We start from the raw sequence: 56,089 nt of genomic DNA, 5'->3' as shown, positions 1-56,089 counted from the left end.
AAGCGGCGTTTCAACGCGCCGCGACGCGTTATCCTGAGCGCCCTTTGTCGCTGTACGTGCATATCCCTTTCTGCCACAAGCTCTGCTATTTCTGTGGTTGCAACAAGCTGGTGACGCGTCAAACGCACAAGGCTGATGAATATCTGGCGGTGCTGGCAAAGGAGATCGCTCAGCGCGCGCCTTTGTTTGCCGGGCGTAAGGTCGGCCAGATGCACTGGGGCGGCGGTACGCCAACCTATCTGAGCAAGACACAAATCAGCCAGCTGGTAGCGATGCTGCGCCAACACTTTGATTTCCTCCCTGATGCCGAAATGTCGATCGAAATCGATCCGCGTGAGATTGAGCTGGATGTGCTCGATCATTTACGCAGCGAAGGTTTTAATCGCCTGAGCATGGGGGTGCAGGACTTCAATAAAGAGGTGCAGCGGCTGGTGAATCGCGAGCAGGATGAAGCCTTTATCTTTGCCCTGATTGCCCGCGCTAAAGCGCTTGGCTTTAATTCCACCAATATCGACCTGATCTACGGCTTGCCAAAGCAAACACCAGAGAGCTTTGCTTACACCCTGCAGCGGGTGGCTGCGTTAAGCCCCGATCGCCTGAGCGTATTTAACTACGCCCATATGCCGAACCTGTTTGCTGCCCAGCGAAAAATCAAAGACGCAGATCTGCCGAGCGCACAGCAGAAACTGGATATCTTGCAGCACACCATAGCTTCCCTGACCGAATCGGGTTATCAGTTTATCGGTATGGATCATTTCGCACGACCGGACGATGAGTTGGCGGTGGCGCAGCGCGAAGGAAAGCTTCACCGTAACTTCCAGGGATACACCACCCAGGGCGACAGTGATTTGCTGGGGCTGGGCGTCTCCGCCATCAGCATGCTGGGGGACAGCTATGCGCAGAACCAGAAAGAGCTGAAGGTTTACTACAGCAGCGTCGAAGCACAAGGTCATGCACTGTGGCGCGGCCTGGCGATGACTGAAGACGACTGCTTGCGGCGTGAGGTGATCAAAACGCTGATCTGCAACTTCAAACTGGACTATCAGACCATAGAACATCAGTTCGGTATCGACTTTGCCGATTATTTTGCCGAGGATTTGCAATTGCTGGCGCCGTTTGAACGTGATGGGCTGGTGGAGCGTGACGAGCAGGGCATTCAGGTTACGCCGCGCGGCCGGTTACTGATCCGCAATATTTGCATGTGTTTTGATATCTACCTGCGTCAACAGGCCCGTACCCAGCAATTCTCTCGGGTTATTTGATGAGTAAAACAACGGCCGCTTTCGCGGCCGTTGTTTTAACTGAAGAAATTAATCAGGGCGGCGCACAGTACCGCAGCAACGGCTGCCTGCGGCGTGTGGCTGGCGGCAGAACCCAGTTCTGCGCCTTGAGAAATGAATGCGATTAACGAATCCAGCATGGAAGCCTCCAGGGTGTGCGCCCCGATCATACTGCGGCCCCATCGGCTGTAAAGCCTGAAATAGCCGTTTTTTTGTGCGCTTGATTGTATTTTCTATCATCAATGCCGCAAACTATTCCATTCCCAATTCTTTCAGCTTACGCGTTAACGTATTGCGCCCCCAGCCCAGCAAACGGGCGGCTTCCTGCTTATGCCCTTGGGTATGACGCAGTGCGGTGGTGAGCAAGGTGCGTTCCATCTCCGGCTGCGCTTCCGACAGCAGGTTTTGATGACCGGAACGCAGCGCGCGGTCCGCCCACTGTGCCAGCAGCGTGGCCCAACTGTCCGGCAGGCTATGCCCGGGCGTTTCTGGTGCAGAGGTTTCAAACAGCTCACTCGGCAGGTCCTGAATCAGCACCTCCTGCCCGGCAGCCATCACGGTTAACCAGCGGCAGGTGTTCTCCAACTGGCGAACGTTACCGGGCCATGGCAGGCGCGTCAGTGCAGTTTCAGTCTCCGGATGCAGGTTCTTCGCTTCCACACCCAGCTCCTTTGCCGCCACCTGCAGGAAGTAACGCGCCAGACGCGGAATATCCTCACGACGTTCACGCAACGGCGGAAGGTGCACGCGGATCACGTTCAGGCGATGGAACAAATCCTCACGGAATTTACCTTCCTGTACCCGCAGTTCCAGGTTCTGGTGGGTGGCGGCGATGATGCGCACGTCCACCTTCACCGGGGCATAACCACCGACTCGATAGAACTGGCCATCTGCCAGCACCCGCAGCAGGCGGGTTTGCACATCCAGCGGCATATCGCCGATTTCATCCAGGAACAAGGTCCCGCCGTCGGCCTGCTCAAAGCGACCCTGACGGATCTGATTGGCGCCGGTAAAGGCCCCTTTTTCATGCCCGAAAAGTTCGGACTCGATCAGGTCTTTGGGGATCGCCGCCATATTCAGCGCAATAAAGGGCGATTTGGCGCGCGGGCTGTGACGGTGCAGGGCATGGGCAACCAGCTCTTTACCGGTACCTGATTCGCCGTTGATCAGTACGCTGATCGACGAACGTGACAGGCGGCCGATGATGCGGAACACGTCCTGCATCGCCGGGGCCTCACCGATGATGTCTGCCACCGGATCGTTGGCGGGTTGGCTGCGCGCAGGCTGCTGCTGTTCCTGATAATGGCTGATGGCGCGTTCAACCAGCGCCACGGCTTCATCAATATCAAAGGGTTTCGGCAGGTAATCGAATGCCCCTTGCTGGTAGGCGCTGACGGCGGCGTCGAGATCCGAATGCGCCGTCATTATGATGACCGGAAGCATCGGATGACGCTGTTTGATCTGCTTGAGCAACGCAAGGCCATCCATACCCGGCATGCGGATGTCAGACAGCAACACGTCAGGAGTTTGCGTGGCCAGGGCTTCGAGCACCGCATTGCCACTGTCGAAGGTCACGCAGCTCACGCCGGCTCCAGTGAGCGCGCGTTCAAGCACCCAGCGGATGGAGCTATCGTCATCGACGATCCAGACTATCCCTCGTTGCATAGAAAACCTCACTGGCGAATAGGCAGGTAAACCGAGAATTCGGTATGTCCTGGCCAACTGTTAAATTCAATTTTTCCGCAATGCTGATCGATAAGATTACGGGCGATGGATAATCCCAGGCCGGTTCCGCCTTCGCGGCCGCTGACCATCGGGTAAAACAGCGTGTCTTGCAACTGCGCCGGCACGCCGGGGCCGTCATCTTCTACGTCAATACGTGCCGCTAACCGGTAGCGGGTGCCGTGCAGGGTAATCTGGAAAGCGGTGCGAGTGCGCAGCGTGATGGTGCCGCCAGTTTCTCCCAGCGCCTGCAGTGCATTGCGGGTAATGTTCAGCAATACCTGTTCGATTTGATCCGGGTCGTGCGCCATCTCAGGCAGGCTCGGGTCGTAGTCCCGCACCAGCGTCACGTTATCCGGCTTCTCCAGCGACACCAGTTGGCACACTCGCTCTGCCACCTGATGAATGCTTTGGGTTATGTGCTGGCCCGGTCGCTGCGGGCCGAGCAGGCGATCGACCAGGTTGCGCAAGCGGTCGGCCTGCTCAATGATCACCTTGGTGTATTCGGTCAGCGACGGATCGGGCAGTGCCTTGGCCAGCAGCTGTGCCGCACCGCGCAGTCCGCCAAGCGGGTTTTTAATTTCATGCGCCAGGCCACGGACCAGATCGCGGGCCGCAACTTGCTGGGCGTGCTGAAGTTGTTCCTGGCTCAAGCGGCGTTGGTTATCCATGGGCGCCAGCTCGATCAGGATATAGCCATCAGGCAGTGCCTGTGCGGTCAGGGAGAGGATATGCGCACGCCCGTCAACCACCAGGGTCACTTCGTTATCGGTAAAGCCCTGACCGGCATGCAGGCTCTCACGCATCAGATCGACGTTCAGTGAGAAATAACCGAGCAAATCGGGCAAGGGTGTACCGAAAAGTTTACGGGAACTTTGTGCCAGCAGTTGTTGTGCTGCCGGATTGGCGTAATGAACCGCCAGATCATCATCCAACAGCAGGATGCTGTTGATGAGAGAATTGAGGATCTGCCCAGCATCGGGCAGCTTGCCAGTTGCCATACAGCAGACTCCTGCACCTTTTTAGTGCATCTATCCTACTCCATCCGTTATGCACGCGGTATGGAATAGTTTTGCAGAAAATACGGTGGAGAAAAAAAACCATCCGAAGATGGGCTGAAAGTTTCCACGGCAACAAAAAAAGACAACTAAATCTGGGCGCCGCCCGCAGACGGCGCGGTAAAACTTAAACGCTGTAGTACAGTTCGAATTCAACCGGGTGTGGCGTCATGCGAACGCGGTCCATCTCTTCTTTGCGCAGATCGATGTAAGCATCGATCGCGTCGTCAGTGAATACGCCGCCACGGGTCAGGAACTCGCGGTCTTCGCTCAGTGCTGCCAGCGCTTCATCCAGGGAGCCTGCAACTTTTGGAATTTCAGCTTCTTCTTCCGGTGGCAGGTCATACAGGTTTTTGTCCATGGCGTCGCCAGGGTGGATTTTGTTAATCACACCGTCCAGGCCTGCCATCAGCAGGGCCGCGAAGCACAGGTACGGGTTAGCCGCTGGATCCGGGAAACGGGCTTCGATACGGCGCGCTTTCGGGCTGGCAACCACTGGGATACGGATGGAAGCGGAACGGTTACGGGCAGAATAAGCCAGCATGACCGGTGCTTCGTAGCCTGGGACCAGACGCTTGTAAGAGTTGGTGGTCGGGTTGGCCAGGGCGTTGATCGCTTTAGCGTGCTTGATGATACCGCCGATGTAGAACAGGGCAGTTTCAGACAGGCCGCCGTATTTGTCGCCGGCGAACAGGTTAGTCCCGTTCTTGGACAGCGACATGTGGCAGTGCATGCCGGAACCGTTATCACCGAACATTGGCTTCGGCATGAAGGTCGCGGTTTTGCCAAATGCGTGAGCCACGTTGTGAACCACGTATTTGTAGATTTGGATTTCGTCGGCTTTCTTGGTCATGGTGTTGAAGCGGGTTGCCACTTCGTTCTGACCTGCGGTTGCCACTTCGTGGTGGTGCGCTTCAACGACCAGGCCCATTTCTTCCATGGTCAGACACATGGTAGAACGGATGTCCTGTGAGGAATCGACCGGAGGAACCGGGAAGTAACCGCCTTTGACTGCCGGACGGTGGCCTTTGTTGCCGCCATCGTATTGGGTGCCGGAGTTCCATGCGCCTTCGATATCGTCGATGGCCACGTGGGAACCGCGGATGCTGCTGCCGAAACGAATGTCGTCAAACAGGAAGAATTCTGGCTCTGGCCCGAACAGGACGGTGTCCGCGATGCCGGAAGAGCGCAGGAAATCTTCTGCACGCTTGGAGATAGAGCGTGGGTCACGATCGTAGCCTTGCATGGTGCCTGGCTCGAGGATGTCGCAGCGAATGATCAGGGTGGATTCTTCGAAGAACGGATCCAGTACCGCAGTGCTGGCGTCTGGCATCAGCACCATGTCAGATTCGTTGATGCCTTTCCAACCGCCGATCGAGGAACCGTCAAACATTTTACCTTCTTCGAAGAAGTCGGCATTTACCTGATGAGCAGGGATGGTGACGTGTTGTTCTTTACCCTTGGTGTCAGTGAAACGCAGGTCTACGAATTTCACTTCATGCTCATTCAGCATCGTCAAAACGTGTTCAGCGGACATACTTAACTCTCCCGGATTTATCATTGTCGTCGTCGTGGAACGAATCTGTGGAACTGGCTTTTTTTGCCTTGAAAAGACTAAAGCGAAAACTGTGCCAACTTTGCCAAAGCGCTTTAATCGCCTTTCTGTGCGGGTTTTGCTCAGAATCAGTATGCACCATCAGTGACGTTTTGCACTTAAATGGTGCAATCAATGCGGGGTGGGGCACTGTAATGGTGCAAAAGTGCACCGGATGCTGCTTTTTGCACCGTGAAAGGGATCACATACTGACCTGTACACAGTTGTTTATAAGAGACTGTTGTGATCTTGTTTAGTCCCTCGCTTAATACGTGTACAATAGCGCGCTATTTCTAATGCCTGAGGCAAAGCTGTGATCGAAAATTTGCGTAACATCGCCATTATTGCCCACGTTGACCATGGTAAGACCACCCTGGTTGATAAGCTGCTGCAACAATCCGGTACTTTCGGAGAGCGTGTAGAAGCCACCGAACGCGTAATGGACTCCAACGATTTGGAGAAAGAGCGTGGGATTACCATCCTCGCAAAAAACACCGCCATTAATTGGAAAGACTACCGCATCAACATCGTGGATACCCCAGGACACGCCGACTTCGGCGGTGAGGTTGAGCGTGTGATGTCAATGGTTGACTCGGTGCTGCTGGTTGTGGATGCAATGGATGGCCCAATGCCGCAAACCCGCTTCGTGACCAAAAAAGCCTTCGCTAATGGTCTGAAGCCGATCGTGGTAATCAACAAGGTTGACCGTCCGGGCGCACGTCCTGATTGGGTTGTTGATCAGGTCTTCGACCTGTTCGTTAACCTCGACGCGACCGACGAGCAGCTCGACTTCCCAATCATCTATGCTTCTGCATTGATGGGGATCGCGGGTACTGACCACAACGAAATGGCGGAAGACATGACCCCGCTGTATCAAGCGATCGTAGACCACGTGTCTGCACCGCAGGTTGAGCTCGAAGCGCCATTCCAGATGCAAATCTCCCAGTTGGACTACAACAACTACCTGGGCGTGATCGGCATCGGCCGTATCAAGCGCGGTAAAGTGAAGCCAAACCAGCAGGTCACCATCATCGATAGCGAAGGTAAAACTCGCAACGGTAAAGTGGGCAAAGTGCTGGGCCACATGGGTCTGGAGCGTATCGAATCTACCCTGGCTGAAGCGGGCGACATCATCGCTATCACCGGTCTGGGCGAGCTGAACATTTCCGACACCATCTGTGACACCTCTGCAGTGGAAGCACTGCCGGCGCTGTCTGTAGATGAGCCGACCGTAACCATGTTCTTCAACGTCAACACCTCACCATTCTGCGGTAAAGAAGGTAAGTTTGTGACTTCGCGTCAAATCCTTGAGCGTCTGAACAAGGAACTGGTGCACAACGTGGCACTGCGCGTTGAAGAAACTGAAGATGCTGATGCATTCCGCGTATCTGGCCGTGGTGAACTTCACCTGTCGGTTCTGATCGAAAACATGCGTCGTGAAGGTTTCGAACTGGCGGTATCCCGTCCGAAAGTTATCTTCCGTGAAATCGATGGTCGTAAACAAGAGCCGTTCGAAAACGTGACCTTGGACATCGAAGAACAGCATCAGGGTTCCGTCATGCAAGCCATGGGTGAGCGTAAAGCTGACCTGAAAAACATGGATCCAGACGGTAAAGGCCGTGTGCGTCTCGACTACGTGATCCCAAGCCGCGGCTTGATTGGCTTCCGTAACGAGTTCATGACCATGACCTCCGGTACCGGTCTGCTGTACTCCACCTTCAGCCACTACGACGACGTGCGTCCGGGTGAAGTTGGCCAGCGCCAGAACGGCGTGCTGATCTCCAACGGTCAGGGTAAAGCGGTAGCGTTCGCCCTGTTCGGTCTGCAAGATCGCGGCAAGCTGTTCCTGGGTCACGGTGCGGAAGTGTATGAAGGCCAGATCATCGGTATTCACTCACGTTCCAACGACCTGACCGTGAACTGCCTGACCGGTAAGAAGCTGACCAACATGCGTGCTTCCGGTACTGACGAAGCCACTACCCTGGTTCCGGCTATCAAGATGACCCTGGAGCAAGCTCTGGAATTCATCGATGATGACGAACTGGTAGAAGTTACGCCAACCTCGATCCGTATCCGTAAGCGTCACCTGACGGAAAACGATCGTAAGCGTGCAAGCCGTGGTCCTAAAGAAGCTTAATCGCTGATTGGGTCTGCAACACTTAGGGCGCGCCAGCGCCCTGAGTTTTTTCCTCTGTCTTTTCCCATTTCTGCCGCGTGCTATACGCTTTTCCATCCGCTCTCTATTCAGCCCCTGCTTTTCCCGCTACAGTAAAATCTCACCGGCCCATCAGGAGAGGACTATGCTGTATATCTTTGATTTAGGTAATGTGATCGTCGATATCGATTTCAAACGTGTACTGGGTGTATGGAGCAGTTTGAGCGGTACGCCACTGGCGGTCTTGTCCGAACGTTTTGCCATGGGCGAGTTGTTTCAGCAGCACGAGCGCGGTGAAATCAGTGATGAAGACTTTGCCGAACGGCTAAGCGCCGAAATGGGGATTGCCCTCAGTTTCGAGCAGTTCGCTACCGGTTGGCAGGCGGTGTTTGTCGCCCTGCGCCCAGAAGTGATCGACATCATGAAGCGCCTGCGCAGTGAAGGTCACCGGGTGGTGGTGTTATCGAACACCAACCGTTTGCACTGCAATTACTGGCCGCAGCACTATCCGCAGGTGGCCGAAGCCGCCGATCATCTTTATTTGTCGCAGGATCTTGGCATGCGCAAGCCGGACGCCAACATTTATCTGCACGTACTGGATGCAGAAAATACCTCGCCGGACGACGCGGTGTTCTTTGACGATCACCCGGATAACGTCGCCGCCGCACAGGCGCTCGGCATCAAAACGGTTCACGTGACCGACCGCGACGTAGTACCGGCTTATTTTGCCCAATGACCGCAAAGGGTTAAGCTTAAGGCGTACAAACTGACATCAAGGAGTGGCCATGTCGTTTTTCCGCCGCAAGAAGCTGCCCGCTTCGATCAAACCCAGCGTCACCTTTTTACGACTGCTGATTAAACGTGTCGACAGCGATGGCCTGACCATGTTGGCGGGCCATCTGGCCTATGTCTCACTGCTGTCACTGGTGCCCCTGGTGACCGTAGTGTTCGCGTTGTTTGCCGCGTTCCCGATGTTCTCCGACATCAGCGTTCAGCTGAAAAGCTTCATATTTTCCAATTTCATGCCGGCCGCCGGCAACGTGATCCAAAGTTATCTGGAGCAGTTTGTCGCCAACTCCAACAAGATGACCGCCGTCGGGACCTGCGGCCTGATAGTCACTGCGCTGTTGCTGATCTCGTCGGTGGACAGCGTGCTCAACACCATCTGGCGCAGCAAGAATCAGCGACCGATCGTGTTTTCATTCGCCGTGTACTGGATGGTGCTGACTCTGGGGCCGCTGCTGGTGGGCGCCAGTATGGCGATCAGTTCCTATCTGTTGTCACTTAACTGGCTGGCGCAGACCGGCGTCAACAGCCTGGTGGATCAGGTGCTGCGTATCTTCCCGCTGATCCTGTCGTGGATATCTTTCTGGCTGCTGTATTGCATCGTGCCGACGGTACGGGTACCGCCCAAGGATGCGTTGATTGGTGCGCTGGTAGCCGGTTTGCTGTTCGAGCTGGGCAAGAAGGGGTTTGCGCTTTATGTCACCATGTTCCCTTCTTATCAGCTGATTTACGGCGTCTTGGCCGTGATCCCCATTTTATTCCTTTGGGTCTACTGGAGCTGGTGTATCGTGTTACTCGGCGCGGAAATCACGGTCACCCTCGGGGAATACCGCGATTATCGACAGCAAAAGGCACAACAAGAACAGTCATCAGAAGGGCAGTTATGATTGCGTTAATTCAACGGGTATTAAATGCCAGCGTCACGGTCGAAGGCCAGACGGTAGGCAACATAGGTCCCGGTTTGTTAGTGTTATTGGGCGTGGAGCAGGACGATAACGAGCAAAAGGCCGTGCGCCTGTGTGAGCGCGTGCTGGGCTACCGCATCTTTGGCGATGAGAACGACAAAATGAATCTCAACGTCCAACAGGCAGGAGGCAGTTTGCTGGTGGTCTCGCAGTTCACGCTGGTGGCCGACACGCAAAAAGGTATGCGTCCAAGTTTCTCTCGCGGTGCGGTACCGCAGGAGGCCGATCGGTTATACCAATATTTTGTTGGCCAGTGCCGCGAACGCGGTATCGAAACCCAAACCGGTGAGTTTGCGGCCGACATGAAAGTCGCGCTGGTGAACGACGGGCCGGTGACGTTTTGGCTTCAAGTCTAAGAATTCTGAGAGAGAAGGCGTCTATGTATCACCTACGAGTACCGGTAACAGAGCAAGAACTGAAAGAGTATTACCAGTTCCGCTGGGAAATGCTGCGCAAGCCGTTGCACCAGCCGGTGGGGTCGGAAAAGGATGCCTACGACGCCATGGCGCACCACCAGATGGTGGTGGACGAGAGTGGAAAAATTGTTGCCATTGGGCGGCTGTACATCAATGCCGATAACGAAGCCGCGATTCGTTTTCTGGCGGTAGACCCGACGGTGCAGGACAAAGGTCTGGGGACGCTGGTAGCCATGACGCTGGAATCCGTGGCGCGTCAGGAAGGCGTGAAGCGCGTAGTCTGTAGCGCCCGTGAAGACGCTGTGGATTTCTTCGCCAAACTCGGTTTCGTGAATCAGGGTGAGATCACGGCGCCGCAAACCACGCCGATTCGCCATTTCCTGATGATCAAGCCGGTGGCGACGCTGGACGATATCCTGCATCGCCCCGACTGGTGCGGTCAGCTGCAGCAGGCCTGGTACGATCACATTCCGCTCAGCGAGAAGATGGGAGTGCGCATCAGCCAATATACCGGCCAGCGCTTTGTCACCACCATGCCGGAGATTGGCAACCAGAACCCGCACCATACGTTGTTTGCCGGCAGCCTGTTCTCTCTGGCCACGCTGACCGCCTGGGGCCTGATCTGGCTGTTGCTGCGTGAAAGACATCTGGGCGGCACCATCATTCTGGCGGATGCCCATATCCGTTACAGCAAACCCATCACTGGCCGGCCCCGCGCTGTAGCGGATCTCAGCTCGTTAAGCGGCGATCTGGCCCGTTTGGCCCGTGGCCGCCGCGCTCGCGTGCAGGCGGAAGTCCATCTGTTTGGTGACGACGACAAAGGTGCGGTATTTGAAGGCACTTACATGGTGTTGCCGGCTGAGCCGGAAGTGCCCCTTGATCAGGGTGGCTGTGAGGCGATAGACAGTTAATATCCAGGCCCTCTCTATGCGGAGAGGGCCCATCCAGGACTAAGGCAGTTGCTGGTTGACCGTCTGGCCATCGGCGGCAGTGGCCTGCAAGCTGCCCCGCAATGAAGCCTTAAATGGCCCATCGCTGTTCAACAAACCTTTCAACTGCAATTGCAGGTTACCGTCTCCTTCCAGCGGAACCGCTTGCCATCCCCACTGTTGCAGGGTGTTCACCGGTACCGAACGCCCGTTCAGCGACAGCGTAAACGGCTTGCCCGGCAGCTGTTCGACGGTGGCTTTGGCATCCAACAGCCCCTGGGGCATAAAGGCACTGAGTTCGGTGACGTTGATTTGCCCGTCATTGGCGTTCAGCGCCAGCGATGGGCGGCGAACGTCAATCTTGTTGAAGGTAGCTTCACTGCCGTTCAAATTCAGCGTGCCGGACCAGATACCCCACTGGTGGTCGCGCGCCAGCAGCAGGTTACTGCCATAGCCGTCCAGCGCGGTGATCTGGAACGGGAAGTCTGGGTTGATATCGATGATCAGATTACGGTTGGTGGTCAGCTTGTTGACGTACACCTCCGCCAGCCAGTTCGGCAGCGGCTGCAACCACAATCCGCGCCAGTCGATAGGCAATGTATATTCCAGCGCGGCCACCGCCACCTCATCCAACTGCAAGCGGTTGTTGGCGCGCAGCCAGTTGCCGGAGGTACGCAATAACCCGCCCTCCCAGCGGGTGGTGAATTGCTGAATGGCGATGCCGGCCGGCGACAGTCGCATACTCATGATCGGATCAATCAGATGGAAACTGCCATTGATCAGGTCGCTGGCGTTGAAGTTCAGCGAACCGTCCTGGCTGTTCCAGTCGCCCTTCTGGAAGGTGACGTTTTGCAGCGACAGGTCGAGATCGTTGAATGCCCACTCCTTGCCTTCCAGCCGGGCATCGATCAGATCAAAACGTTTGAGCGTAACGGGGGGCAGAGCGGTAAAACGCTGCCAGAACTGGGCCAGTGTCAGCGGTGTCTGCATGCGCACGCCGCTGAGTCTCAGGCGCTCTACCTGCCAACTGCCGTCGGCGGCGCGAGTGGCTACGCCGGTCAAATCCCCCTGCGCCAGGTCGGCGCCGAAATTGCTGAGCAACAGCTGATTTTGTTTCAGCTCGCCCTGAACCAGCACCTGAGAGGCAGGAATACCGTTGAGCGTCATCGAGCCGGCGCTGAACTGGAACTGATTGTTATCACCTAGCGGATGGCCGGCTTTGGGTTGCCATGGCGTGATACCGGCGTTGACCTGTTGCGCGTTGAGCTGCCAGGTTTCATCGTTGGATTGCAGCGTCATATTGCTCAGTTGCAGCACGTCGGCCTGTATCGGCATTGCCGCGTCTTGCTGTTGCAGATTCAGCGTGCCGTCACGCAGCGTGACGCTGTGGAAATCGCGAGGTTCGGTAATTTGGCGCAGGCTGAGGCCGAGATCCAGCCGTTTGGCCACCAGCGTTTGCGGCTGATTTTTTTTGGTTAACTGAACGTCTTCCAGACTGATTTGGCCCGGTTGGTTCCATGAATGCGAGATGGCCGCCACCGACAGACGGTAGTCGCTGTTATCGCTGACCCAGCGGCTGACCCAGCCCGCGGCCCAACGGGTTTGTCCTATGACGTACAACAGTGCAATGGCAAGCACGACCAGCAGCAACAACGTCAGCAACAGTTTTCCGATAAATTTCATCGTCTACATCCGCGTCGGTCAAAAAAGATACCCTGTTTATGCCGCAATTGGGCTGGCATCTCAAGTGCAATGGTCTGATAGACAATAAAAAACGGCCGCAAGCGGCCGTTTGTGACAGGAGGCGTGACGGATTATTGTTTCTCATGCTCCTGCGGGAACAGCAGGTTCAGCGCGATGGCGGTGATGCCGCCGGCAGCAATGCCTGAGGAGAGCAATGTTTTCAGCCAGTCTGGTGCGAACTGCAAGATCAGCGGCTGCTGGGATACGCCCATGCCCACGGCCAACGACAGCGCCATAATCATGATTGCACGACGGTTCAGGCGTTCACGAGACACGATGCGAACCCCGGAGGCTGCAATGGTGCCGAACATCACCAGGGTGGCGCCGCCCAACACCGGTTCAGGAATGTGCTGCACGAAGCCGGCCACCGCCGGGAACAACCCCAGCGCGATCAGCATCAGCGCCACCACGAAGCCGACGTAGCGGCTGGCGACGCCGGTCAGTTGGATCACGCCATTGTTCTGACCGAAGCAGGAGTTGGGGAAGGTATTGAACACCGCCGACAACATGGAGTTCAGGCCGTTGGCCAGTACGCCGCCCTTAAGGCGTTTCATATACAGTGGGCCACTGACCGGTTGTTCCGACACGTCAGAGGTCGCGGTGATATCGCCGATAGTTTCCAGCGAGGTGACCATAAAGATCAGCATCAGCGGCAACAGCAAATTCCAGTCAAAGCCCAGGCCGTAATACAGCGGGGTCGGAATGATGATTGCTGCCGTTTCGGGAGTCGGCTGGCTTTCTGGCAGCATGCCCATGGCCCAGGCCAGCAGATAGCCCACCGCCATGGCAATCACCAACGAGGCAACGCGCAGGTAGGGATTGCGCTGACGGTTAAGCAGGATAATGACCAGTAGAACCGCACCGGCCAGCAGCAGATTTTTGGGCGCGCCGAAGCTGCCCCCGTTCATCGCGGCATAGCCACCGCCGATGGAGGTCAGTCCGACCTGGATCAGCGACAAGCCGATAATCATCACCACAATGCCGGAAACCAGCGGAGTGATGATGCGCCGTGCCAAGTGCAACACGCGTGACAGCAGGATCTCGGTACAGGAGGCGACCATCAGCGTACCGAACAGCGCAGCCATCATGGTGGGAACGTCCGCGCCGCCGTTTTTCAGCGCCAGCCCGCCCATAATCAGCGGCGAAACAAAATTAAAGCTGGTGCCCTGAATAGACAGCAAGCCTGAGCCGACGGGCCCCCAGGTTTTGATTTGTAAAATAGAGGCCAGGCCGGAGGCGAACAGCGACATACTGATAATGTGCTGAGTGTCCTGCGCCGGCAGACCGAGCGCCTGGCAGATCAGCAGAGCCGGGGTGATCACCGCAACGAACATTGCCAGCAGGTGCTGACCGGCGGCAAACAGCGTTTGCGGCAGCGGCGGGCGATCTTCCAGACGATAAATCAGTTCACTGTTGCGGGGAGTGGCGGATGCTTTTTGCGCAGCATCGAGCTCGGCGGATGGCTGGGTCATGGTGTGGCATTTCCAGAAACGGCAAAGCAGGCATTTTAATGATTTGGCCCATAAAAGCAAACGGTTGCGCGTTAATGCTTTGTTAGCAGTATCGTCACTTATGTCGCATTTTCGTTCATTTTTTCTTGTGTTATCAGCGTTTTTTACTTCTAATCCTGCACTCATCAAGTTTTAAAAACTAAGCGGTTTTCTCTAACTTATTATTTATTAATTGGATCTTTTCCCTTACATGGAGTAACTGGATGTTTCATCTTGATACTTATGGCACGTTAGTCGCAGCAACATTGGTTCTGCTCCTTGGGGGCAAATGCGTCACCAGCATCCCCCTGTTGAGGAAATACACCATTCCCGCTCCTGTCGCCGGTGGTTTACTGGTGGCGCTCCTGTTGTTAGCCCTGAAAAAGTTCGTTAATTGGGAAATCAGCTTCGATATGTCGCTGAAAGACCCGTTAATGTTGGCCTTCTTCGCCACCATCGGTTTGAACGCCAACCTGTCGCGGTTGCGCGCGGGTGGCAAGGCATTAATGGTATTCCTGTTTGTGGTGCTGGGCCTGCTGCTGGTGCAGAACGCCATCGGCATCGGCATGGCGAAAATGCTGGGTCTGGACCCGCTGATGGGCCTGATCGCCGGCTCCATTACCCTGTCCGGCGGCCACGGCACCGGGGCGGCCTGGAGCAAGCTGTTTATCGAACGCTACGGCTTTGAAAATGCCACGGAAGTGGCGATGGCCTGTGCCACCTTCGGCCTGGTTCTGGGCGGCCTGATTGGCGGTCCGGTGGCGCGTTACCTGGTGAAGCACTCTTCCACCCCGGAAGGCTCGCCGGATGACAGCGTCCAGCCAAGCGGCTTTGAAAAACCGGAGAGCGGCCGTTTGATCACCTCGCTGATCATGATTGAAACCATCGCCATGATCGCCATCTGTCTGAGCCTGGGGCAGTTTATCTCCGGCTTGCTGAGCGGCACGGTATTTGAATTACCCAACTTTGTTTGCGTGCTGTTCGTTGGGGTGATCCTCAGCAACACCCTGGCCTTCACCGGGTTCTATACCGTATTTGAGCGAGCGGTATCGGTGTTGGGCAACGTTAGCCTGTCGCTGTTTCTGGCGATGGCGCTGATGAGCCTGCGTTTGTGGGAGCTGGCTTCTCTGGCGCTGCCAATGCTGGCGATCCTGGCCGTACAGACGCTGGTGATGGCGCTGTACGCAATCTTCGTTACCTACCGGGTGATGGGTAAAAATTACGATGCAGCGGTGCTGGCTGCGGGCCACTGCGGTTTCGGCATGGGAGCCACGCCTACGGCGATCGCCAACATGCAGGCGATTACCGATCGCTTCGGTCCATCGCACCTGGCGTTTCTGGTGGTGCCTATGGTGGGGGCGTTCTTTATCGATATCGCCAACGCGATTGTGATTAAGCTGTATCTGCTGTTGCCGGTGTTTCCGACTATTGGCTGATTAACCGGTCGTAATAATGGAAAAGGCGCCTATTTGGCGCCTTTTCTCTGCCTGAAAATCAGGCGTTGGAGTAACGTGCTTTCTCCGGTAGCCAGCGCTCAATCAGGGCTCGGGCATGCTCCGGGTACTGCTGGTGGATATGGCGAGCGACGCGTTGTACTTCCGGGATCATCGCCTGATCGCGCAGCAAATCCGCCACTTTGAACTCTGCGCTGCCGGTTTGGCGCGTGCCCAACAGTTCGCCGGGACCACGGATTTCCAGATCGCGTTGGGCAATAACGAAGCCGTCATTGCTGTCACGCAGCACCTGCAGACGCTTTTGTGCCGTTTTGCTCAACGGTGTTTTGTACAACAATACGCAGTGAGACGCCACGGCGCCGCGGCCTACACGACCCCGCAACTGGTGCAACTGGGCCAGCCCCAGTCGCTCCGGGTTTTCGATAATCATCAGGCTGGCATTGGGCACGTCGACGCCAACCTCGATGACCGTGGTCGCCACTAACAGCTGCAGTTCGCCCTGCTTGAAGGCCTGCATTACCGCCTGCTTCTCTTGAGCTTTCATGCGCCCGTGCACCAGCGCCACTTTCAGCTCCGGGAGTGCGATTTTCAATTCTTCCCAGGTGGCTTCCGCTGCCTGAGCTTCCAGCAGTTCGGATTCTTCGATCAGCGTACAAACCCAGTACGCCTGTCGGCCTTCTTCCATGCAGGCGCTTTTTACCCGCTGAATAATATCGGCGCGCCGGGTGTCTGGAATGGCGACGGTAGTGACCGGCGTTCTACCCGGCGGCAGTTCGTCGATCACCGAAGTGTCGAGATCGGCATAGGCCGTCATTGCCAGCGTGCGGGGGATTGGCGTGGCGGTCATGATCAGCTGATGGGCATGGAAGCCTTGCTCCTCACCTTTCTCCCACAGTGCCAGCCGCTGGTGTACGCCAAAACGGTGCTGTTCATCGATGATCACCAGCGCCAGACCGGAAAATTGCACCTGTTCCTGGAAGATGGCGTGGGTACCGACCACCATGGAGACCTGCCCGCTGGCAATTGCCTCTTGCTGTGCGATACGCGCCTTGCCTTTTTGCTTGCCGGCCAACCAGCCAACCTCTAACCCCAGCGGTTCGAACCACTGACGGAAGTTATTGGCGTGCTGTTCGGCCAGCAGTTCCGTCGGGGCCATTAACGCCACCTGCTTGCCGTGAGCGATAGCGCGCAGTGCTGCCAGCGCGGCCACCAGCGTTTTGCCTGAACCGACGTCGCCTTGCACCAGGCGCATCATCGGGAAGCCTTTTTGCATGTCGGCTTCAATATCGGCCACTACGCGATCTTGCGCGCCGGTGGGGGAAAAGGGCAACTGGGCGAGGAATTGCTTTTTAAGCCGGTCGTCGGGCATTAACGGCAGCGCCTGATAGCTCTGCGCACCGGCTCGGACCGCCAGCATGCTGAGGTTATGCGCCAACAGCTCTTCCAGGATCAGACGTTTTTGCGCCGGGTGCTTGCCCTGTTCCAAATCTGCCAATTGGATATCCGGCGGCGGGCGGTGCAGGGTATGCAGCGCCTGTGGCAGGCTCATCAGCCCGCCGCTCAGTTCCGGCGGCAGCAGTTCGGCAATGGCGCAGGTATCCAGCAACTCCAGCGCCTGATCGGTCAGCTTGCGCAACGTGGCCTGGCGGATGCCTTCGGTGGTGGGATAGACCGGTGTCAATGACTCTTGCAGCTCAACTTCGCTGCTTTCCCCTTGAATGCGATATTCAGGGTGAATAATTTCGGCGCCGTGGTTGCCGCGTTTGACTTCACCGTAGGCGGTCACGCGACGGCCGGTGGCCAGGCTGTTTTTCATCGCTGCGTTGAAATTGAAGAAACGCAGGGTGAGCAGGCCGGTACCGTCGCTGATCTGGCAGGTCAGCATGCGCCGCCGTCCAAAACTGATGTCGGTACGCAGTACTTCGCCTTCCACTGTGGCAAAAATACCAGGCTGCAGGTCGTTTATCGGATAGAGGCGGGTGCGATCTTCATAACGCAGCGGCAGGTGCAGCAACAGATCTTGAATGGTTTCCAGGCCAATCTTGGCCAGTTTGCCTGCCTGGCTGGCGCCAACCCCGGAAAGCGTGGTGAGTGGGACAGCATCCAGCAGACGGCCTTTCATTTGCGTACCGTCGCCTGCATGGCCGCCCACCATTCGGCATCGGCGACCACCTGGCCCTGTTGATCAATATGAGGACGCGGCAGTTTTTTACGTTTAGCCACGTTGGCCAGCACCGGATAGCCGCCTTCAAACAGCAGACGCTGTTGCTCTTCTGCGTCGAGCATACTGTGCTCACGGCGGTACAGACCGGCATTTTGCCGCTGGCGTTGCGCTTCGTACAGGATCAAGGCTGAGGCAACCGACACGTTGAGCGACTGCACCATACCGATCATCGGAATGATAATATCCTGATCGGCAAGTGCCAGCGCTTCTTCGGTAATGCCGGTTTTTTCCTGGCCCAGCAGGACGCAGGTAGGGCGGGTGTAATCCACTTCGCGAAAATCTACCGCCCGGGCGGAAAGGTTAGTCGCCAGGATCTGCATGCCCTGGCCTTTCAGGTGAGTCACGGCGTCGCCGATGGTGCGATGGGTTTGAACATTGACCCAGCTGTTGCTGCCGGCGGCGGAGGAAACCAGGGTTCGCATGCGCGTGGTTGGCCATACGGCATGCACCTGATGCACGCCAACGGCGTCGGCGGTGCGGATAATGGCGGAGACGTTATGCGGTTTGTGAACCTGTTCCAGGCAGACGGTTAAATCCGGCTGCCGGGTGGCCAGCATTTCACAAATCCGCGCATAGCGTTCAGGGCTCATAAGCGCTAATTTCGGTTACGGTTAACTTTAATGACATCCGGCATGATACGGATTTTACGCATAATATTTGCCAGATGGATGCGATCGCGGGTGGTCAAGCGGATAAAGGCGCTATAAACCCGGCCGTCTTTCTCTTCGGTATTCAGGCTTTGAATATTGGACTCAGCCGCATTGATGGCAGCCGTCAGGTTGGCCAGCGCCCCCTGATGGTTAAACATGTCCACTTTGATCTCGGCAATGAATTCCTGCTCGATGTCTTTATCCCATTCTACCGCCATGAACTTTTCAGGCTCTTTCTGGTAGCCGCGGATATTGCGACAGGATTCATGGTGGATCACCAGGCCTTTGCCTGGGCTGACGTGGGCGATAATCGGGTCACCCGGAATAGGTCGGCAGCATTTGGCAAAGGTGATCAGCACGCCGTCTGCGCCCTTGATCGCCAGGTTACGAACGCCGGAAGAGGTGCCCAGATTGGACTGGTCGCCCTGCAGGTTTTTCGCGACCACGACGCTCATGGCGTTGCCCAGGCCGATTTCAGCCAGCAGATCGTCCAGCGTCGCCAGCTTCATGCGATCCAACTCGTGTTGGATATTTTCCGGTGGGATCTCCGCCAGTTTGCGACTGCCGCCCAACGCATGGTTCAACAAACGGCGGCCGAGGCCAACTGAATCATCGCGCTTGAGGTTTTTCAACATCTGGCGAATTTTAGCGCGCGCTTTGGAGCTGACGACAAAGTTCAGCCAGGCGGCGTTTGGCCGTGCGCCCGGAGCGGTGATGATTTCGACCGTTTGGCCGCTGGTCAGTGACTGCGACAGCGGGTATGGCTGACGATCAACTCGTGCGCCAACGCAGGCGTGGCCGATATCGGTATGCACTGCGTAGGCGAAATCGACCGGGGTGGCGCCCGCAGGCAGTTCGACGATGCGGCCTTCCGGGGTGAAAACGTAAATCTCATCCGGGAACAGATCGGATTTGACGCTCTCAATAAATTCAAACGAGCTGCCGGCGCTCTGTTGCAGCTCCAGCAGGCTCTGCATCCAGCGCTGGGCTCGGATTTGCGCGGTGGTGCCGGTTTCGCCCTGTTCTTTTTCTTTATAAGCCCAGTGCGCGGCGACCCCCATTTCGGCCATCTGATCCATATCTTCGGTACGGATCTGCACCTCTACCGGGACGCCATGCGGGCCGATAAGTGAAGTGTGCAGCGATTGATAGCCGTTGGCCTTGGGAATGGCGATATAGTCTTTGACCCTGCCCGGGCGCGGTTTATACAGGCTGTGAGCCTGACCCAGCACGCGGTAGCAGGTGTCCACCTCTTTCACGATCACCCGGAACGCATAGATATCCATAATTGAATGGAAGCGCTGTTCTTTCAGGTGCATCTTGAGGTAAATGGAGTACAGGTGTTTTTCTCGCCCGCTGACGCGGCAGGGGATGCCGGCCTCGGTCAATCGCCCTTCGATTTCGGCGAGAATCTTCTGGATCATCTCTTTACGATTACCGCGCGCGGCTTTCACCACTTCTTTGATTACGCGATAACGGTTCGGGTACAACGCCTCAAAACCCAGCTCTTCCAGCTCGGTTTTCAGGTGGTGAATACCCAGACGATGGGCCAGTGGGCTGTAGATTTCCAGGGTTTCACGCGCAATACGCCGCCGTTTGTCGGGACGCAGCGAACCTAAGGTACGCATGTTGTGCGTGCGGTCAGCCAGCTTGATCAACACGACGCGGATATCCTGCACCATCGCCATGATCATCTTGCGGAAGTTTTCCGCCTGGGCTTCTTTTTTGTCCTGGAATTTCAGCTTGTCGAGCTTGGATACGCCCTCAACCAATTCGGCGACGCTTTTGCCGAACAGCTGTTCCATATCCTGGTAGGTGGCCGGGGTGTCTTCGATGACGTCGTGCAGCAGGGCTGCCATCAGCGTCTCATGATCGAGACGCATTTCCGCCAGAATGCAGGCCACGGCAACCGGGTGAGTAATGTAGGGCTCACCGCTGGAGCGTGTCTGTCCCTCGTGAGCATCACGTGCAACGAGGTATGCCTGTTTGAGGCGCTTAATCTGCTCCTCAGGCAGGTAACGTTGAATCAGCAGATTCAGGCTTTCAAACAGGTACAAGGCAGGCTCGCAGTCTAATTAATTAACGACGACCTTCAGCAATCGCGGTAACCGCTTGAATTTCTGCGGCTTCCTGCTCTTGCTGCTCCTGACGATCGCGAACATCGAGGATCTGGCTGGTGATCAGACCTTCTTCGATTTCGCGCAGCGCGATAACGGTGTACTTGTCGTTTTCTTCCGGAACAAGTGCATCTTTACCGCCAGTCTGGATTTGACGTGCCCGACGAGCAGCGACCAACACCAGGTCAAAACGGTTACCAATTTTCTCTACAGCGTCTTGAACAGTTACGCGTGCCATATTTGTGCTACTCCACAGGTGACGAAAAGACTGGGCATAATACTGAAACTGTCTTCAGTCTGCCAATAGTTTGCTGATTAAAGCGTCATGCCGCAGTAATTGGCGGCCTAAACGCAGGCGTTCGGCGCGAATTATGGTTTTCAGATCGGACAGGGCCAGATCGAAATCATCGTTCACGATTAAATAGTCATACTCCGCGTAGTGCGTCATTTCCGCCACGGCTTGCGCCATGCGTTTGGCGATCACTTCGTCAGAGTCTTGCCCGCGCCCGCGCAGGCGGCGGCCAAGTTCTTCCTTCGACGGCGGCAAAATAAAGATGCTGCGCGCCTGGGGCATTTTGGCACGAATTTGCTGCGCGCCCTGCCAGTCGATATCCAGGAAAACGTCTACCCCGGTCGACAGCACCTGCTCAATGGCAGCGCGTGAGGTACCGTAATAGTTGCCGAACACTTCGGCGTGCTCAAGAAACGCATCCTGCTCGATCATTCGGCAGAATTCTTCTTTTGAGACGAAGAAATAATGATCGCCATGCTGTTCACCCGGGCGGCTGTCGCGCGTGGTGTGCGAAACCGAAACCTGCGTGTCGTACAGCGGTTGCGTCTTTAACAAAGCCTGAATCAGACTTGATTTCCCTGCGCCGCTAGGGGCAGAGACAATATAAAGCGTGCCTTGAGCCATGATGATATTCGTTGATATGCCAATAACAGCGGATGTGTATTTTCTCCGCACAGTATACACGGCTAACGCACCGGATGCAGCGTTAGCTCGCATTTTGCCCGCCGCTTTATGCTGAAAAAACCTTAAATGGGGATGTTTGCGCAGCATATCGCTAAATTTTGATGGTTTTCTGCAATGCGAGCGGATTTTCTCGAGCCGCTGCGCAGAGCGCCTCAGGGACCATTGTCGTGCTTTCCACTTCCAGCTTTACTGCCGGTTATCAGGGAGGTGAGCGATGCGCAAAAGTGTCATGAGGATAGGGATGATGCTGCTGGTCGGTTTACTGTGCAGTGAGGCTGTTTGGGCGCAAGCCTGCCCAGCGTGGCGCCCGGTGCGGCTGCAACTGGAGATAACCGCCTTAAAAAACCAGCTTGAACGCTGGGACGTAGCTTATTACCAGCAGGGCAGCAGCTTAATTGAGGATGATGTCTACGACGGCCTGCGCGAAAAGCTACGGTTATGGCAGCGTTGCGCCGGGGCAGCTTCGGAGGGGGACTCAGACCCGCTTTTACCTGAAGGCAAGGTGCCGCATCCGGTGGCGCATACCGGGTTGCGGAAATTGCCGGATCCTGTCGCCGTGGCCCAATGGCTAAAGGGCCGCAGCGATCTCTGGGTTCAACCCAAAGTGGACGGAGTAGCCATCACGCTGGTTTATCACGACGGAAAACTGACGTCGGCGATCAGCCGAGGGAACGGGCTGAAAGGCGAAAACTGGCTGGAAAAAGTGCGGACTATTCCTGCGGTGCCGGTCAGTATTAAGGGTGCCCCGCCAACATTGATTCTGCAGGGAGAGCTGTTTCTGATGGTGAACGGTCATCAACAAAAGGTCAGCGGTGGCATTAACGCTCGCGCCAGGGTCGCCGGCGCGCTGATGAAAAAGAAGCCTTCGCCGCTACTCCGGCAGATCGGCCTGTTTGTCTGGGCTTGGCCGAACGGGCCGCAGGAGATGACGCAGCGTTTACGCCAGCTTGCTGACATGGGTTTTCCTCTTGCCCAGGATTTTTCGCAGCCGGTGAAATCCTTGGCGGAGGTGCAGCAATGGCGAGAGCGCTGGTATCAAGCCGCTTTGCCATTCGTCACTGATGGTGTAGTGATCCATCAGGCGCACTCACCCCAGGGGCGTTACTGGCAAGCCAGACCCGGTGATTGGGCCGTTGCCTGGAAGTATCCGCCCGCGCAGCAGGTGGCGAGGGTCAATGGCATTGATTTCAATATTGGTCGCACCGGAAAAATTGCTGTGGTACTGCGGCTTGAACCCGTCAGGATGGACGATAAATGGGTGACAAGAGTTAACCTCGGCTCGCTACCGCGTTGGCGGCAGTGGGCGGTGGTGCCTGGAGACCAGGTTACCGTCAGCCTGATGGGACATGGCATTCCACATCTCAATAACGTGGTCTGGCGTGGAACGGACAGGTCGCTGCCCAGCGCACCGTCGGCTGAACGTTACCACGCGTTGAGTTGTTTTAGCTGGCGGCCGGATTGCCGTCAGCAGTTTCTTGCCCGGTTGGTGTGGTTGAGCGGTCCGCAGGGGTTAAGTTTGCACGGCGTCAGTGAATCGACCTGGCAGACGCTGATTGATCAGGGGTTAGTGCAGCATTTGCTGGATTGGCTGCTGCTGACGCCGGAGCAACTGATGGCTGCCTCAGGCATCGGCGGCAAGCGAGGGCAAAGCATTCACCGGCAATTTCAGCAGGCGCGACAACAACCGTTCTCGCGTTGGTTGCTCGCTTTAGGTATACCACTCTCCCCGCAGCAAACGATGGCGCTGACAAACTGGCATCAGGTCCAGCAAATGTCCCCGGTGGCATGGCGGCAAATCGCTGGTATTGGTGCGAAGAGGGCCCGGCAGATTGCAGCATTTCTCCAACATCCGCCATTTTTGGCGCTGGTTAGCACCCTGAGCTCACAAGGGATTGCGGGTTTTGCCAACGCGCCTTGATGTGATGTTCCTCTTGGAGCCCATCAACAACGGGATTGCCTTTGCCGCTACGGCGACCCCTGTTAGTGGTCCGGATGCTGATAGTTAAACACCGGCAGACCCAGCCGAAAGCGCAGAGCAATCAGTCGGGCGCTGAGGCCGGCCACCAAGGTGATGATCACCACCATATTATGTGGCAGGCTTAAGTGTTGCAGACCGATGTACAGCCAGGCGGCGGCGAAGGAGATGCCGGCATAAATTTCTTTCTGGAAGACCAACGGAATTCGGTTGCAGAGCATATCGCGCAGTACTCCGCCGAACACGCCGGTGATCACGGCGGCAATCGCGGCAATGATGGCTCCGTGGCCCATGTCCAGCGCGACCTGCGCACCGATGATTGAAAATACAATCAGCCCAACGGCGTCCAACACCAGAAAAAGACGCCGCAGGTGACGCATCAAGGGCGCCAGCCAGGTGGTGACGATAGCGGCAATAGCAACGATAACGATATATTCAGGATGTTTGACCCACCCCAGGGGGAAATGCCCGAGCAACATGTCGCGTACCGAACCGCCACCGATCGCCGTGGCAGAGGCAATGATAATGACGCCAAACATGTCCATTTGGCGGCGGCCGGCAGCCAGTGCGCCAGTCATGGCTTCGGCAGTAATACCGATGATATAAAGAATGCTCAATAACATAAGATATTCACAGGGTGGGCGGGAATGAGTGTCATGGTGGCAGGGTAATAGCCACGAGGACATAGCACCACTGAGTTTTTCTAACCGATGGCAATTCGGATTACTTTAGTTAATCCATTTTTTGTTTTATTTGCTCATCCATTGCCTTTTGCAACCTTATTTTATTCAAGAAAGCATTAGATATTTCGCATTGGTTTCTATTGCTGACTATGCTTTTTGCATTCGATCCCGAAGGCGTTTGGCGGTGAGGGATCTCTGGCTGATGATGGCGTTCACTGAGGAACATGAAGATAAAATGAAACCCACCTCCCTGCTGGCGACGGCTGTCGCTGTGACCATCCTGTTGAGCGGTTGTGTTGCGCCGGTTCAGAACTCCGGGCCGCAAAAACCGGCGACCTGTCAGGTTGGCGATCCTATGGTCCAAACTACGCTTTATTTTGGCCTTAATCGCCCTTCGGGGCCGGCGATCGGTGCTGCCGAGTGGCAGAGCTTTGTGGATCGGCAAGTGACGCCGCGTTTTAAAGACGGGCTGTCGGTATTTGATGCCAAAGGACAGTGGTTGGGTAATGACGGCAAGCTGGCGCGCGAAAATAGCAAAGCGCTGATGCTGATTCATGCACCGGGCAAGGAAAGTGAAACCCATATTGAGGCACTGCGCAGTAGCTATAAACAACAGTTTGCACAGGATTCCGTAATGCGGGTTGATGCGCCGGTGTGCGTCGCGTTCTGATAAGCTCCCGGCCCGCAGGCCGGGATAGCGTTTACAGTACCAGTCCGGCGATGGCTGCCGAAAGCAGGCTCACCAGCGTGGAACCATAGACCAGCTTCAAACCAAAACGAGAAACCACGTTACCTTGTCGTTCGTTAAGCCCTTTGATTGCCCCGGCGACGATGCCGATAGAGGCAAAGTTGGCGAAAGACACCAGGAATACCGACAGAATGCCCAGGCCGCGCGGCGTCAGCTCCGTAGCGATTTTCTTCAGTTCGATCATGGCCACAAACTCATTGGCTACCAGTTTGGTCGCCATAATGCTGCCCGCTCGTAGTGCATCCGGTGCCGGGATACCGATCAGCCAGGCCAGCGGATAGAATACATAGCCCAGGATTTGCTGGAAGCTGATGCCGAACACGGCGGAGAACAGGGCGTTTACTGCTGAAATCAGCGCGATGAAACCAATCAGCATGGCTGCGATAATCATCGCGATTTTGAAGCCCGCCAGAATGTACTCGCCCAGCATTTCAAAGAAGCTCTGGTCTTCATGCAGCTTGCTCAGTTTCAGCTCGGGCTCATCGTCTAACTGATAAGGGTTGATGATCGACAATATGATAAAGGTACTGAACATATTGAGGATCAGCGCGGCTACCACGTATTGCGCATCGATCATCGACATGTAGGCACCGACGATGGACATGGAGACTGTCGACATGGCGGTGGCTGCCATGGTGTACATGCGACGCGGCGAGATATCGCCGATGATGCCCTTATAGGCGATAAAGTTTTCAGACTGGCCGAGCACCAGCGTGCTGACGGCGTTGAAAGATTCCAGTTTGCCCATGCCGTTAACCTTGGACAGCAGGGTGCCGACCAGACGGATAATCAGCGGCAGAATGCGAAAATGCTGCAAAATACCGATCAGCGCGGAAATAAAGATAATCGGGCATAACACGCCCAGGAAGATAAACGCCAGTCCGTCTTTGCTCATGCCGCCAAACACAAAGTCGGAACCCTGTGCGGCGTAGGTCAGCAGCGTTTCAAAGAAACCGGCAACGTGCTTGATGACGCTCAGGCCGCTTTCTGAATGCAGGAAGAAATAGGCGAGTGCCCCTTCAATGACTAAAAGCTGAATAATATAACGCAGGCGGATTTTCTTGCGGTCATTACTGACCAGCAGCGCCAGGGCGATGATCACCACCAGGGCAAAAATAAATTGCAGAATTTGCGGCATAAAAAGTCCGTACGGCTAAACGGGCAGGAAAAAACACATTTAGCCACAGCTCTCCCGGCCTTTCATTACATTACGTGATAATTAGAACAAAATACTTTCGGCAAGCCGGGTAAGTTGCCGATTGTCATCCTCTCTCACTTATCGGCAGTTTTTCATAAATAAATTCAACGCGAATTTCACGGCCTGAGCCGTTTGTGACCCGGTTTTTTACGGCTGTACTATACTTCAGGCTTTGCGATGACTTATAAATCGCAGGGTTATTTTTTTTGGTTCACGACACATCACGACATCCGGTTCTATAACGGGGGCTTTATTGCCTTCTTGCTGAGGAGAACTGTATGAACCAGATTTCAGGCAAGGTTGTGATTATTACCGGTGCCAGCAGCGGATTGGGCGAGGCGACAGCTCGCCATCTCGCCGCTCGTGGCGCAACGTTGGTGTTGGCGGCGCGTCGCAAAACGCGTCTTGATACATTGGCGAATGAAATCATCGCGGCCGGGGGCAAAGCGCTCGCGGTTGCGGTAGATGTCACCCGCCGTAACGACGTGGAGGCAATGGTTGATGCCGCAATAACGGAATTTGGACGTGTTGATGTGTTGGTGAACAACGCAGGGTTGATGGCGATAGCTCCGCTGAGCGCCACCCAGGTTGACGAATGGGAACGGATGATCGATATAAACCTCAAAGGCGTGCTGTATGGCATCGCCGCCGCGCTGCCGGTGTTCGAGCAACAGCAGAGTGGTCACTTTATCAATGTCGCCTCCGTCGCCGGTTTAAAGGTACTTAGCCCGGGCGGTGCCGTTTACAGCGGCACCAAGTTTGCGGTACGCGCTATCTCCGAAGGTTTGCGTTATGAGGTGGGGGCACATATTCGCACCACCATTATCTGCCCAGGCGCTGTGGATTCCGAACTGAAGCTTGGTACCTCGGACCGGGAAAGCGTGAAGTTCGTTGAGGAGTTTTATCAACAGGCCATCCCAGCGGATTCCGTGGCGCGTGCTGTCGCTTATGCCATCGAGCAACCGGCAGAGGTGGATATCAACGAAATTGTTCTGAGGCCAACCCAAGAGCTGTATTAAGCCGCATACCAACGCCGCGCCTTTTCAGGTGCGGCTTTCTGCTTAGCCCCTCGCAACTGTACACAGTTTGTTGTCTCTGCCAGCAATCAGCCCGGAATCTGGCGCGCAGTTTGTGCAATGCGCTGAGTGAACCCTTTGGTTTTTTGATTGCCCAGCAAGATAATTGTCGGACCTTCCACCACACAAGGTGGCCTATTTTCTCAGGATGAGGAGAGGGATGATGAATATCAGCACCCAATTGCGTGCTTTGGCGAATGGCGTCAATCCTGATACCGGCGAGTTATTGAAACCCGCCTCGATGGCCAGTTCGCCAGAGGCAATTCGTCTTTTGTTCGCCCTGGCGGAAGAGTTTCATAGTGAGGCTGAACGCCAGAAAAAAACCAAGTTAACGCCGGAGGAGAAACGGCAGAAAAATATTACTGAAGGGCGGCCGGCAAAATCCTATTTCCCTTGGGATGAAGAAGAGAAACAGCGGCTGCAGGAAAGCCATGCCGAGGGTATGACGCTGGAGGTGATGAGCCGTGAATTTGAGCGTTCAAGCTGGGGGATTGCTGTTCAACTGCAAAAAATGGGGTTGATTACTGAGGAACAAGCCGCGAGTTTACCCAGAGCCTAACCATAAAAAAGCCCGCTAACGCGGGCTTAAGCCAGGAATGAATCGGTTACTCGATGTTCTGGATCTGTTCGCGCATCTGCTCGATCAACACTTTCAGCTCGATGGCTGAAGTGGTCACTTCGGCATTGATGGACTTGGATGCCAGCGTGTTGGATTCGCGGTTGAACTCCTGCATCATAAAGTCGAGGCGACGGCCCACGGCTTCTTTCTTCTTCAGGATGTTGTGCGTTTCTTTTACGTGGGCTTCCAGGCGATCCAGCTCTTCGGCAACGTCAATACGCTGCGCCATCAGCACCAGTTCCTGTTCCAGGCGGGTGTTTTCCAGCTGTACCTGGGCTTCTTCCAGTTTGCTGACCAGACGCTCACGCTGCCATTGCAGAATGTTGGGCATTTGGGCGCGAACCTTGACCACTTCAGCGCTCACGCCTTCCAGACGCTGTTCGATCAGCGCTTTCAATGCGGTGCCTTCGCTTTCGCGAGCAACAATGAAGTCATCCAGTGCGCCATCCAACGCTTGCATCAGCTGTGCGCTGATGGCGTCCAGATCCTGCTCCTGAGCTGACATCACGCCAGGCCAACGCAGGACATCGATAGGATCGATTTCCCCTTCGTCGCTCTGCATTTTTACCCAGTTGGCGGCTTCAACCAGCTGCTTGGCCAGTTTTTCGTTCAGGATCATCGAGCTTTGCGCGCTCGGATCCAGCTCAAAGCGCAGGTTGCACTCCACTTTGCCACGGGTCAGACGACCACGGATGCGTTCGCGGATCACCGGCTCCAGGCTGCGGAATTGCTCCGGCAGACGGATGTAGGTTTCCAGATAGCGTTGGTTAACGGAACGCAGCTCCCAAGCTGCGCTGCCCCATTCACCCTTGATTTCTCGCCGAGCGTAGGCTGTCATGCTGCGGATCATTGATGCGTACCCGTAATAGGAAAAGATGGAGCGATTATAGCGTTGGACCTCCGGGCAGGATAGGCATTACGTCACGAAGCCCGTATAATGCGCAGCCAATCGTTGATAAGAAGCCGGAGAGAGCCCATGCGTCCTGCAGGCAGAGCACCACAACAAGTTCGCCCACTGACACTGACCCGTCATTATACCAAACACGCAGAAGGCTCAGTGCTGGTTGAGTTTGGCGATACCAAAGTTTTGTGCACCGCCACGGTAGAAGAGGGTGTGCCGCGCTTCCTGAAAGGTCAGGGCCAGGGTTGGATCACCGCTGAGTACGGCATGCTGCCGCGTTCCACCCACAGCCGTAACGCCCGTGAGGCCGCCAAAGGCAAGCAGGGGGGCCGCACGCTGGAGATCCAGCGCCTGATCGCCCGTTCGCTCCGTGCAGCGGTAGATCTGAAAAAACTCGGTGAGTTCACTATCACCCTCGACTGTGACGTACTGCAGGCCGATGGCGGTACCCGTACCGCGTCCATTTCCGGCGCCTGCGTTGCGCTGGCCGATGCGTTAAATGCGCTGGTGGCCAACGGCAAGCTGAAAGCCAACCCGATGAAAGGGCTGGTGGCGGCGGTTTCCGTCGGTATCGTTAACGGCGAAGCGCTGTGCGATTTGGAGTATGTTGAGGACTCTGCAGCAGAAACCGACATGAACGTGGTGATGATGGAAGATGGCCGCATGATCGAGGTGCAGGGCACCGCCGAGGGCGAGCCGTTCAGCCACGATGAGCTGTTGGCGCTATTGGCGCTGGCCCGAGGGGGCATCGATACCATCTTCCAGGCGCAGAAAGCGGCGCTGGCAGACTGATTTTTTAAGGCGACTCAAGAGTCGCCTTTTTTACGCCCGGCGATCGGGCGGCAGTATTAACAGATCTAACCGACCAGACGAGGAGAAGCAGTAATGAAAGCCTATCAGCGCCAGTTTATCGAGTTCGCGCTTAACAAGCAGGTATTGAAATTCGGCGAGTTCACCCTGAAATCCGGCCGCACCAGCCCGTATTTCTTTAATGCCGGCCTGTTTAATACCGGGCGCGATCTCGCACTGCTGGGGCGTTTCTATGCCGAAGCTCTGATGGATTCCGGTATCGAGTTCGATCTGCTGTTTGGTCCTGCTTACAAAGGTATCCCGATTGCCACCACCACGGCGGTGGCTTTGGCAGAGCACCATGAGCGTGACGTGCCTTACTGCTTTAACCGTAAGGAAGCCAAGACCCACGGCGAAGGCGGCACGCTGGTAGGCAGCCCGCTGCAGGGCCGCGTGATGCTGGTGGATGATGTGATCACTGCCGGTACGGCTATCCGTGAATCCATGGAAATCATCGGTGCCAGCGGCGCAACGTTGGCCGGCGTGCTGATTTCACTCGATCGTCAAGAACGCGGTCGTGCGGATATTTCAGCCATTCAGGAAGTTGAGCGTGACTATCACTGCAAGGTGATTTCCATCGTGACGCTGAAGGATTTGATTGTTTATCTCGAAGAAAAGCCAGAAATGGCGGATCATCTGGCGGCGGTGCGCGCCTATCGTGAGCAGTACGGGGTTTAACGCAGAATCTAGGTTATCGGGCGCGTTAAATGCGCCCGATAACGGGGTTATTGCAGCTGTGCCGCCAGCAGTGGCCAGCGGCCATCGAACTCTTGGGTTGGGCGATAGCGGAATTCAGATCGCACGTAGCGCGACAGCATCCCCTCGCAGAACGCCAGCAGCTGGCTTGCCAGCAGCGTTTCGTCCACGATAAAGCCTTTGCCTTCCCGCAGTTTTCGCTCTTTCAGTACCTGACGCAATTGCGCTTCAATGCGTTCAAACAGCTGGTTGATTCGGCCTTGCAGTCGATCCTGTTCAAACATCAACGCATGGCCGGTCATGATTCGCGTCAGGCCAGGGTTGCGTTCGGCGAACCCCAATACCAGCAGCAAAATCAGGCGCAGGCGATTAAAGGTCTCTTTTTCATCCTGCAAAATCAGGTTGATGCGCGTTATCAGGCTGTCTTCAATAAACTCGATCAGGCTGTCGAACATCCGCGTTTTGCTGGGAAAGTGCCGGTACAGTGCAGCTTCGGAGACTCCGACGTTAGCGGCAAGTTTAGCGGTGGTAATACGCTGGCTACCGTCGCTGGACTCCAGCATCTGGGCTAATGCCTGCAGTATTTCCTCGCGCCGATTCCTTTTGATATTTTCTTTTTCTGCCATGTCTGATTAGACCCTTGCTAAAACTGCTTAGACTTTCGGAAACCCGGGCACCGGCCGTTGCAGAGAAAGCTCTGTGCGGCTTATGTGATAGCTTTTTTACGATGCTGGGGTCAGCGGCCTTAACGACCTGTATTCTCCGTGCGCCCTGGTATGCGCTGTAATCGTAGTCGGCCAAATCTTGCCATGGAGCTGTCCTTCTCTCCGGGGTAGCAAGATTTAAGGCGACAATCCTTGTCGTCGGTCAGGTCTCGGGCAGCGCTTAGTGGCGGCCTGAGTGGCCAAAGCCACCGGCACCGCGTTCGCTGCTGTCGAACTCTTCTACCAGATTGAATTCGGCCTGTACGACCGGCACGAACACCATCTGCGCGATACGTTCACCTGGCTCAATAGTGAAGGATTTCTGACCACGGTTCCAGACGGAAACCATCAGTTGGCCCTGGTAATCAGAGTCGATCAGGCCGACCAGATTGCCCAGCACCACACCGTGTTTATGGCCCAGACCGGAACGCGGCAGGATCACTGCGGCAAGATCGGTGTCGGCAATATGAATAGCCAGGCCCGTTGGCAGCAGCGTGGTTTCACCCGGCGCCAACTCGACGGCGCTGTCCAGGCAGGCGCGTAGATCAAGGCCTGCGGAACCTGGGGTGGCGTAGGTCGGTAAAGGGAAATCCTTTCCGATACGCGGGTCGAGGATTTTAACGTCGATTTTTTTCATCATAACGGCTGACTATCTCGTCTATTAAACGTTGGCCAAGGAGTGCCTTGTCGCTCAGCGGCAGGCGCTTTTCTCCATTCTGCCAAAAAAGGTGCAAGGCATTGGTGTCGCTGTTAAACCCATGCTCTGCAAGCGATACATCGTTAGCGCAAATTAAATCCAGTTTCTTACGCGCCAGTTTTTGTCGCGCGTATTCTTCCACATTCTGGGTTTCGGCAGCAAACCCCACGACAAAAGGCCGATTTTTGGTCATCGCGGCAACGCCGGCAACGATATCGGGGTTTTTTACCATTTTGAGGATGATTTCATCACCCTGTTTTTTTATTTTTTCATCGGAAATCTGCTCGGCACGGTAATCGGCCACGGCGGCACAGGAAATAAAAATATCCTGTTGGCCGGCGCCTTGCTGGACCGCCTGCTCCATTTCCAATGCGCTGATCACATCTACACGGTCGACCGACGGCGGCGTTGGCAGGGTGACCGGCCCGGCGATCAGCGTGACCTGCGCACCGCGTGCGGCGGCGGCGGCGGCGATGGCAAAACCCATCTTACCGGAGCTGTGGTTGCTGATGAAACGAACCGGATCCAGCGCTTCGCGCGTGGGGCCGGCGGTGAGCATAATCTTTAAATGTTTCAGATCTTGCGGTGCGGAGAAATGGCTGTTCGCCAGTTCGACGATTTCCAGCGGATCGAGCATGCGGCCTGGGCCGACGTCGCCACAAGCCTGGCTGCCACTGTCAGGCCCCCATAGCAGTATGCCGCGCGCCTGCAGCGTCTGCAGATTGGCCTGGGTGGCGACGGCGCGGTACATCTGTTGATTCATGGCGGGTGCGGCAGCGATCGGTGCCGCCGTGGCCAGGCAGACGGTGGTCAGCAGGTCGTTGGCCATTCCGGCAGCGACGCGCGCCAGCAAATCGGCGGTGGCCGGGGCCAGAATCACCAGGTCCGCCCATTTACCGAGCTCAATATGACCCATGGCAGCTTCGGCAGCGGGATCCAGCAGATCGTCCGATACCGGGTAGCCGGAAACGGCCTGCAGTGTCAGCGGCGTTATAAAGGCTTTCGCCGCGCCGGTCATTATCACACGCACTTCCGCGCCTCTGTCACGCAGGCGGCGTACCAGTTCTGGGCATTTGTATGCGGCGATACCGCCACTGATGCCAAGCACAATATGTTTGCCGGAAAGTCCCGTCATCATGATTGTCCGATTGAATCCGAAAGATGTGCCATTTTAGCATAACCGTCCGACAGGTGAGTGATTCCGCTGCGCCTGCAACGCGTTACATTGTGCTTTGCGCAGCACTTCGCAATGTTATCAAACACCTGTCGTGGGCTGCTTCGCTGCGTGGCATGCTGTGGCGTTTTCGGGGGGCGATGATGAGCAGTCAGGTAATCACCCTGTGGCAGGACACATTGGCGCCACGGGAAAAATTGTTGCATTACGGGGCTTCGGCATTGTCCGATGCGGAGCTGCTGGCCATTTTCCTGCGCACGGGCTTTCCCGGTGTGCACGTTATGCAACTGGCAGAGCAATTATTGGCGCAGTTTGGCTCGCTGTATCACCTGATGTCGGCAGATCATTCGGTTTTTTGCAGCCATAAAGGGCTGGGGAATTCCAGTTATGCCCAACTGCAGGCGATTTCGGAGCTGGCGTTCCGCTTCTTTTCCAGTCATCTGGCACAGGAAAATGCCATGCTCAACCCCAGGATGACCCAGCATTATCTGCAAAGTTTGCTGGCGCACCATGAGCGGGAAGTGTTTTTGGTATTGTTTTTAGACAATCAGCACCGTGTTATTCGCCATCAGGAGATGTTTGCTGGTACCATCAGCAGCGTCGTCGTACACCCGAGAGAAATTGTGCGCGAAGCGTTGAAGGCTAATGCGGCCGCCATTATTCTGGCGCATAATCATCCTTCGGGTAAGGCTGAACCCAGCCACGCCGACCGTTTGATAACTGAGCAAGTGGTTAATGCCTGCCTGTTATTGGAGATCCGAGTGCTCGATCATTTGGTTATAGGTCGGGGTGAATGCGTCTCTTTTGCCGAGCGCGGATGGCTTTAAGCGATTTTTTCGCGATCCTTATGGGATCTTTAGCTGTTCGGGACTTGAGCACTTACGCTTCAGAGCGTATACTACGCCACCTTTGAGAATCTTGGGTTTGGCGCAAGAGCCTATCTCAGCAGGTTTCTAACCTGATGTGTGGTTTCTGACCTGATGACGAGAGTCTCCTCAGTGTGAAGTTTGCTGAGATGGGCTCTAAAAGCCTGACGAGGCGGCCATACCCTATACGAAGCTCGAGCTGATTTGATTTTTGGAGAATAGACATGTCCCGAGTCTGCCAAGTTACTGGCAAGCGCCCGGTGAGCGGTAACAACCGTTCCCACGCAATGAACGCGACCAAACGCCGTTTTCTGCCGAACCTGCACTCACACCGTTTTTGGGTTGAGGCTGAGAAGCGCTTTGTAACTCTGCGTGTATCTGCTAAAGGTATGCGTGTTATCGATAAGAAGGGTATTGAGACGGTCTTGGCCGATCTGCGTGCCCGTGGTGAGAAGTATTAAGGAACTGAATCATGGCTAAAGGTGTTCGCGAGAAGATCAAGCTGGTTTCTTCTGCTGGTACTGGTCACTTCTATACCACCACGAAGAACAAGCGTACTAAGCCGGAAAAATTGGAACTGAAGAAATTCGATCCAGTTGTCCGTCAACACGTACTGTACAAAGAAGCTAAAATTAAATAATTTTAGTGGATTAATAAAAACCCGGCCTCGGCCGGGTTTTTTGTTTTATAAAGGTAGGAAATCAACGGGAGAGCGCCAGATGCCTGAATTACCAGAAGTTGAAACCAGCCGACGCGGGATTGAGCCTTATCTTGTCGGGCACAGCATTCAATATGCGGTGGTGCGCAATGCCCGCCTGCGCTGGCCGGTTTCCGAGCAAATTCTGGCGCTGAGCGACCAACCGGTGCGCAGCGTGCAACGCCGTGCCAAGTATCTGCTGATTGAACTGGACCACGGTTGGATTATCGTTCACCTGGGTATGTCCGGCAGCCTGCGCATGCTGGCTGAGGAAGCCGAGGCCGGCAAGCATGACCACGTCGATCTGGTGATCAGCAATGGCATGATCCTGCGCTATACCGATCCCCGCCATTTTGGCGCCTGGTTATGGTGCGAGGACCTGGCGGCCAGCAACGTGCTGGCGCACCTGGGGCCGGAACCGCTAAGCGAAGCCTTTAACGGCGCTTACCTGTACGAAAAGTCACGCAACAAGCGCACGCTGATCAAACCCTGGTTGATGGATAACAAGCTGGTGGTCGGGGTCGGCAACATCTACGCCAGTGAATCGCTGTTTACCGCCGGGATCTTGCCAGACCGTCCAGCAGGCTCGCTGAGCAAAGCGGAGGCGGAGTTATTGGCGGAGACCATCAAGGCGGTGTTGCTGCGTTCAATCGAACAGGGGGGCACCACGTTGCGCGATTTCCTGCAGTCAGACGGTAAACCGGGTTATTTCGCGCAGGAGTTACAGGTGTATGGCCGCGCGGGTGAGCCTTGTCGTGCGTGTGGTACGCCGATTGAGTCTGCCAAACACGGGCAGCGCAGCACTTTCTTCTGCCGTCGCTGCCAGCGCTGATTACTGTTCGGCGAGCTTTTCGAACAATGCCTGTGTGACCACCGCAGGCAGGAAAGGGGATATATCGCCGCCGTGGCGTGCGACTTCCTTCACCAGGGTAGAGGAAATAAACGACCACTCTTCGGAAGGCATCAGGAATACGCTTTCCAGCGTCGGCATTAAATGACGGTTCATGTTCGCCAACTGCAATTCATATTCAAAGTCAGAGACTGCACGCAAGCCGCGTACCAGAATATTGGCATTCTGATGGGCGGCAAAGTGTGCCATCAGTTCACTGAACCCCAGCACTTCCACGTTATCCAGATGCGACGTCACCTGGCTGGCCAAGGCTACGCGTTCATCCAGCGTGAACAGCGGTTTTTTGCTCGGGCTCGCGGCAATGGCCAGGATGACGTGATCGAACATCAAAGATGCGCGCGTCACCAAATCCAGGTGGCCGTTAGTCATGGGATCGAAAGTACCGGGATAAATGGCTTTACGGGTCATGATTCACTTCTCTGAATAGTTGCGGCCCAATGCCCAGAGTGCGGCATATTTATTGAAAGTATATTGCGCGTTGACCACGGCTAACAGCAACCCCTGTTTACCGTCCAGGAAGCCGGCACGCAGCAGCCAGGTTTTGCAAAAGGCGCCAAGGGTATGGGTCATTATCGACAGATAGCCACAGCGCTTGCCGGCCTGGTGGCGTTGAATAGCCCACTCTTCAGCATAACGCAGTTGTTTGCGCTGAAAGGCAAAAAAGTCACGGCAGGTCAGGTGCAGCAGGTCGCCGCTAAGGGGCACCACTTTCGCTCCGTCAGTATTGAGCGATTCGTGCACCAGATTGTCGTTATAGCGATAACGCTGATTGGCATACAGGCGGTTGACGCGATCGGGATACCAGCCGCTGTGGCGCATAAAGCGCCCAAGGAACAGGTTGCGGCGTGCGCAGCTGTAAACCTTATTCTCATCCGGCGCGGCCAGCGTTTGTTCAATCGACCGGCGCAATTCCGGCGTAACGCGTTCGTCGGCGTCAATCATCAGAATGTAGTCGTGGCTGGCGTAACTTTGAGCCAGTTGTCGCTGTTTGCCGAAGCCCTGCCAGTCGGTATGGGTGAACACTTTGGCACCCAGGCTTTCGGCAACGGCGACGCTGTCATCCTGGCTGCCAGAATCGAGCATGACGATTTCGTCTGCCCAGGCAACGGAGTTCAGGCAGTCCGGCAGCAACCCGGCCTCGTTCTTGGCGATAATCACCACCGATAGGCTTCTACGGTCGCTCATTTAATGGCTCCGTGGCGGCAGGTGCGGTTCCAGTAGTTGCAGCAGGCGCTGCAGCGCTCCCTGGTTTTGATACAGCACTTCCACCGCGTGGCGCCCGTAATAGCGACGATAGTCTTCATCGGTGAGCAATGTAGCCACTTCCTTGACCAGCGATTCCTCGTTGGTCACGGTGATCAACCCCTCGGCTTGCGACAGTTTGGCGCAAATGTCCTTGAAGTTGAAGGTATGTGGCCCCATCAGCACCGGGATGGCGTGTGCAGCGGCTTCCAACGGGTTATGCCCGCCGCGTTCCACCAGGCTGCCGCCAACGAAGGCCAGGTCGGCAATGCCGTACAGCAGCATCAGCTCGCCCATGGTATCGCCGATCACCACCTGAGTGCCGCCGGAAGGAATTTCACCGCTGCTGCGCAGGGTGTAGCTAAAACCGGCTTTCTGCACCAGATCTTTGGCCGTCGCAAACCGCTCCGGATGACGAGGCACCAGGATCAGCAGCAGGTCAGGATGTTTTTCCAGCAGTTTGCGGTGCGCCGCCAGCAGAATGCTTTCTTCGCCTTCATGGGTGCTGGTGGCGATCCACACCGGGCGACGCGGCGCCCATTGGCGGCGCAATGTGACCGCGCGTGCGGCCAGCTCCGGGGTGACGGAAATATCGAATTTCAGACTGCCAGTGACGGTAAGCTGCGAGCGCTTCAGGCCCAGTTCGATAAAGCGCTCGCCATCTTCCTGATTTTGCGCGGCGATCAGCGTAATACGGCGCAGCATATCACGGACAAAACCGCCGATTTTTTTATAGCCGGCGGCTGAGCGGGCAGAGAGGCGGGCGTTGGCGATCACCAGCGGGATTTGGCGCTGGTGCAGAGCGTTAATCAGGTTGGGCCACAGCTCGGTTTCCATGATGATGACCAGCTTGGGATTCACCTGATCCAGGAAGCGGCGCATCGAGCCAGGCAGATCGTAAGGCAGATAAACATGATGAACGTCTTTACCAAAGGCGGACTGCACGCGTTCTGAACCTGTCGGTGTCATCGTGGTCACAGTAATCGGTAAATAGGGGTAGCGGTGGCGTAGTGCGCGGACCAAGGGGATGGCGGCCAGCGTTTCACCCACAGAGACGGAATGCAGCATGATCCCGCCCGGCACGACTTTGCCGGCGCAGAAGCCATAGCGTTCTGCCCAGCGTTTACGGTAGGCTGGAGCTTTGCGGCTGCGCCACAGTAAGCGGAGCCAGATCAGGGGTTGGATAAGGTAGAGTAGTACCTGATATAAACGCAGCAACATTCTATCAATTTCATTTATATGGGTTATTCAGAATAGTACCATAACTGGAAGGGAAAGGCGCTAATTTGGTAACCTTGGGTGTCAGTTTCAGACAACAGGCGAGAGATTTCGCTGATAGGCTTGGAATGAAGAATATTTTAATTATTCGCCGTGACAATATTGGCGATCTTGTTTGTACCACTCCGTTGATCGAGGGGGTGAAAATTGCCTATCCGGACGCCAAACTTTATCTGTTAATCAATAAAGTTAGCCAGGATGTCGTTAAAAACAACCCACATCTGGAAAAAGTCTTTGTCTATAAAAAAGCAAAGCACAAGGCGAAAAATGAAACCACGCTGGGGGTTTATTTCGAACGGCTGATGATTTTCCTTCAGCTGCGTAAAATAAAATTCGACGCGGCCATCCTGGCCAATCCGGTACCCTGCAAGTACAGCCTGCGATTGGCAAAAATGGCCGGGGTCAGCAATATCATTGGCGCAGATTTAGGCACGCCTGATATTCATCACCCTTTCCGCAAGGCGAATTTCAGCGGAAAACACCAGGTAGAACATACCTTCAGCTACCTCTCGGCCATTACCGAACAACCTATCCCTATCCCACCGGTGCGGGTGTTTCTGACACCGGAAGAGCGTCAGCAGGCAGCGCAGCGGTTGCAGGCCTGCTTACCGCCAGTTGAACGGATCTGTGCCGTTCATATCAGTAGCCGCAGCCCTAAGCGGCGTTGGCTGATCGAGCGCTATGCCGAAATTATCAATCGCTTACTTGCTGAACCCAACACGGCAGTCCTGATTTTTTGGTCGCCTCAGGGCACGCTGACGCCGGATGATATTGGCGATCAGAAACGTGCAGAGCAGCTGTTGGCGCTGTGCCAGAACGAGCGTGTGGCGCTGTACCCAACGGCGTCGGTGCGTGAATTACTGGCCGGCTTTGATTTATGCGACAGGGTGTTGTGCAGTGATGGCGGGCAGATGCATCTGGCCGCCGCATTGAATAAAGATATGGTGGTGTTCTTTGGTGATACGGATAAAGAATCCTGGCACCCATGGTCCGGCCGCTATCACATTTTGCAGACCGAATCGGGTGACTGTATTGATGTGCCCGTTGATGACGTTTGGGAAAAAATACAGGCGTTTAATTAATTAAAAATAAGGCAGGGTTTCCCCTGCCTTAATTATTTTTTGAGCGCTAAATATTGCTGACAAATAGGCTGTAGCCCATAGCTCAGCAGCTGTTGGTGATTAATCTCCGAGGGAGTGGCATACATTTCCGTCATTTTTTCCGCCAGCGATTTTTCATTGAGATCCGCCAGCGCGTTCTCCATTCCCGCTTTTTCCAGAATTTCCGCAGGACCGCCCGGGCAACGGGTGCTGACCACCGGCGTACCGCACAGCAGCGCTTCAACCAATACGTTGCCAAAGCCCTCGCTGTCGGAGCTCAGCACCAGCAGGGATGCGTGGCGAATAAACGGATAGGGATTGGCCTGGAAGCCGAGAAACAGCACGCGCTCGGCAATGCCCAGTTGGCTAGCCAATTGCTTCACCTGCGCGATATGGGATTCGCTGCCGGTGCCGATCAGCGCCAGAGGTGCCTGTATACCCGATTGGGCGTAGGCTTTCAGCAGGCGATCGTGCCGCTTGTGAGCATGAAAACGCCCAACGTGCACCAGGTAATCTTTGCCCGCCAACTCGCAGGGTTCTGCCGCCTGCTGCTCGATGCTGGCAATATCGAACGGATTGTTGATCACTTCCAGTCTGCTTGGCTGGATCGGCAGGTTCCGCTGTAAATCGTCCCCAACGGCCTTTGATACCGCAACGATATTTCTGCCTTGGTAAACCGTCGCAATTTTTCGCTGTTTCAACCAGCGATCCAGTCCCTTGCGGTGGCCCAGATAAGAGGTTGAAAGGATGCCGTGAATGCAGAACCACAGGCGATCTGACGAGAGCAGTTTGCTGCGGCTGACGATGCGATCGGTTTTATGCAAGTTGGAGAACACCAAATCATAGGCGCCATTTTGCCGTTCATTGTCGGCGATGGCTTTGTCCAACGCGGCGGCGCGGCGCGACAGTTCGGTCAGTTTGCGCCATGGCGAACGGCTGCTGTCCGCCACCACCTGGTAGTGAATACCGTTAGGGATCGGGTAGTTACAGACATCGCGCAATGAAATCAGGCTGACGTCATTGCCCATTTGCTGCATGCCCTGGCACAGCGTCAGCACCACTTTTTCTGCGCCGCCGCCAGGCAGACCGTCGATAATCATCAGAATACGCATAGTTAATCCAGCAGCCGGTTATAAAGGGAAATCAGCTGTTCCGACAGGTGTGCCGGGGTAGCCGACATGATACGTAATCTTGCGGCTTCACCCATGGTGGAGCCCTGAGCCTGACGTGGCAACGCAGTGATCGCCTCGATTAACGCCGGTACGTCGAGGGCATCGGTCACAAACCCATTTTGCCCCTGAGTGATAAATTCGGCACCGCCACAGGTGGTACTGGTGATCACCGGCAGGCCACAGGACATGGCTTCCAGAATCACGTTGGGGAACGGGTCGTACAACGTCGGTAATAACAGCGCATCGGCGGCCTGGTAGAAGGGCAGCGTTTGTTTCTGCACTCCCATAAACCGGACCCGATCGCTGCAACCGAGCGACTGCGCCAACGCCTGATAGCGTTTTTCGGCCTTATCTTTGCCCACCACCAGCAGATAGCTGTCGGTGGCCGCGACGGCGCGGATGGCGGCGGCCAATCCTTTACGTTCAAAACCTGAGCCGACAAAAATCAGGCAGTGCGCCTGCTGTGGGATCTGATATTGCTGACGTAGCTGCTGTCGCTGTTCGGCATTGGCGGGCAGAAATTTTTGATTATCAATGGCGTTGTAGATCACCGTGATTTTATCGGCGGGAACACCGAAATCATCGATTATTTCCTGTTTGATCATTTCTGCGTTGCAGATGACCGCTTTCAGCTCCGGTGCGGCGTACATCGCTCTTTCCGCACACATAACGTAGCGATGGTAGCGGTTGGAGAACAGCCACTTGCGGCGCCATTCCGGCAGCAGGCGCGCCCGCTGCAATAGCCAGCGACGATGTACGCCATCGCCGGCGCGATAAATATCGCAACCCGGAATGCGCTCATGGCTTTGCACCAGATCGAAATGTTCTTTTTGCCACAGGGTTCTGGCCGCGTCGGCAAAGCCGCGTTCACGGCTGATGCGGCCTAATTTCAGCGGATTGCACAGGTGAATGTGCCAGTTCGGATTGGCATCACCCTGCCATTCGCGGGTGATGACGTTAAGATCGAGGTCCTGCTGTTCCAGTGCCTCCAGGGCGCGTGAGACGAAACGCTCAGCTCCACCGTCCGGACGGTATTTTTGGCGAACGATCGCCAAACGAAATGCTTTCATGCCAGCGTGCTCCGCGCGGCTGCAATCACCGCGTCTGTAGGAATAAGGTCCAGATAACGTTCATCGGTGCCGGTATCAATCGCATCCGGATCGGGCAAGGAGCCATAATCACCGGCCCATATCACGCGGCCAATGACCTGCCATGGACGCCAGAACACCAGTTTGGAAGGGCCAAATAGCGCGACGCAAGGGGTCTGTAGCGCGGCGGCCATGTGCATAGGCACCGAATCTACGCCGATAAACAGTTTAGCGTGGTCGATCAAGGCAGCCAGTTGCCGCAGCGTCAGTTGCCCGGCCAGGGACACTACGCCCTGTGGCGGACAGAGCGCCAGAATGCGTGCCACCATTTCGCGTTCTTTCGGATCCGGGCCAGAGGTGATCACCAATGAGTGACCGTCGGCCTGCAACGCGCTGATGGTGGCAGCCATTTTTTGTTCACTCCAGCATTTGAAGAACCAGCGGGAAGTGGGTTGCACCACAATATAATCACCGGTGATACCCTGTTGCTGCAACAACTGCTCGCAGGCTTGCCAGTCCTGCGGTGGATAGCTCATAGTGACCTGCTGACTGACGTCTGGCAAACCAAGTGGCTGTAACAGCGACAGGTTTTGTTCAACGGTATGCAACCGGGCATGATCGTTGACCGGTACCAAATGTGTGTGGCAGTGTCGCCATAAGAAGCCCTGGCGTTTGGGGAAATCGAACCCCAGCCGGATACGAGCACCGGTCAGCCGGGCGAGAATAGCGCTGCGCCACTGATCGGCCAGGTTGACCACCAGATCGTAACGCCGGGCCTTGAGCTGTCGGATCAGATTCAGTTCATGGCTCAGGTGCGCTTTCGTACCCTGTTTTTTCCATTGACGATCGATAACGAAGACGTTCGACAAAGCCGGATGACTGGCCAGCATCTCCTGGGTTTCTTTATACAGCAGTACGTCGATCTGTGCCTGCGGGTAGTTTTGCTGCAGGGTATTGATGACCGGCGTGATCAGCAACATGTCGCCGTGGTGGCGAAGTTTAACGATCAAAATACGCTGTATCGAGGTATCAGGAGCAAGGGCTGGCGCGTCGTTCATCATGAGTCGCTTTCAGGGAAACCAATCTTTGATTCTAAATGACCCGATCGCATGTGGCTACTGTTGCACGGTTTTCTTGCCGTGAAGAGAAAAAATCGCCTTGGGAAGTGACAAAATGCCTTCAACGTTGTCAAAACCAGGCACTAAAGTCGATTGCCCTGGCGAAACGCCCTGCGTAACATAATGCATTCTGTTGATATCAGGCCCGATATTTATGACCAAACCGGCATTTCTCATCACCATTGATACCGAAGGCGACAATCTGTGGCAAAACCACGATCGCATTTTGACCGAAAACACGCGCTTTTTACCGCGCTTTCAGGCGCTGTGTGAGAAATATGGCTTTAAGCCGGTGTACCTCACCAACTATGAAATGGCGATGGATGCAGAATATGTCGAGTTCGCTCGCGATGTGATTGCCCGCGGCACCGGCGAAGTGGGGATGCATCTGCATGCCTGGAACAGTCCGCCGCTGACGCCGTTGACCGAAGATGACTGGCGGCACAAACCCTATCTGATCGAATACCCGGCCGAACAAATCCGCGCCAAGGTCGATCACATGACCAAACTGCTGGAAGACAGCTTCCAGACAAAAATGCTCAGCCATCGCGCCGGGCGTTGGGCGTTTAACGAATACTATGCCGCCTTGCTGCTGGAGTACGGTTATCAGGTGGATTGCTCGGTTACGCCGCGCGTTAACTGGCAATATTCACCGGGTAACCCTCAGGGTAACGGCGGTACGGACTATCGCCATTTCCCATCGCAGGCTTATTTTATCGATCCGGAAAATATCGCCAAAGCGGGCGTGTCGTCGCTGCTGGAAGTGCCGATGAGCATTCAGTATAAGCATTCTGCGCTGATGAATACGCTGAAGCAGGGTTACGATCGGCTGCGGGGCAAACAGCGTTCGCCGTCGGTTAACTGGCTGCGCCCAAGCGGCGGTAACCTGGAAAAAATGAAGGGGGTGGCTGAGCGCTGTTTGGCGCAGGGGCATGACTACGTGGAATTTATGCTCCACTCTTCCGAGTTTATGCCTGGTGGCAGCCCAACCTTTAAGACCGAGCAGGATATTGAAGTGTTGTACCGTGATTTAGAGCAGCTGTTCGCCTGGTTGCAGCAGCGTACGGTTGGCATGACGCTGGCCGAGTATTATCAACTTAAAGTGAACTGACATGTCGAAAAAATGGAAAATTAAGGTCGCGGATTGGTTTTTGCGACGTTACACCGCAAAGTCCGGCCGTTTCCAGGATAAGGCGACTTTCGACAGTCGGCTGCAGTTTGACAATATCGTCATCTATTCCACGACGGCGCTGGGCGACTTTATGTTTAACACGCCTGCGCTGCGGGCGATGCGGGAACGCTATCCGAACGCGCATATTACTCTGGTGGTTCACAAGAAGAATCAGGAACTGGTGGAAAACGGTCGCTACTACGATCGCGTGGTGTATTGGGACAGCAAAATCAAAAGCCTGCGTCCGCTGTTGAAGTCGCTGCGTGAACACCAGCCGGATTTGGCGCTGATCCTACACTCACATTTGCCGTACGACATTATCAGCGCCGTTTTATCCGGGGCCAAATACATTATCCGGGATAACTACAGCTCCGGAATTTGTGGGCTGGAACCTTGGTTGACCAACTATATCTTCCATTACTACGGCCATTTTATTCGCCGCAAGTTGGAGCTGATTTCCATTTTGGGTTGCCGCAGCGACGATCCCACCATGGAAATTCCCGCGCCATATCAACCGGGCGTCAAAAGCAGCGAGCACTGCACTATCGGCTTTCAGTTGGGCGCTTCTACCGAATCGCGCTGTTGGCCGGTATCGCATTTTGCCCGGTTGGCCGATGAGCTGGTGGCCAAGCATGCCAATGTGCGCATCGTGCTGATTGGCGGGCCTTTCGACGAAGGGAAAGCGCAGCAGTTTCTGAGCCAGGTTAGCCCTCAAACCCGGGAGTGTGTAGACAACCGCATCGGCAAAACGGGATTACAGGCGTTGCTGACGCTGATCGACAGCTTCCATGTGCTGGTCACCGGCGATACCGGCCCACTGCATTTAGCCGTAGCGCTGAAGGTAAAAACCATCAGCCTGTTTGTCACCGCGGATTCGCGCTCTACCGGACCGATTCAGGATCCGGAGCTGCATCGGATCATTCAGGTTTCCCGTACCGGCTATACCCTGCCGCTGGAGGCTGAAAGCCCGATGGGCGTGATCCAGCCGCAGCGTATTTACGCTGAAGTGGTGGATCATTTATCGCTGAATAAAGAGTGAGTTAGCGCTTTTTCAGTTGCCAGCGCATTTTTGACAGCCAGGTATCCACGCGTGCGTACCGCATTTGGCGGATTTTTTTTCGCGATACGCCGCTGTTGCTACAAACTTCAGCCAGGCGTTTGAAGGTACCCAGTGTCTCCGGCTCAAAGTGATAGTAACCGTACAGCGCTTTCGACATCCCTCTGATTTCTGAAAAACAGTTCCCGAGCATCAGAGCCGCCAGCTGGCGCAGTGGCTCGTCACCTCGGTGCTGTTCGACAAAACTCAACATTTTCCCCGTCGCAAAAAGCATGTCCTCAATATCCTTGGGTTTGATATTGCGGGTGATCCCCTGACTGTTATCTCGATAGAAATAGAGCACATGGTCGAGATGAGCAATTTTGCGCGTTTTGAAATATTGAAAAGGCGTGAAAATGACATCTTCATAGCGGCGACCGTCTTCGAAGCGATCACCTCCCAACAATGAGCGCCGATAGACACGGCTCCACAGGTGCCACATTGAGTGGGCAAATAACGGAGTGAGACAGGCCAGGCCCTGGCCAGCAAAGTCATAAGTGCTGCGGCGGATCGTGGCGCCGACAGGCTGTACCGGCGGACTGTCAGCAAATTTCTGATAATTAAAATCGATCAGGTCGTCTTCGTCTGCCTGCAGCAGCGGCCGCAGAATGGCCAGATAGTCGCTGCTCAGCAAGTCGTCGCCGTCGAGGAAGGTGACATAGCGCCCGGTAACCTGCTGCAAGCCAACGTTGCGGGTACGGGCGATACCGCTATTTTCCTGCGCAATAAAGATCACATGGGGATGTCGGCGTTCTGCTAACAGTTGGCGTACCAGCGAGGCGGAATTGTCGGTCGATCCGTCATCAATGATGACCACCTCGATATCATCGCCGATCTGGTTGAACAGCGAGCTCAGGCTGGCAACGACGAAATTTTCGTTGTTGTAAAATGGCACGATAACGCTGAGCAGAGGCGGCGATGAGTTCATGAGGTTAATCCTGTGCGACCGACGTTTTTTTCACTGAAAGCACGCTGGCAATAATCGCCAGGCAAAAAATTGCCGTACCTTCAGTACTAAAGAATATGACGTCGCTGAGCCCATACACAAACAGGCTGAAGGTCACACCCAGCAACAGTGCATTGCGATGAGGTTTTAATGAGGAAACAAATAAGCCGATGTAGAGCGCCAGTAAAAACAGGGCCCCCCAGACGCCTTTGAGCGAGTAGGTTTCCAGCAGCTCGTTATGCATATGCACATTGATATAAGGCATTACGCCGGCCAAATGCGGCTCGTGTAAGACCATGGCGCGAATTTCTTCTCCACGCTGTTCGGCAGATTGACCCAGCGGTGCCTCTGAACCTGTGTGAATCGCGGCAATCTGCATCGAAATGCGGGAAATAATTGAGTTCTCGGTTTGAGGCTGATCGATCAATCGCAGGTCGGTTTGAAATGCGGTAATCCGCTGTTCAATCTGTGATTTGAAGACCAGACCACTGGCGAGCAGCAACAGTGGAACCGAGGTTATCAGCAGAATTTTGTGTTTATGGGAAATCAGGTTTTTCGTTGCCAGTATCGACAGGCCTACCGCAACCGGATAGACCAGCATCGCCGCCCGAGTGCCCGTCAGCACCAGCGTGGAGAAGGTGACCAGAAAGCCGATGATATACAGCGGAATGCGATATTTTGTTCGCAGCATCAGAATCGCCTGCAGCATGACCAGATTGATGGCGGTAATCAAATAGGCGGCAACGGTAGCGCGATCGAAGTTAATCTCTACGCGGCCAATATTCAGCCACAATCCCTGATAGAGGGAATAACCGTTAACCGCAATACCTGCCATCAACGCAATAACAATAAATGCGCGCTGCATGCAAAGGCGTTCATTTAACGCAATCAGCAGAATAAAGGCGGTGGCGATCTGTAACTTGCCCGTCGACATGTATGAACGGTAAATATTGATGTACTCGCCCGGTTGTTTGAAGTGCTGCAACCAGAAAATGCTCCCCATACCTACGCAGAAAAACAGAACGGGCACGATAAGGTTTCTTTTGTTTTTAAAGTAATACTTCAGGTTTAAGCAAACGGCGATAAATGAGATATAGCTGGCGACATAAAAAAGATTGCGCCCGGTGTCGGAAGCGAAGGGGATAGTACAAAATGCGATAGCGCATCCCAAATAGATCAGATAACTGAAGACAGGATGCGGTGTGGTTTCTTTGAGTAGTTGCATGGGACTGGGTTTCCGGCTCGCATTAAGATTGAGCAATAAATGATTTCAGCGCGTCGTCGAATTCTGTTTTGAACCTAGCGTAGCTGAAATGTTCGACCGGGTAACGCTGCGCATTTTGACTCATGCTTTGATACGTTTCCGGCACTATCAGCTTTTCCACTGCATCTGCGCACTCCAGGTGCGACAGCAGTTTAGGCATGACCAGCGTATCGCTGACCGGATCATAGACTTCATGAGGGAAATCCACCTTGATGCCCGTTAGCCGTTGATGTTCTTCAATCGTTACCGAGGGGGTTAAGCCAATACCGCAGTGTCGATCTTTAATCACCTCTGGCTGGCCATCGACCTGCGGGAATATGACCGGCACGCCGAAATACAAAGCTTCCATACAGGATAAGCCGAAGGGTTCGGTGATCGGCGTACTCATATAGATATGTGTGCGGTTGAAAAAGTCCGCGACGTTATCCTGAAAACCGCTGAAGATGACCCGATCGTCCAGCTCGAGCTTTTCCGCCAAGGCTTCAAATTCTGCCCTGTCGGGTCCCTTGCCTGCAATTTCCAGGGTGACATCGTGCCCGCGGCGCAGCAGTTCCTGCATCATCAGCAACGACACGCTGATGCCTTTCAGGCTGACCAGGCGCGAGGCGGTGCCTATTCTGATCGGCTTGCCGAGTGGTTTCAGGCTATCGCTAATACCGGAGGGCGTTTTTAGTCGATTGATCACCACGTGATTCGGGCAGGGCAAATTAAAGCGCAGTTCCATCACCCGCTTTGAGGCAAATGAGGCCGAGATCACCCCGTCCAGCATGGTGAGAAAACGTAAGGTCTTTTGATTCTTGGGGTAGCGCCATGAGCAGCCATGATCGTAGTAAACCAGCTTACCGCGCTTCGGTTTGGCAGCCAGCCCGGGCACCAGGTCCCAAACGATGACCACGTCGGCATTGGCCTTTTCGATTTTGCTTTTCAGCAGGTATTTGCGCAAAAACTGCGGGCAGCGCAGTGGCAAAGCGTTTACCAGCCGGTTGGCAAAGGTGACTTTCTGGTCAGGCATTTGCCGGCGGATCTCTTCACCGACCTCGCTGCTGATGCAAATCACCTCGTTACTGCCGTCGGTGGTGTCGTTGATGTACTGCAAGAACAGGCGTTCGACGCCACCCATCTTCCCTAAATTGATAACGTGCAGCTTTTTCATCCAATAACCTTTTGCAACTCGGCCCAGACTGAGCCGGCGGAGAGCGTTGCCATGCTTTTTTCTGGAGAAATCAGAGAGTGTTGATTCTGACCGTAACCGCCGATCAATCCTGGATCGGTGGGACCAAACAGCGTGATATTCGGCCTGTCGAGTGCGGCGGTCAGGTGGCTAAGGCCGGTATCAACCGAAACCACGCATTTCGCACCGGCCAGCACTTCGGCCACCTGCTGCAGACTGAGTTTGGGTAAAACCTCGACGTGCGGGAAACCTTCCGCCAAACGCAGTGCGCGCTGGCGTTCGTGTTCTGCACCCCACGGCAATTTGATCTTCAACCCGCTTGCCTCTGTTAACGAAATCAGCTCGCGCCAGTGCGTTTCCGGCCAGTGTTTATCATCGCGGGTGGTGGCATGCAAAAACACCAGATACCGCCCGGCATCGGCCGGCAGATGGCTGAGAAAGCGGGCTGCAATGGCGTAATCACCGACGCTGTCGGGCTTTTCGTAGCCCAGGCTTTTGGCGAACAGCTCGCGCGTACGTTCGACGGCGTGTTGCTGTTTGTCGATATCGTAGCGGTGATTGTAGAACCAGCTGGCGAAGGGCTCACGGGCGCTTTTGCTGTCCTGGCCGTGTTTGCTGCCTTTGGCGATGCGGGTGATCAGCGCGGCGCTTTTGATTAGCCCCTGGGCGTCGATCACCGCGTCGTAATTTCGCTCCTGCACCACGCGTTTAAAATCGCAGCGTTGCTGACGGGTTTCGCTGCCAAACCAGTTTTTGCGCCAGCGGCGTATCGCCACCGGGATCACGCGATCTACTGCCGGATGCCAGGTAGGGATTTGGCTGAAGCCTTCCTCGACCACCCAATCAAAACGGATGCCGGGAATGGCCTGCATGGCATCGGTGAGTGCCGGTAGCGTGTGGAGCACATCCCCCATGGACGAGGTTTTGACAATCAACACCTGCATGCTTATTCCTCGCTGGCGGCAAGTAACGGCGTCAGCGCGTCCAACACCTGCTGTGGCTGAATATCGATCAGGCTCTGATGGTAACCCTGATCGGCATCACCTTTGCGTATCTTATGGTAACCGCTAATTAAACGGATCACTTTGGCCTTGTCGGACAGCGGCGGCGTGAAGTCCGGGCTGCTTGGGCCGTACAAGGCTATCAGCGGTTTATTCAACGCCGCTGCAACGTGCATCAAACCTGAGTCGTTACTGACCACGGCCGAACAGGAGGCCAACAGGATCACCGCTTGCTCCAGCTGCGTTTCCCCAGCCAGATTCATGCAAAAGCCGCGGGCGTCGTCATCCAGCGCGGCGCGGATCTGTTCACCCGCCTCATTATCCTTGGCGGAACCGAACAGGGCGATTTGATAACCCTGATCGATCAGCTTTTGCGCCAGAGCGGCATAGTGATAATGCGGCCAGCGTTTGGCCGGACCGAACTCGGCGCCGGGGCAAAAGCCGATAATCGGCCGATGATCGGTCAGGTTGAAGGCGGCAGTTGTTTCGGCAATTTCTTCGTCGCTGACCTGCAGTTGCGGCCACAGTAGCGGCTGCGGCAGATCTTCTGCGCGTTGAATGCGTTGTTTGTCGTAGGCCAGCGCCACATAACGCTGCACCATCAATGGGAAAGCGGCCTTGTCCAATACGCGAATATCATTCAGCAGGCCATAGCGCATTTCCCCGCGCCAACCGACGCGCCGTGGCACCTGGGCAAAAAAAGGCACCAGCGCCGATTTGAAGGAGTTCGGCAACACGTAGGCGCGATCGTATCCGTTGGCGCGCAGAGCATGCCCCAGACGACGGCGCTCACTGAGCGCCAGCGCGCCGTGACCTAACGGCATCGACAGGGCCTGGTTGACCTCCGGCATACGCGCCAGCAATGGACGGCACCAGGCCGGTGCCATCACATCAATTTCTGCCGTCGGGTGCTCGGCCTTCAGGGTGCGGTAGAGACTTTGCGACATCATCATATCGCCAACCCATGAAGGGCCGATAACCAGTATTTTCATACCCTATGTTTGTTCCTTCAGCTTAGGCGGTGCGGTTTAACCAGGCCATGTACTCTTTCACGCCTTCGGCGACCGTTTTGAACGGTGCGTCATAGCCGGCGGCGCGCAGCTTGGTCAGGTCGGCCTGGGTAAACGCCTGGTAACGGCCTTTGAGTTTTTCCGGGAACGGGATGTTTTCCACCGCGCCTTTCTGATGGAAGTCGACCACCGCGTCGGCCACTGCCTGGAAGGTTTCTGCACGGCCGGTGCCGCAGTTGAAGATGCCGGAGACGCCGCTTTTCAAGAACCACAGGTTAACTGCCGCCACGTCGCCGACGTAGATGAAGTCACGTTTGAAATCCTGGCTACCGTCGAACAGTTTCGGGTTCTCGCCGCGGTTGATCTGGCTGTTCAGGTGGAATGCCACGCTGGCCATGCTGCCTTTGTGGCCTTCACGTGGGCCGTAGACGTTGAAATAACGGAAGCCGCAGATCTGCGAGTCTGCCTCAGGCAGAATTTCACGCACGTACTGGTCGAACAGGAATTTCGAGTAGCCGTAGACGTTCAGCGGCTCTTCAAACTGGCGCTCTTCGATAAACTCTTCACGACCGCCGTAGGTGGCTGCAGAAGAGGCGTACAGGAATGGAATTTCGCGATCCAGGCAGTAGTGAAGCAGATCTTTGGAGTACTGATAGTTGTTGTCCATCATGTACTTGCCGTCCCACTCGGTGGTGGACGAGCAGGCGCCTTCGTGGAAAACCGCGTCTATTTCACCCAGATCGTCACCGGCCACGATATTGGCGATGAAATCTTCTTTGTCGATATAGTCGGCGATGTCGAGATCGACCAGGTTGGCGAATTTGGTGCCGTCTTTCAGGTTATCTACCACCAGGATATCGCGATACCCTGTGTCATTCAGCGCTTTAATGATATTGCTGCCGATCATGCCGGCGCCACCAGTGACGATAATCATTGGGTTACCCCTGTTATTCTGCCCGGTGGGACACGGTGTCCCACGCTCAATGCCGCTTATAATAGCATTTCATGCCGCTGCAAACATCGGACGGGCTCTGATTATCCCGTGATGTCGAGCACTGCAGTACTTTGCCGTGATATCTGCTGCAATTTTCATATTCTCTCCCGCTGATTCTCGTCAGTTTGGTTACAAATCAGTAAAATATGTTGAAAACAGCCCAATCCTGGAGATAACCGAATGTCCGCGTCTTTTTATCAGCAGTTGGAACAACAACTTGAGACCACCCGTAGCGAGGGATTGTTCAAAGAAGAGCGCATTATTACTACCGCTCAGCAGGCTGATATCGCCGTAGCCGACGGCAGCCATGTGATCAATTTCTGCGCCAACAACTACCTGGGCCTGGCTAACCACCTGGCGATGATCGCGGCGGCCAAGGCCGGTATGGACAGCCACGGTTTCGGCATGGCGTCGGTGCGCTTTATTTGCGGCACCCAGGACAGCCATAAACAGCTGGAAAAAAAGCTGGCCGACTTCCTCGGGATGGAAGACGCCATCTTGTATTCCTCTTGCTTTGACGCCAACGGCGGGTTGTTCGAAACCCTGTTGGGGCCGGAAGACGCCATTATCTCTGATGCCTTGAACCATGCTTCGATCATCGACGGCGTGCGTTTGTGCAAGGCGAAGCGCTACCGTTACGCCAACAATGATATGACTGAACTGGCCGCACAGCTGAAGCAGGCCAAGGCTGATGGCGCACGCCATATCATGATCGCCACCGACGGCGTGTTCTCGATGGACGGCGTTATCGCCAACCTGAAAGGGGTGTGTGACCTGGCAGATCAGTACCAGGCGTTGGTAATGGTGGATGATTCCCACGCGGTCGGTTTCGTTGGTGCCAATGGGCGCGGTACCCACGAGTATTGCGAGGTGATGGGACGCGTAGACATCATTACCGGAACCCTGGGCAAGGCGCTGGGCGGTGCTTCCGGCGGTTATACCGCAGCGAAAAAAGAGGTCGTGGAGTGGCTGCGTCAGCGTTCGCGTCCTTATCTGTTCTCCAACTCGCTGGCGCCGGCGATTGTCGCCGCGTCGATCAAAGTATTGGAATTGCTGGAGCAGGGCGATGCATTGCGCGATCGTCTGTGGGCCAATGCGAGCCTGTTCCGCGAAAAAATGACCGCGGCGGGCTTTGAGCTGGCCGGGGCCGATCACGCCATCATCCCGGTGATGTTGGGTGAAGCAAAACTGGCGCAGGAATTCGCCAATGCGTTGCTCAAGGAAGGCATCTATGTGACAGGTTTCTTCTATCCGGTGGTGCCGAAAGGCCAGGCGCGTATCCGCACCCAGATGTCCGCCGATCACACCCCGGAGCAAATTGAGCGTGCGGTTGCGGCGTTCATTCGTATCGGTAAAGATCTTGGCGTTATTGCATAAGGTAAAACCATGAAAGCATTGTCAAAACTGAAAGCGGAAGAAGGGATTTGGATGACCGATGTGCCTCAGCCGGAGCTGGGCCATAACGACATCATGATTAAAATCCGGAAAACCGCGATCTGCGGTACCGATGTTCATATCTATAACTGGGATGAATGGTCACAGAAAACCATCCCGGTGCCTATGGTCGTCGGCCACGAGTACGTGGGTGAAGTGGTTGCCATCGGCCAGGAAGTCAAAGGGTTCAACGTCGGCGACCGCGTTTCCGGCGAAGGCCATATCACCTGCGGCCATTGCCGCAACTGCCGGGGTGGCCGCACTCACCTGTGCCGCAATACCACCGGTGTGGGGGTGAACCGTCCTGGTTCTTTTGCCGAATATCTGGTGATCCCGGCGTTCAATGCCTTCAAAATCCCGGACAATATCTCCGATGAGCTGGCGTCAATCTTCGACCCGTTCGGCAATGCGGTGCACACCGCGCTGTCGTTTGACTTGGTAGGCGAAGACGTGCTGGTTTCCGGCGCCGGCCCTATTGGCATCATGGCCGCGGCGGTATGCAAACACGTTGGCGCCCGCCACGTGGTGATTACCGACGTCAACGAATACCGTCTGGATCTGGCGCGTAAAATGGGCGTGACCCGTGCGGTGAACGTCAGTAAAGAAAACCTGAACGACGTGATGGCCGAGTTGGGCATGACTGAAGGGTTTGACGTAGGGCTGGAAATGTCAGGCGCGCCACCGGCGTTTCGTTCGTTACTCAACGCGATGAACCACGGCGGACGTATTGCCATGCTGGGTATTCCACCGTCGGATATGTCGATCGACTGGAATCAGGTGATCTTCAAAGGGCTGTTTATCAAAGGGATTTACGGTCGCGAGATGTTTGAAACCTGGTATAAGATGGCGGCGCTGATCCAGTCTGGTTTGGATCTGACGCCTATCATTACTCACCGTTTCTCGATCGACCAATTCCAGCAGGGCTTTGACGTCATGCGCTCCGGCCAGTCCGGGAAAGTGATCCTGAGCTGGGACTAACCGTAAAAAGGGCCGGAATTCCGGCCCTGATTTTATGCTTTGGGCTTATCTGGCGTTGGGTCCGTCCAGCGTTGCCACTGACGTTTAATGAAGGTCACGGCCGGCGACTGGGTCACGCTTTCGCCGATCACGTTCATGACCTTGCCCGCGTTGACTTTTTCCTTCGGCAACTTGACCTTACACTGCTTGATCCCGCCATTGAACGGGTTCTTCGGCTGCGGTTTCTGCGGCTTGGCCGGTGGTGGGACATAGCTGCCGCCACTGCCGCCGCCCTGTGGTTCGTTCAGCAGCGAGCTGGGTTTCACCAGCACGATGTCGCTCGGCAGCGTGGGCAGCATTTGCTGCAGCACTTTCACCGTAGTCGGGCGCGGATGACCAATGGCGATAGCGGAACCGTTGCGCCTCGCCAATTCGACGGCCCGGTTGAACTGGCGACGGATATCGGCTTCGTTGGCCGTGTCGTCCAGGAACACCTTACGCTTGATCACCTTCACATGGGTACCGGCCGCGGCTCGGGTGGCCTGGCTGTTGCCGATGGTCATGCTGTCGAGGAAATAGAGTTGGTAGCTGTCGAGCGCCTGCATGACTTTCTGCATACCCGGCAGGCTGGAGGTCATGGCGCTGCCCATGTGATTATTCATACCCACCGCATAGGGCACATTATTGACCGCATTGCGGATAATGCGCTGGATCTCTTCGCTGCTCATGGAAGGCTGTAGCGTGTCGCGTTCCAGCGGTTGCTTGCTGAGCGGCGCCATCGGCATGTGGATCAGCACTTCACGCCCCTGACTGTGGGCGCGGGTAGCCATTAAACGGGCATGGGGGGCATTGGGCAGCACCGCGACGGAGATGGCCGTCGGCATTTGCAGCACCGCACCCTCTTCGTGCGGGCGATAACCCACGTCATCGATAACGATGGAGAGTTTCCCTGCCTGTGCGGCGCAGACCTGCAGCAGACAGCCAATCAAGACGGCAGTACGGATTTTGTTATAGCGCAAATCTATCTTCCCAACCACGGTAGTGGGTTAACGGCCTGACCCTGGCGACGAATTTCGAAATAGAGCGACGGCGTTCCCTGGCCTCCGCTGGTGCCTACCAAGGCTATCGGCTGGCCGGCGCGTACCTGCGCCCCTACGTTGACCAACGCGCTTTGGTTGTAGCCATACAGGCTCATGTCACCCTTACCGTGTTCGATGACGACAACCAGGCCATAGCCTTGCAGCCAGTCGGCCAGCAGCACGCGACCGTCGGCGATAGCTTTTACTTCACTGCCTTCGGCGGCCGAGATCACCATGCCTTTCCAGCGTAGTTCGCCTTGCAGCTGTTCACCGAAACCATGCAAAGTACGACCGCGTACCGGCCATATTGCCTGCCCACCCGGTCTGCCAAGGCCGCCGGTACGGGCCATCAGTGAGCGGTCGGCTTCGCTTGGCTTATAGCTGGTGCCGGTTTTCTTCGCCTGTTGTTCTTTGACGCGCACCTGCTCGCGTACTTTGGCGGCCTCACGCGCTTCGCGTTCCGCTCGGGCACGGGCTTCTCTTTCGGCCCGGGCAATCTTGTCGCGCATCCGGGTTTCGTTCTGGCGCAGCTCCACCAGGCGCTGCTGATCTTTTTCCAGCGAGGCTTCCAGCGCGGTCAGCGTTTTCTTACGTGCGCCGCGTGCCTGCTCCAGCTTCTGCTGCTGAGTTTGTTGTTCGCCTAGCAGCGATTTCTGTTGGCCCTGTTTGGCCACCAGCGTGGTTTTTTGCTTTGCCAGCTCGGCGCGGGTTTGCTTCAGTTCTTCAATGGTTTGCTGACGCGCGTCGTTCAGGTAGCCGAAGTAAGCCAAAATACGCTCGCTACGCTGGCTCTCCTCACCGCTGAGGATCAATTGCACGGCGCTGTGTTGGCCCTGGCGGAAGGCGGCATCGAGCTGTTTGGCGAGGATTTCCTGCTGGGTGGATTGCTGCTTTTGCAACTTGGCGATTGAGGCATTCAGGCCGGAGATATCTTTCCCCAGTTGGCTCAAGGTGCCCTGGGTGTCACGCAGCAGGCGGCTGGCCTGCGCGATGGTTTTCTCTTGCTGCTTAAGCTGATCCTGCAATGAGCTGCGCTGCTGCTGCTGCTGCTTAACCGCCTTTTCTTTCTCGGCGATGCTTTGCTGGATGTCTTTGAGCTGGGATTTATTGTCTTCCGCCGCCTGGCTGGCTAACGGCAACAACAAGACGCCAGCGTAAAATACGCTGGCGCACAGGGTGGTCAACTTCCTTGGCGCGGTGCGTTCAGGCAGCGGCTGGCTGCCTGGGTTTGCGCTTCGGGTTACCCTTGATAGTGCAAAAAACGCCTTTTCCCTCATAAGGAAGGATTATTCCACGATGAACAGCGGCTTACCAGTCATCTCTTGCGGGATTTCCATTCCCATCAGCGTCAGCATGGTCGGCGCGATGTCCGAAAGCTTGCCGCCGTTGACTGCGCGGGCAGGCTTGCCGATGTAAATCAGCGGTACCGGAAGGCTGGTGTGGGCGGTGTGCGCCTGACCGGTCGCGGGATCGCGCATTTGTTCGGCATTACCGTGGTCGGCGGTGATCAGCAACTGCCCGTCGACGGCTTTCACCGCTTCGACGACCTGGGCGATGCAGCCGTCCAGAGTTTCCACCGCTTTTACCGCCGCGTTGTAAACCCCGGTATGACCCAC

Annotated in this window: 54 protein-coding genes (2 of these 54 cut by a window edge); 22 read left to right on the top strand and 32 right to left on the bottom strand. The window is 55.6% G+C overall.

The window, feature by feature from the left end:
- Positions 1-1,262, top strand: partial view of an oxygen-independent coproporphyrinogen III oxidase gene (hemN, locus tag H5P17_RS14505; protein WP_044554870.1) — the 3' portion only. It extends 112 nt beyond the left edge of the window; only the last 1,262 of its 1,374 coding nucleotides appear in the window; its start codon lies off the left edge, out of view; its stop codon occupies positions 1,260-1,262.
- Between the two features lie 35 nt (positions 1,263-1,297).
- Here hemN and H5P17_RS14500 read toward each other — a convergent pair whose 3' ends face one another.
- From H5P17_RS14500 to glnA, 4 genes are all read right to left on the bottom strand, one after another.
- A complete protein-coding gene (locus tag H5P17_RS14500; RefSeq protein WP_139285489.1) occupies positions 1,298-1,420 on the bottom strand; it encodes a YshB family small membrane protein in 123 nt (40 codons plus the stop codon).
- Between the two features lie 112 nt (positions 1,421-1,532).
- On the bottom strand, positions 1,533-2,945 hold the full coding sequence (glnG, locus tag H5P17_RS14495; RefSeq protein WP_044554871.1) for a nitrogen regulation protein NR(I): 1,413 nt from the start codon (positions 2,943-2,945) through the stop codon (positions 1,533-1,535).
- Positions 2,946-2,953: 8 nt separating this feature from the next.
- Positions 2,954-4,003, bottom strand: coding sequence for a nitrogen regulation protein NR(II) (gene glnL / locus H5P17_RS14490; protein WP_044554872.1), 1,050 nt, complete (start codon positions 4,001-4,003; stop codon positions 2,954-2,956).
- A 184-nt stretch (positions 4,004-4,187) separates the two neighbouring features.
- Positions 4,188-5,597 carry a glutamate--ammonia ligase gene (glnA, locus tag H5P17_RS14485; protein WP_020837667.1) on the bottom strand — a complete coding sequence of 470 codons (1,410 nt, stop codon included), beginning with the start codon at positions 5,595-5,597 and terminating at the stop codon, positions 4,188-4,190.
- A 370-nt stretch (positions 5,598-5,967) separates the two neighbouring features.
- On the opposite strand from glnA, the gene typA reads away from it, so the two are divergent.
- The 5 genes from typA to fabY all read left to right on the top strand — a co-directional run bounded on the left by typA (position 5,968) and on the right by fabY (position 10,887).
- The gene (typA, locus tag H5P17_RS14480) at positions 5,968-7,791 is read left to right on the top strand and encodes a ribosome-dependent GTPase TypA (RefSeq protein WP_020837665.1); all 1,824 of its coding nucleotides are present in this window, start codon (positions 5,968-5,970) and stop codon (positions 7,789-7,791) included.
- A 163-nt stretch (positions 7,792-7,954) separates the two neighbouring features.
- Positions 7,955-8,545, top strand: a complete 591-nt coding sequence (gene yihX, locus H5P17_RS14475; RefSeq protein ID WP_044554873.1) for a glucose-1-phosphatase — start codon at positions 7,955-7,957, stop codon at positions 8,543-8,545.
- Between the two features lie 49 nt (positions 8,546-8,594).
- Entirely contained in the window at positions 8,595-9,482 is an 888-nt protein-coding gene (locus H5P17_RS14470) for a virulence factor BrkB family protein (RefSeq protein WP_044554874.1), read from the top strand.
- Positions 9,479-9,916: a D-aminoacyl-tRNA deacylase gene (gene dtd, locus H5P17_RS14465; protein ID WP_012147545.1), complete on the top strand. Its 438-nt coding sequence runs from the start codon at positions 9,479-9,481 to the stop codon at positions 9,914-9,916. Before H5P17_RS14470 ends, dtd begins: the two co-directional genes overlap by 4 nt.
- A 23-nt stretch (positions 9,917-9,939) precedes the next feature.
- Complete coding sequence (gene fabY / locus H5P17_RS14460) at positions 9,940-10,887, top strand: fatty acid biosynthesis protein FabY (RefSeq protein WP_044554875.1); 948 nt, start codon at positions 9,940-9,942, stop codon at positions 10,885-10,887.
- A 39-nt stretch (positions 10,888-10,926) separates the two neighbouring features.
- Here fabY and H5P17_RS14455 read toward each other — a convergent pair whose 3' ends face one another.
- On the bottom strand, positions 10,927-12,588 hold the full coding sequence (locus H5P17_RS14455; protein WP_182823595.1) for an AsmA family protein: 1,662 nt from the start codon (positions 12,586-12,588) through the stop codon (positions 10,927-10,929).
- A gap of 131 nt (positions 12,589-12,719) precedes the next feature.
- Positions 12,720-14,120, bottom strand: coding sequence for an NCS2 family protein (locus tag H5P17_RS14450; protein ID WP_044554877.1), 1,401 nt, complete (start codon positions 14,118-14,120; stop codon positions 12,720-12,722).
- Between the two features lie 242 nt (positions 14,121-14,362).
- Between H5P17_RS14450 and gltS the strand changes: the two genes are divergently transcribed.
- The gene (gene gltS, locus H5P17_RS14445; protein ID WP_182823593.1) at positions 14,363-15,574 is read left to right on the top strand and encodes a sodium/glutamate symporter; all 1,212 of its coding nucleotides are present in this window, start codon (positions 14,363-14,365) and stop codon (positions 15,572-15,574) included.
- A 58-nt stretch (positions 15,575-15,632) separates the two neighbouring features.
- Here gltS and recG read toward each other — a convergent pair whose 3' ends face one another.
- The 5 genes from recG to gmk are packed head-to-tail and all read right to left on the bottom strand — an operon-like array spanning position 15,633 to position 21,499.
- Positions 15,633-17,714: an ATP-dependent DNA helicase RecG gene (recG, locus tag H5P17_RS14440; protein ID WP_044554939.1), complete on the bottom strand. Its 2,082-nt coding sequence runs from the start codon at positions 17,712-17,714 to the stop codon at positions 15,633-15,635.
- Positions 17,711-18,406, bottom strand: a complete 696-nt coding sequence (gene trmH / locus H5P17_RS14435) for a tRNA (guanosine(18)-2'-O)-methyltransferase TrmH (RefSeq protein ID WP_020837654.1) — start codon at positions 18,404-18,406, stop codon at positions 17,711-17,713. The genes recG and trmH overlap by 4 nt, the downstream gene beginning before the upstream one ends.
- A 5-nt stretch (positions 18,407-18,411) precedes the next feature.
- The gene (gene spoT / locus H5P17_RS14430; RefSeq protein WP_020837653.1) at positions 18,412-20,523 is read right to left on the bottom strand and encodes a bifunctional GTP diphosphokinase/guanosine-3',5'-bis pyrophosphate 3'-pyrophosphohydrolase; all 2,112 of its coding nucleotides are present in this window, start codon (positions 20,521-20,523) and stop codon (positions 18,412-18,414) included.
- A 22-nt stretch (positions 20,524-20,545) separates the two neighbouring features.
- Entirely contained in the window at positions 20,546-20,821 is a 276-nt protein-coding gene (rpoZ, locus tag H5P17_RS14425; protein WP_004953385.1) for a DNA-directed RNA polymerase subunit omega, read from the bottom strand.
- Between the two features lie 54 nt (positions 20,822-20,875).
- Positions 20,876-21,499: a guanylate kinase gene (gene gmk / locus H5P17_RS14420; RefSeq protein WP_041415115.1), complete on the bottom strand. Its 624-nt coding sequence runs from the start codon at positions 21,497-21,499 to the stop codon at positions 20,876-20,878.
- Positions 21,500-21,773: 274 nt separating this feature from the next.
- Here gmk and ligB point away from each other — a divergent pair, with 274 nt between their 5' ends.
- Positions 21,774-23,477 (top strand): NAD-dependent DNA ligase LigB, encoded by a 1,704-nt coding sequence (gene ligB / locus H5P17_RS14415; RefSeq protein ID WP_044554878.1) that lies wholly within the window; start codon positions 21,774-21,776, stop codon positions 23,475-23,477.
- 62 nt (positions 23,478-23,539) lie between these two features.
- Here the strand turns inward: ligB and H5P17_RS14410 are convergent, their stop codons facing one another.
- On the bottom strand, positions 23,540-24,157 hold the full coding sequence (locus H5P17_RS14410) for a trimeric intracellular cation channel family protein (RefSeq protein ID WP_044554879.1): 618 nt from the start codon (positions 24,155-24,157) through the stop codon (positions 23,540-23,542).
- A 295-nt stretch (positions 24,158-24,452) separates the two neighbouring features.
- On the opposite strand from H5P17_RS14410, the gene H5P17_RS14405 reads away from it, so the two are divergent.
- Positions 24,453-24,887, top strand: a complete 435-nt coding sequence (locus tag H5P17_RS14405) for a DUF3574 domain-containing protein (RefSeq protein ID WP_044554941.1) — start codon at positions 24,453-24,455, stop codon at positions 24,885-24,887.
- Between the two features lie 31 nt (positions 24,888-24,918).
- On the opposite strand, the gene H5P17_RS14400 is transcribed toward H5P17_RS14405, so the two are convergent.
- Positions 24,919-26,103 carry a NupC/NupG family nucleoside CNT transporter gene (locus H5P17_RS14400; protein WP_044554880.1) on the bottom strand — a complete coding sequence of 395 codons (1,185 nt, stop codon included), beginning with the start codon at positions 26,101-26,103 and terminating at the stop codon, positions 24,919-24,921.
- Between the two features lie 338 nt (positions 26,104-26,441).
- Here H5P17_RS14400 and H5P17_RS14395 point away from each other — a divergent pair, with 338 nt between their 5' ends.
- A complete protein-coding gene (locus tag H5P17_RS14395; protein ID WP_182823591.1) occupies positions 26,442-27,182 on the top strand; it encodes an SDR family oxidoreductase in 741 nt (246 codons plus the stop codon).
- Positions 27,183-27,402: 220 nt separating this feature from the next.
- Positions 27,403-27,798 carry a hypothetical protein gene (locus H5P17_RS14390; RefSeq protein ID WP_370570041.1) on the top strand — a complete coding sequence of 132 codons (396 nt, stop codon included), beginning with the start codon at positions 27,403-27,405 and terminating at the stop codon, positions 27,796-27,798.
- A 46-nt stretch (positions 27,799-27,844) separates the two neighbouring features.
- On the opposite strand, the gene H5P17_RS14385 is transcribed toward H5P17_RS14390, so the two are convergent.
- Positions 27,845-28,708 (bottom strand): YicC/YloC family endoribonuclease, encoded by an 864-nt coding sequence (locus H5P17_RS14385; RefSeq protein WP_044554883.1) that lies wholly within the window; start codon positions 28,706-28,708, stop codon positions 27,845-27,847.
- Between the two features lie 126 nt (positions 28,709-28,834).
- Here H5P17_RS14385 and rph point away from each other — a divergent pair, with 126 nt between their 5' ends.
- Both rph and pyrE read left to right on the top strand, forming a co-directional pair.
- Positions 28,835-29,551, top strand: coding sequence for a ribonuclease PH (rph, locus tag H5P17_RS14380; RefSeq protein WP_012147518.1), 717 nt, complete (start codon positions 28,835-28,837; stop codon positions 29,549-29,551).
- Between the two features lie 93 nt (positions 29,552-29,644).
- Entirely contained in the window at positions 29,645-30,286 is a 642-nt protein-coding gene (gene pyrE / locus H5P17_RS14375) for an orotate phosphoribosyltransferase (protein ID WP_020837639.1), read from the top strand.
- Between the two features lie 47 nt (positions 30,287-30,333).
- Here pyrE and slmA read toward each other — a convergent pair whose 3' ends face one another.
- The 3 genes from slmA to coaBC all read right to left on the bottom strand — a co-directional run bounded on the left by slmA (position 30,334) and on the right by coaBC (position 32,843).
- The gene (slmA, locus tag H5P17_RS14370) at positions 30,334-30,930 is read right to left on the bottom strand and encodes a nucleoid occlusion factor SlmA (RefSeq protein ID WP_020837638.1); all 597 of its coding nucleotides are present in this window, start codon (positions 30,928-30,930) and stop codon (positions 30,334-30,336) included.
- Between the two features lie 259 nt (positions 30,931-31,189).
- Positions 31,190-31,648, bottom strand: a complete 459-nt coding sequence (gene dut, locus H5P17_RS14365) for a dUTP diphosphatase (protein WP_046374864.1) — start codon at positions 31,646-31,648, stop codon at positions 31,190-31,192.
- Positions 31,626-32,843, bottom strand: a complete 1,218-nt coding sequence (gene coaBC / locus H5P17_RS14360) for a bifunctional phosphopantothenoylcysteine decarboxylase/phosphopantothenate--cysteine ligase CoaBC (protein ID WP_182823587.1) — start codon at positions 32,841-32,843, stop codon at positions 31,626-31,628. Before coaBC ends, dut begins: the two co-directional genes overlap by 23 nt.
- A 179-nt stretch (positions 32,844-33,022) precedes the next feature.
- Between coaBC and radC the strand changes: the two genes are divergently transcribed.
- The 4 genes from radC (at position 33,023) to mutM (ending at position 35,274) form a co-directional block, all read left to right on the top strand.
- Positions 33,023-33,706: a DNA repair protein RadC gene (gene radC / locus H5P17_RS14355; RefSeq protein WP_044554886.1), complete on the top strand. Its 684-nt coding sequence runs from the start codon at positions 33,023-33,025 to the stop codon at positions 33,704-33,706.
- A 263-nt stretch (positions 33,707-33,969) separates the two neighbouring features.
- Complete coding sequence (gene rpmB / locus H5P17_RS14350) at positions 33,970-34,206, top strand: 50S ribosomal protein L28 (protein ID WP_004931195.1); 237 nt, start codon at positions 33,970-33,972, stop codon at positions 34,204-34,206.
- Between the two features lie 11 nt (positions 34,207-34,217).
- Positions 34,218-34,385 carry a 50S ribosomal protein L33 gene (gene rpmG, locus H5P17_RS14345; RefSeq protein WP_002208990.1) on the top strand — a complete coding sequence of 56 codons (168 nt, stop codon included), beginning with the start codon at positions 34,218-34,220 and terminating at the stop codon, positions 34,383-34,385.
- A gap of 79 nt (positions 34,386-34,464) precedes the next feature.
- Positions 34,465-35,274: a bifunctional DNA-formamidopyrimidine glycosylase/DNA-(apurinic or apyrimidinic site) lyase gene (mutM, locus tag H5P17_RS14340; RefSeq protein WP_182823586.1), complete on the top strand. Its 810-nt coding sequence runs from the start codon at positions 34,465-34,467 to the stop codon at positions 35,272-35,274.
- On the opposite strand, the gene coaD is transcribed toward mutM, so the two are convergent.
- From coaD to waaA, 3 genes are read right to left on the bottom strand one after another with little or no spacing between them, the layout of a single operon-like run.
- Positions 35,275-35,760 (bottom strand): pantetheine-phosphate adenylyltransferase, encoded by a 486-nt coding sequence (gene coaD, locus H5P17_RS14335; protein WP_044554888.1) that lies wholly within the window; start codon positions 35,758-35,760, stop codon positions 35,275-35,277.
- 3 nt (positions 35,761-35,763) lie between these two features.
- Complete coding sequence (locus tag H5P17_RS14330; RefSeq protein ID WP_182823584.1) at positions 35,764-36,537, bottom strand: glycosyltransferase family 2 protein; 774 nt, start codon at positions 36,535-36,537, stop codon at positions 35,764-35,766.
- A complete protein-coding gene (gene waaA / locus H5P17_RS14325) occupies positions 36,538-37,815 on the bottom strand; it encodes a lipid IV(A) 3-deoxy-D-manno-octulosonic acid transferase (RefSeq protein WP_182823581.1) in 1,278 nt (425 codons plus the stop codon).
- A gap of 125 nt (positions 37,816-37,940) precedes the next feature.
- Between waaA and H5P17_RS14320 the strand changes: the two genes are divergently transcribed.
- Positions 37,941-38,954: a glycosyltransferase family 9 protein gene (locus tag H5P17_RS14320; protein WP_182823580.1), complete on the top strand. Its 1,014-nt coding sequence runs from the start codon at positions 37,941-37,943 to the stop codon at positions 38,952-38,954.
- 32 nt (positions 38,955-38,986) lie between these two features.
- On the opposite strand, the gene H5P17_RS14315 is transcribed toward H5P17_RS14320, so the two are convergent.
- Genes H5P17_RS14315 through rfaQ form a run of 3 tightly spaced genes read right to left on the bottom strand, consistent with a single transcriptional unit; the run spans position 38,987 to position 42,293 of the window.
- Positions 38,987-40,084 carry a glycosyltransferase gene (locus tag H5P17_RS14315; protein ID WP_182823578.1) on the bottom strand — a complete coding sequence of 366 codons (1,098 nt, stop codon included), beginning with the start codon at positions 40,082-40,084 and terminating at the stop codon, positions 38,987-38,989.
- 2 nt (positions 40,085-40,086) lie between these two features.
- Positions 40,087-41,214: a glycosyltransferase family 4 protein gene (locus H5P17_RS14310; RefSeq protein WP_044554893.1), complete on the bottom strand. Its 1,128-nt coding sequence runs from the start codon at positions 41,212-41,214 to the stop codon at positions 40,087-40,089.
- Positions 41,211-42,293: a putative lipopolysaccharide heptosyltransferase III gene (rfaQ, locus tag H5P17_RS14305; RefSeq protein ID WP_182823576.1), complete on the bottom strand. Its 1,083-nt coding sequence runs from the start codon at positions 42,291-42,293 to the stop codon at positions 41,211-41,213. The genes H5P17_RS14310 and rfaQ overlap by 4 nt, the downstream gene beginning before the upstream one ends.
- Positions 42,294-42,504: 211 nt before the next feature.
- Here rfaQ and H5P17_RS14300 point away from each other — a divergent pair, with 211 nt between their 5' ends.
- Positions 42,505-43,461: a polysaccharide deacetylase family protein gene (locus H5P17_RS14300; RefSeq protein ID WP_182823574.1), complete on the top strand. Its 957-nt coding sequence runs from the start codon at positions 42,505-42,507 to the stop codon at positions 43,459-43,461.
- Between the two features lies 1 nt (position 43,462).
- Complete coding sequence (locus H5P17_RS14295) at positions 43,463-44,560, top strand: glycosyltransferase family 9 protein (RefSeq protein ID WP_182823571.1); 1,098 nt, start codon at positions 43,463-43,465, stop codon at positions 44,558-44,560.
- Position 44,561: 1 nt separating this feature from the next.
- On the opposite strand, the gene H5P17_RS14290 is transcribed toward H5P17_RS14295, so the two are convergent.
- From H5P17_RS14290 to rfaD, 6 genes are read right to left on the bottom strand one after another with little or no spacing between them, the layout of a single operon-like run.
- A complete protein-coding gene (locus H5P17_RS14290; protein ID WP_182823570.1) occupies positions 44,562-45,545 on the bottom strand; it encodes a glycosyltransferase in 984 nt (327 codons plus the stop codon).
- Between the two features lie 4 nt (positions 45,546-45,549).
- Positions 45,550-46,788: an O-antigen ligase gene (locus tag H5P17_RS14285; RefSeq protein ID WP_182823568.1), complete on the bottom strand. Its 1,239-nt coding sequence runs from the start codon at positions 46,786-46,788 to the stop codon at positions 45,550-45,552.
- Positions 46,789-46,810: 22 nt separating this feature from the next.
- The gene (locus H5P17_RS14280; protein WP_182823566.1) at positions 46,811-47,980 is read right to left on the bottom strand and encodes a glycosyltransferase; all 1,170 of its coding nucleotides are present in this window, start codon (positions 47,978-47,980) and stop codon (positions 46,811-46,813) included.
- On the bottom strand, positions 47,977-48,942 hold the full coding sequence (gene rfaC / locus H5P17_RS14275) for a lipopolysaccharide heptosyltransferase RfaC (protein WP_044554900.1): 966 nt from the start codon (positions 48,940-48,942) through the stop codon (positions 47,977-47,979). Before rfaC ends, H5P17_RS14280 begins: the two co-directional genes overlap by 4 nt.
- 2 nt (positions 48,943-48,944) lie before the next feature.
- On the bottom strand, positions 48,945-49,991 hold the full coding sequence (gene rfaF / locus H5P17_RS14270) for an ADP-heptose--LPS heptosyltransferase RfaF (protein ID WP_044554901.1): 1,047 nt from the start codon (positions 49,989-49,991) through the stop codon (positions 48,945-48,947).
- 22 nt (positions 49,992-50,013) lie between these two features.
- A complete protein-coding gene (gene rfaD / locus H5P17_RS14265; protein WP_182823564.1) occupies positions 50,014-50,943 on the bottom strand; it encodes an ADP-glyceromanno-heptose 6-epimerase in 930 nt (309 codons plus the stop codon).
- 240 nt (positions 50,944-51,183) lie between these two features.
- Here rfaD and H5P17_RS14260 point away from each other — a divergent pair, with 240 nt between their 5' ends.
- Both H5P17_RS14260 and tdh read left to right on the top strand, forming a co-directional pair.
- Positions 51,184-52,380: a glycine C-acetyltransferase gene (locus tag H5P17_RS14260; RefSeq protein WP_182823562.1), complete on the top strand. Its 1,197-nt coding sequence runs from the start codon at positions 51,184-51,186 to the stop codon at positions 52,378-52,380.
- A gap of 9 nt (positions 52,381-52,389) precedes the next feature.
- The gene (tdh, locus tag H5P17_RS14255) at positions 52,390-53,415 is read left to right on the top strand and encodes an L-threonine 3-dehydrogenase (RefSeq protein ID WP_182823560.1); all 1,026 of its coding nucleotides are present in this window, start codon (positions 52,390-52,392) and stop codon (positions 53,413-53,415) included.
- Between the two features lie 32 nt (positions 53,416-53,447).
- Here tdh and H5P17_RS14250 read toward each other — a convergent pair whose 3' ends face one another.
- The 3 genes in view from H5P17_RS14250 to gpmM are tightly spaced (at most 9 nt apart) and all read right to left on the bottom strand, a layout consistent with a single transcriptional unit that may run on beyond the window.
- Positions 53,448-54,413: a divergent polysaccharide deacetylase family protein gene (locus tag H5P17_RS14250; protein ID WP_182823558.1), complete on the bottom strand. Its 966-nt coding sequence runs from the start codon at positions 54,411-54,413 to the stop codon at positions 53,448-53,450.
- A 2-nt stretch (positions 54,414-54,415) separates the two neighbouring features.
- A complete protein-coding gene (gene envC, locus H5P17_RS14245; RefSeq protein ID WP_044554906.1) occupies positions 54,416-55,750 on the bottom strand; it encodes a murein hydrolase activator EnvC in 1,335 nt (444 codons plus the stop codon).
- Positions 55,751-55,759: 9 nt separating this feature from the next.
- Positions 55,760-56,089 carry the end of a 2,3-bisphosphoglycerate-independent phosphoglycerate mutase gene (gene gpmM / locus H5P17_RS14240; RefSeq protein ID WP_182823556.1) on the bottom strand. 1,215 nt of this gene lie beyond the right edge of the window, so the window shows 330 of its 1,545 coding nt (coding positions 1,216-1,545); the start codon falls outside the window, past its right edge; it ends in the stop codon at positions 55,760-55,762.

The organism is Serratia sp. OS31, assembly GCF_014164835.1.
GTDB classification, from domain to species: Bacteria; Pseudomonadota; Gammaproteobacteria; order Enterobacterales; family Enterobacteriaceae; genus Serratia; species Serratia liquefaciens_A.
The sequence above is the reverse complement of the archived record's forward strand: the minus strand, read 5'-3'. Positions and strand labels throughout refer to the sequence as shown.

What these genes read in the sequence shown, in the direction of transcription:
- tdh (WP_182823560.1), top strand. Translation starts at nt 52,390, where the DNA reads ATGAAAGCATTGTCAAAACTGAAAGCGGAAGAAGGGATTTGGATGACC.
- rfaD (WP_182823564.1), bottom strand. Translation starts at nt 50,943, where the DNA reads ATGATTATCGTCACTGGTGGCGCCGGCATGATCGGCAGCAATATCATT.
- H5P17_RS14455 (WP_182823595.1), bottom strand. Translation starts at nt 12,588, where the DNA reads ATGAAATTTATCGGAAAACTGTTGCTGACGTTGTTGCTGCTGGTCGTG.
- rfaQ (WP_182823576.1), bottom strand. Translation starts at nt 42,293, where the DNA reads ATGATGAACGACGCGCCAGCCCTTGCTCCTGATACCTCGATACAGCGT.
- H5P17_RS14500 (WP_139285489.1), bottom strand. Translation starts at nt 1,420, where the DNA reads ATGCTGGATTCGTTAATCGCATTCATTTCTCAAGGCGCAGAACTGGGT.
- H5P17_RS14385 (WP_044554883.1), bottom strand. Translation starts at nt 28,708, where the DNA reads ATGATCCGCAGCATGACAGCCTACGCTCGGCGAGAAATCAAGGGTGAA.
- rph (WP_012147518.1), top strand. Translation starts at nt 28,835, where the DNA reads ATGCGTCCTGCAGGCAGAGCACCACAACAAGTTCGCCCACTGACACTG.
- recG (WP_044554939.1), bottom strand. Translation starts at nt 17,714, where the DNA reads ATGAAAGGCCGTCTGCTGGATGCTGTCCCACTCACCACGCTTTCCGGG.
- fabY (WP_044554875.1), top strand. Translation starts at nt 9,940, where the DNA reads ATGTATCACCTACGAGTACCGGTAACAGAGCAAGAACTGAAAGAGTAT.
- trmH (WP_020837654.1), bottom strand. Translation starts at nt 18,406, where the DNA reads ATGAGCCCTGAACGCTATGCGCGGATTTGTGAAATGCTGGCCACCCGG.
- dut (WP_046374864.1), bottom strand. Translation starts at nt 31,648, where the DNA reads ATGATGAAAAAAATCGACGTTAAAATCCTCGACCCGCGTATCGGAAAG.
- H5P17_RS14290 (WP_182823570.1), bottom strand. Translation starts at nt 45,545, where the DNA reads ATGAACTCATCGCCGCCTCTGCTCAGCGTTATCGTGCCATTTTACAAC.
- H5P17_RS14390 (WP_370570041.1), top strand. Translation starts at nt 27,403, where the DNA reads ATGAATATCAGCACCCAATTGCGTGCTTTGGCGAATGGCGTCAATCCT.
- glnA (WP_020837667.1), bottom strand. Translation starts at nt 5,597, where the DNA reads ATGTCCGCTGAACACGTTTTGACGATGCTGAATGAGCATGAAGTGAAA.
- rfaF (WP_044554901.1), bottom strand. Translation starts at nt 49,991, where the DNA reads ATGAAAATACTGGTTATCGGCCCTTCATGGGTTGGCGATATGATGATG.
- H5P17_RS14400 (WP_044554880.1), bottom strand. Translation starts at nt 26,103, where the DNA reads ATGCCGCAAATTCTGCAATTTATTTTTGCCCTGGTGGTGATCATCGCC.
- H5P17_RS14260 (WP_182823562.1), top strand. Translation starts at nt 51,184, where the DNA reads ATGTCCGCGTCTTTTTATCAGCAGTTGGAACAACAACTTGAGACCACC.
- H5P17_RS14295 (WP_182823571.1), top strand. Translation starts at nt 43,463, where the DNA reads ATGTCGAAAAAATGGAAAATTAAGGTCGCGGATTGGTTTTTGCGACGT.
- H5P17_RS14470 (WP_044554874.1), top strand. Translation starts at nt 8,595, where the DNA reads ATGTCGTTTTTCCGCCGCAAGAAGCTGCCCGCTTCGATCAAACCCAGC.
- rpoZ (WP_004953385.1), bottom strand. Translation starts at nt 20,821, where the DNA reads ATGGCACGCGTAACTGTTCAAGACGCTGTAGAGAAAATTGGTAACCGT.
- H5P17_RS14330 (WP_182823584.1), bottom strand. Translation starts at nt 36,537, where the DNA reads ATGAGCGACCGTAGAAGCCTATCGGTGGTGATTATCGCCAAGAACGAG.
- gltS (WP_182823593.1), top strand. Translation starts at nt 14,363, where the DNA reads ATGTTTCATCTTGATACTTATGGCACGTTAGTCGCAGCAACATTGGTT.
- glnL (WP_044554872.1), bottom strand. Translation starts at nt 4,003, where the DNA reads ATGGCAACTGGCAAGCTGCCCGATGCTGGGCAGATCCTCAATTCTCTC.
- dtd (WP_012147545.1), top strand. Translation starts at nt 9,479, where the DNA reads ATGATTGCGTTAATTCAACGGGTATTAAATGCCAGCGTCACGGTCGAA.
- rpmG (WP_002208990.1), top strand. Translation starts at nt 34,218, where the DNA reads ATGGCTAAAGGTGTTCGCGAGAAGATCAAGCTGGTTTCTTCTGCTGGT.
- H5P17_RS14310 (WP_044554893.1), bottom strand. Translation starts at nt 41,214, where the DNA reads ATGAAAGCATTTCGTTTGGCGATCGTTCGCCAAAAATACCGTCCGGAC.
- gmk (WP_041415115.1), bottom strand. Translation starts at nt 21,499, where the DNA reads ATGGCTCAAGGCACGCTTTATATTGTCTCTGCCCCTAGCGGCGCAGGG.
- H5P17_RS14315 (WP_182823578.1), bottom strand. Translation starts at nt 40,084, where the DNA reads ATGCGTATTCTGATGATTATCGACGGTCTGCCTGGCGGCGGCGCAGAA.
- H5P17_RS14280 (WP_182823566.1), bottom strand. Translation starts at nt 47,980, where the DNA reads ATGAAAAAGCTGCACGTTATCAATTTAGGGAAGATGGGTGGCGTCGAA.
- H5P17_RS14395 (WP_182823591.1), top strand. Translation starts at nt 26,442, where the DNA reads ATGAACCAGATTTCAGGCAAGGTTGTGATTATTACCGGTGCCAGCAGC.
- coaBC (WP_182823587.1), bottom strand. Translation starts at nt 32,843, where the DNA reads ATGATGACGGGACTTTCCGGCAAACATATTGTGCTTGGCATCAGTGGC.
- waaA (WP_182823581.1), bottom strand. Translation starts at nt 37,815, where the DNA reads ATGTTGCTGCGTTTATATCAGGTACTACTCTACCTTATCCAACCCCTG.
- coaD (WP_044554888.1), bottom strand. Translation starts at nt 35,760, where the DNA reads ATGACCCGTAAAGCCATTTATCCCGGTACTTTCGATCCCATGACTAAC.
- mutM (WP_182823586.1), top strand. Translation starts at nt 34,465, where the DNA reads ATGCCTGAATTACCAGAAGTTGAAACCAGCCGACGCGGGATTGAGCCT.
- H5P17_RS14300 (WP_182823574.1), top strand. Translation starts at nt 42,505, where the DNA reads ATGACCAAACCGGCATTTCTCATCACCATTGATACCGAAGGCGACAAT.
- H5P17_RS14450 (WP_044554877.1), bottom strand. Translation starts at nt 14,120, where the DNA reads ATGACCCAGCCATCCGCCGAGCTCGATGCTGCGCAAAAAGCATCCGCC.
- H5P17_RS14410 (WP_044554879.1), bottom strand. Translation starts at nt 24,157, where the DNA reads ATGTTATTGAGCATTCTTTATATCATCGGTATTACTGCCGAAGCCATG.
- H5P17_RS14320 (WP_182823580.1), top strand. Translation starts at nt 37,941, where the DNA reads ATGAAGAATATTTTAATTATTCGCCGTGACAATATTGGCGATCTTGTT.
- yihX (WP_044554873.1), top strand. Translation starts at nt 7,955, where the DNA reads ATGCTGTATATCTTTGATTTAGGTAATGTGATCGTCGATATCGATTTC.
- rpmB (WP_004931195.1), top strand. Translation starts at nt 33,970, where the DNA reads ATGTCCCGAGTCTGCCAAGTTACTGGCAAGCGCCCGGTGAGCGGTAAC.
- ligB (WP_044554878.1), top strand. Translation starts at nt 21,774, where the DNA reads ATGCGCAAAAGTGTCATGAGGATAGGGATGATGCTGCTGGTCGGTTTA.
- pyrE (WP_020837639.1), top strand. Translation starts at nt 29,645, where the DNA reads ATGAAAGCCTATCAGCGCCAGTTTATCGAGTTCGCGCTTAACAAGCAG.
- envC (WP_044554906.1), bottom strand. Translation starts at nt 55,750, where the DNA reads ATGAGGGAAAAGGCGTTTTTTGCACTATCAAGGGTAACCCGAAGCGCA.
- H5P17_RS14405 (WP_044554941.1), top strand. Translation starts at nt 24,453, where the DNA reads ATGAAACCCACCTCCCTGCTGGCGACGGCTGTCGCTGTGACCATCCTG.
- H5P17_RS14285 (WP_182823568.1), bottom strand. Translation starts at nt 46,788, where the DNA reads ATGCAACTACTCAAAGAAACCACACCGCATCCTGTCTTCAGTTATCTG.
- rfaC (WP_044554900.1), bottom strand. Translation starts at nt 48,942, where the DNA reads ATGCAGGTGTTGATTGTCAAAACCTCGTCCATGGGGGATGTGCTCCAC.
- glnG (WP_044554871.1), bottom strand. Translation starts at nt 2,945, where the DNA reads ATGCAACGAGGGATAGTCTGGATCGTCGATGACGATAGCTCCATCCGC.
- slmA (WP_020837638.1), bottom strand. Translation starts at nt 30,930, where the DNA reads ATGGCAGAAAAAGAAAATATCAAAAGGAATCGGCGCGAGGAAATACTG.
- radC (WP_044554886.1), top strand. Translation starts at nt 33,023, where the DNA reads ATGAGCAGTCAGGTAATCACCCTGTGGCAGGACACATTGGCGCCACGG.